The following is a 57,671-nucleotide window of genomic DNA, read 5'->3' as shown; positions in this document are numbered from 1 at the left end:
GTTTATTGCGGATCTGGTAGAGGGTAAACAGCTGATATTTTTTGCTGGCGCGGTCAAATTTGTCTTTGTGCTTGCGGTAAAAGTGGAAGTATCCGGAGAATTTTTTCGGTGACGAGGTGATCTGCATTTCACCGTGATTGATATGCAGGATCTGCGTCGCCTCTTCCACTTTCCACGGTTCGCCATACTCCACCACCATCCGCAGGAAGATGTCGTAATCCTGTGCCGCTTTCAGTTCGGTATCGAACAAACACTCTTTGAAACGCCATGCCCAGGTAAAGACCTGATTGCCAATGATATTGCGTTTATAGAACAGGCAGCGTGAGTACGGCGATTTGGGATACAGTGGTAAGCTTGCCGGTTGGGAATAAACTTCTCCCTGGCATACGTAGTCGTTAGCGTACAAAAAGGCGTGAGTGACCAGTTGCTGTTTATGGGCGAGGAAGACGCTCAGACGGTTGGGTGTCCATTCGTCATCGTCATCGATCCCGGTAATGTATTCCCCTTGCGCCAGCATAATAGCCTGGTTACGTACCGCGCACGCCCCGCTGTTAATGTCGTTGTGAATGTAGGTAATACGCGGATCGTTGAGGGCGGTGACGTACTGTTGCAGTTGTTCCCAGGAGGTGGAGCAATCATCCACGATGATCATCTCCCAGTTGCTGTAGTCCTGGCGCAAGACCGATTTTATCGCCCGAATCGCCAGTTGTTGGCGGTTCCAGGTCGGCATATAGATTGAGATCAGCGGATTGTCTTTCATAGGTTGTTCTCCCGGCTTATGAGCTGGTTTGCTTGCCGGATGCGGCGTGAGCGCCTTATCCGGCCTACGGGGCGGTGCGAATGCAGGCGTCGTTATTTCGCGTCCGACTTATATTCGTATTCGTAATAGCCATAATCCTGATACGCGCTGGCGCGGCGGAAGATGGAGTTCAGAATCACCCCTTTCACCGGAATACCGTTTTGCTCAAAGCGGCTCAGACTGGTTTCCACTTCTTTCAATGTGTTGACCGCATAACGCGCCACCATTAACGTGGTTCCGACATGACGACCAACAATTGCCGCATCGGTCACTGCCAGAATCGGCGGCGTATCAATCAACACCAGGTCATAGTTTTTACTCGCCCAGTTCACCAGTTCGGCAAAGCGTTCGCTCATCAACAGTTCAGAAGGATTTGGCGGCACCTGACCGCGCGGGATCAGGTCAAATTTGGCAATCGAGGTCGGTTTAGCTGCGGTAGTAATATCGCCCTGACCAATCAGAATTTCCGACAGGCCATTGACGTTATTGGTGCCCAACAGCTCGTGGGTGTAGCCTTTGCGCATATCGCAGTCGATCAACAACACGCGTTTATTGGTCTGGCTGATCACCGCCGCCAGGTTGGCGCAGACAAAGGTTTTACCGATTGACGGGCTAACCCCGGTCATCATCAACACATTGTTCTGCGCCTGCATCATCGCGAAGTGCAGACTGGTACGCAGACTGCGGATGGCTTCAATCGCCAGATCGGTTGGATTCCCCACCGCCAGTAGCTGGCTTTGTTTATAGCGTTTAATCCCTTTGATGGTTTTGACGCTATCGCGCGCTTTCTGCCATTCCGACAGCGGGATGCTGGCATAGACGCTGATACCGTGTTCTTCCAGCACCTGTGGGCTTTCGATGCCGCGATTAAACAACGAGCGCAGCAGCACCCCCACGATAGAGAGCATCAGGCCGAGGATAATTGCGCCGAGGATAATCAACCCTTTCTTCGGTTTTAGCACACCAGGCTGAGTGATTGCCGGGTCAACAATGCGCACATCGCCGACGGTGCTGGCTTCGGTGATTTTCAGCTCCTGCTCTTTATTCAGCAGTTGCATATAGACCTGCTGACCAGACTCGACATCGCGGGTCAGGCGCACAATCTCCTGCTGGGTTTTCGGCATCGCCGTTACGCGACCGTTAAGTTTGGCTTTCTCTTCTTCCAGCGCCTGACGTTTCTCCAGCAGCGTGCGGTACGCCGGGTGAACTTTGGTGTACAGCTTGGAGATTTCCGCCTCTTTAAAGGTCAGTTCGTTCAACTGCGCGTCGATGTTCACCATCGAATCGAGCACCGCTTTCGCTTCCAGCGGCAGATCAACAGAATCTTTATCCTGACGGAAGGCATTCAGTTTGTTTTCGGCAACATCGAGGCGGCTACGTACTTCCGGTAACTGTTGCGCGAGGAAAGCGAGACTTTTCGACGCTTCCGCCGATTTGCGCTCAATATTTTGTTCCTGATAGTTACGGGCGATGCTGTTAAGAATGTCGCGGATCTGTTCGCGATCTTCACCGGTATAAGTCAGGCTCAGTACGCCTGCGTCTTTGCCGTTCTCCGTTACCGTCAGGCTGTTTTGCAGTTGATTGATCATCCCCAGCGTGGAGTATTTGGTGACGGTAAACTCACTGCCCGGGCGGGCGTGAATGACTTCAACCATCAGCGTGACGCCTTCTTTTTTCAGTATCTGGCCCGCTTGCCCACGGGCGCTAAAGCCGCCATCGCTGCTCAGGGTGTAGTTTTTGTTGTCCAGCACATTAAGCGAAAACACCTGATCCGCCATCTCTTTCGGGCGGTTAAAGGTGGTCACTTTCACCGTCTCGTTCTGACGCCCCATCAGGCGATCCCAGCCCGCACCGAAAATCGGGAACGTGTTTTTGCTCACCGCAATATCGAGGTCGAGATCGTCCACCGTTTTACCAAGCACCAGACGCGAACGAATCAACTGGATCTCGGCGTCCGATGCAGGCGGTTTGTTGGCTAATGCCGAACCAATGTCCTGCACTAACGAATTGCCGCTGCTTTGCTCGATTTGTACCAGTGCGTCGGCACTATAAATCGGCGTGGCGAAGAAGGTGTAAACCACGGCACAGAGGGCAAATACAGCGGTGATGCCAATCACCCACCAGCGCGCTTCAATGACGGTGCCGACCAGGCGACCAATATCGATTTCATCACTGCCCGTTACCGGAGCGGCATGTTGTTTTACTTTTTCTGTCATTCTTATACCTGCTCTGCGTTCAATGCCTGCGCCCACTGGCGGGCAGACCGTTCAAGTAATGTGTACACCGCTGCAAACGTTTCCCGGCTTTTGCGATACGGATCGGGGATTTCACATTCGTTATCCCAGTGACCAAACAGCATCACTTTGCCGCGCATCTCCGGTGCCATCTCGCATAAGCGCTCGATATGGCGCTTTTCCATGGTCAAAATCAGGTCGTAGTTGCGACACAGACGGCGGCTGATTTGACGGGCACAGTGACCTTCCAGAGACAGTTGATGTTCTGCGGCGACGCTGATAGCGGTAGGATCAGCGCTCTTACCGACCAGCGCGCCGAGTCCAGCGGACTCCACTTTCAGTTCCGGGTGATAACGTTGCAGTAAGCGTTCCGCCGTCGGGGAACGGCAAATATTGCCGACACAGACAACTAAGATGTTGTTAAACATGACGATTACCAGTTATGAATGTCGCTGGCTGTATCCGTCATGTAACGGACACCGCTAATAGTTGGCAGCAACTGATTGATCAGACGGTTCCAGCGGGAAACCGGGGCGGTGGTGACATACACCACGTCATAAGGTTGCAGGCGGAATTCTGTCGCCATCACCAGCGACGTGGCATCGGACATATCCAGCTGGTAGATATTGGCAATCTTGCCGTTACGCCCGCCCTCGCCTTTCAGCGGACGAATGACAAAGATGCCGCTGGCGTTGGAGGTGGTCATGTCGATGCCTTCAGCATTGCCCAGGGCTTCGGTCAGGGTCATGCCGCTAAAGTCCATTTTCAGGGTGCTCTGTTTCTTCACTTCACCCATCACAAACACTTTCAGATCATCATTACGCGGCACGTAGAGAATATCGCCGGGGTAAAGCAGTCGATTCTGATTGAGGTCGCCGTTTTGCATCAGCGCCTGCAAAGAAATGCGTTCTTCACGACCATTGTGTGTTAACACCACGTTGCGCCAGTCAGCGGTGTCGGTCAGGCCACCTGCGGCGTTGATGGCGTCGAGAATGGTCAGTGGTACGTTGGTGATCGCCTGTTGACCGGATTTATTCACCTGTCCGGAGATATAGGCCTTTTGTGAGCGGAAGGCGGCGATATTAACGTCCACCTGCGGGTCAGCGATGTACGTCGCTAAGCGCCCGGTAATATCACTGCGGATTTCAGCGAGCGTTTTCCCGACTACGTGAACCTTGCCGATATACGGGTAAAACATAGTGCCGTCAGGCTGTACCCAGTTGCCGGTGTCGCTGGAGCTGCGGTACTGACCGGCTGGCGTGGTGAGTTCCGGGTGATCCCAGACGGTGACATTCAGAACGTCGCCCGGCCCGACGCGATACTGGTAATTCGCGATCTCACTTTCCAGCGTCATATTGGGGCGCGCTACGTTGGGTCGTGGACGTAATTGATCAATCAGGCGCGGGGTCAACGGATAAACATTCACCATTTTGTCGAGATCGAAATCAGCGTCCTGCTGTTTGATGACGTCTTTGCCCATCGTCGACATATTGCTGCCCGGAAGTACTGTGCAACCGCTTATCAAGGTTACTGACACCAATAATGGCATCAATTTCATTTTGGATTTCATCATTGTTTATTTATCACTTTGGCAGAGTAATTATCCTGTGCACTATTAATAGCAATGTCGCCATGCACATTTACCTTGCAGTTAATTGAATAAAAATTTAACTGGCATCAGTCCTAAAAAAATTGATTTCATCCGCAGGCTATTGACAGAATAATTCAGACTGGTCTTTCAGGCATCCAGACACGCTACCGCCCCTGGCTTTTTAGCTACCAATACACTGATTTAGCTTAATTTTTAAAACCCTCTCAACATACAGTCGTTGATGAGAAAGGGTTATTGCGGAAATTAACTTCCGAATATAAGGTGACATTATGGTAATTGAATATTGGCTCTCCAATAATGCAGGAGGAAGTGTTACAGCTAACGGAATAGCAGGCAAGGTAACAATTCGGCAATTGGCTATTTTTAAGAATTATATTAAGTGTCATTCAATATGGTTTTTAGGAGTTTCTTTAGGTTGACAATATTTAATATTGCGTCTCCACATGCGATATTTCTTAAATAATGTTTTATTATTACCACTTTTAATTCAGGGATAATGTGAGGTTATTGTCCTCAAATAATATGAGATAAATAGTGCTGCAACATTGCATTTTTGCCCCGATTTATCCATGATCGAATTGTGACATTTGTCATACAACGAATAGGTTTTGTACTTACTATGGAATGGATTGCCGATCCGTCTATCTGGGCCGGGTTAATCACGCTGATTGTGATCGAACTGGTCCTCGGCATTGATAACCTGGTCTTTATTGCCATCCTCGCCGAAAAACTACCGCCGAAGCAGCGCGACCGCGCACGGGTTACCGGGCTGCTGCTGGCGATGTTAATGCGCCTGTTACTGCTGGCGTCAATCTCCTGGCTGGTCACCCTGACTCAACCGCTGTTCAGCTTCCGCTCGTTTACCTTTAGCGCCCGCGACTTAATCATGCTGTTTGGTGGTTTCTTCCTGTTGTTCAAAGCCACGATGGAGCTGAACGAACGGCTGGAAGGGAAAGACAGCAATAATCCCACACAACGCAAAGGTGCGAAGTTCTGGGGCGTGGTGACGCAAATTGTGGTACTGGACGCCATCTTCTCACTCGACTCAGTGATTACCGCCGTCGGGATGGTCGACCATTTACTGGTCATGATGGCCGCCGTGGTTATCGCTATCAGCCTGATGTTGATGGCCAGCAAGCCGTTAACGCAATTTGTTAACAGTCACCCGACCATCGTTATTCTCTGCTTAAGCTTCCTGTTGATGATTGGCTTTAGCCTGGTGGCAGAAGGTTTCGGCTTCGTCATTCCGAAAGGCTACCTGTACGCTGCCATTGGTTTCTCGGTGATGATCGAGGCACTCAATCAGTTGGCTATCTTTAACCGGCGACGTTTTCTTTCCGCTAACCAGACGCTACGCCAGCGGACTACCGAAGCGGTAATGCGCCTGCTTAGCGGGCAAAAAGAGGATGCGGAACTGGACGCCGAAACCACGTCCATGCTGGTGGATCATGGTAACCAGCAGATCTTTAATCCGCAGGAACGGCGGATGATTGAGCGGGTACTTAATCTTAACCAGCGTACCGTCAGCAGCATTATGACGTCGCGCCACGATATTGAGCATATCGATCTCAACGCGCCGGAAGACGAGATCCGCCAGTTACTGGAGCGAAATCAGCATACGCGGCTGGTGGTTACTGATGGCGATGACGCAGAAGATTTGCTCGGTGTTGTTCACGTTATCGACCTGCTACAACAGTCTCTGCGCGGCGAACCGCTCAACCTGCGGGTGTTGATTCGCCAGCCGCTGGTGTTCCCGGAAACCTTGCCGTTGTTACCTGCCCTGGAGCAGTTCCGTAATGCCCGCACACACTTTGCTTTTGTGGTGGATGAGTTTGGTTCAGTGGAAGGGATTGTGACATTAAGTGACGTCACTGAAACCATTGCCGGTAACTTACCGAACGAAGTGGAAGAGATCGACGCCCGCCATGATATTCAGAAGAATGCCGACGGTTCCTGGACGGCGAATGGTCATATGCCGCTGGAGGATCTGGTGCAATATGTGCCGCTGCCGCTGGATGAAAAACGTGAATATCACACCATTGCTGGGCTGTTGATGGAATATTTGCAGCGTATTCCAAAACCTGGCGAAGAAGTTCAGGTAGGGGATTATTTGCTTAAAACGTTGCAGGTGGAAAGCCATCGCGTGCAGAAGGTGCAGATTATACCGCTGCGTAAGGATGGCGAGATGGAGTACGAGGTGTGATGGTATCGGTCATTTTACCCGATGCTGCGTAACGCCTTATAACTTCAGCAATGAAGCGTTGTCTGTGGTACATGGACATTACAGCGGGGGGGTGGGTCCGGCTGTAAATCGCCGAATCGTTTCCTGTAGGCCGGGGCAGCCCACATGGATGTGGGCTGAGGGCGCGTTTTACAGGGATGTTACCTCGCGCCCGTACCCGATAGCCGAAAGGAATAAGATGAGGGAACCGCGCCAGCGGCGATTTACCGCCGGGAGCCCGGGTTGCCAGGATGGTGGCGATTGAGCCACCCTGGCACGTTCACCGGCTTGAGCGTTCCATAGTAGCGAGGAACATCAAGTGAACGGAACAGCCTTCGATCTTACATATTCAGAATATAATGGTGCCGCCGCGAACGCCTGATGCGACGCTTTACGCGTCTTATCAGGCCTACAGGACAGGTCACCTGGTAACCTACATCTTCTCCAGCAACTTCTTCACATCTTTGCCATTGCGGGAATCTTTATTCCGCTCGGCCCAGTCATTCAGGCGACGTTTCGCTTCGTCCTGTAGATGTTTGCGCAGTAACTGATCCACTTGCAGACTGTAATTGAGTTGCTGCCAGTTGCCATAAACCCGCAGCGGTACTGGCGTTTCTTTCAGGAAATCAATCAGTTTACTTTCCCCGTTCCAGCCACCCACGACCCGAATATCAAACTGGGTGTCGCAGGTTTGATCTGCCAGATTCAACATGCCTTCCCCTGTCAACGCCAGCACAGGCGATTGACCTTGCATGTCGTTTAACGTCACGACGCCATCCTTCAATGTCAAATCGGTGGTAAAGCGGTCAAGACGCGTCACGTTATCGAAGTTTTCAGCGGCCTTCACATCACCACCATTACGTTCTACCGCTTGCTGAATCATCTGCTGGAAGTTCATCCCTTCCATGCGCGTATCGGCCATTTCGACATGCGCCGTCCCCTGCCAGTTGTGGCGGAATGCGTCTGCATCTATGTCAGCACCGGAGAAATCACCAGCCAGTGACATCTTTCCGGTCAACGAAATCGGATAGTTAAACGCCTTCAGAATGGTGCCAATCTCAACGTTTTCCAGCCGTGGCTGGAAGTTTATCCGCGTATTTATTGATGTCGCGTCCAGCGTGCCCGGCAGTGAAACCTGTCCACCGTTAAGCTTGCCCTGCAGTTGAGTAATTTCCAGCAAACCCGACTTGTTGGTCATTTGCGTGGCAACATCTGTAAAATTCATTCCGCGCCAGCGCACGTTACTGGCCTGCAACAAAATATCAGCCGTAAAGCCTTGCAGTCCCTGATAGGCCGGTTCATCAATACGCGAAGAAATAACCGGGCGCGGCAACATTGATTGGCTCTGCCCCTGCTGCGCGGCACCGTTTTCACCGTTCGCTGTTTCATTAAGCGGGATGAGGTTGTCAAGATTCAGTTGCGGGAATTGCAGTCTCAGCTGCCATTCCGGTTTCTCTGTCAGCGTGACCTGTGCTTGCCCGCTCAGCGTACTATCATTGGCGGTCAAACTAATTTGGTTAAATGAAAGGCGTTTATGTGACTCCTGCCACTGGGCCTGGAAACTCCCCTGCCCCTGAATACCTTGTTTTGGTAAATCTGCACCCTGCAACTGCCAGTTAATTTGTTCAATAGCCGCCGTTAAATCATGCGGATAATCAGAAGCATCTACCGTACCGTTAAGGGATATCGTGAGATCGCGCTGATCGCGATTAACCCGCCCGGAGAACTCAAATGAGCCACGATGTTGGGGATCTTGTTCCATTTGCAGGCGGATATTGCGGATTGTCACCTGCTCGTCATCTTCATGCTGGAACACCAGAACGCTGTCCGCCACCTTAAGACTGGATATATCAAACGACCATCCGCGATCGTCTGACAGATCCGGCAAGGTATTGTCGCGCGGTGCAACCGGAGCGTCTTCACTGCGCACCGCTTCCGTCTGCGGCGTCAGTTGGATCACTGCCCCTTTTAGCATCACCTGCTTAACGCTCAGTTGATGACTCAGTAGTGGTAAAAGCGCCACGTCCAGACGCATGTTGTCGGCGCGAACCAGTGGCTGGCTCGCGCCCTGGGCGGTGAGAGACATTCGCCCGGAGAGGATACTAAGCTGCGGCCAGACGTGCCAACGCAGTGGCCCGTCGAGCTGCAATTGATAACCGCTACGTGCAGCAACTTGCTTGACCATATAGTCGCGGAAATCATTCGGATTCACCAGCAACACTAACGCAGATAACCCGGCCACCAGCACGACCAGGAGTATCATCAGCGTCGTCAGAAATCGTCTCATGGTATCCTCAATGGGCCTGAATTAGTCTTTATCGATTCGGCTGGCTACCGCGCCCTGCTGGTTGCGATATTTCGCATCTTCACGGCGGTTGTAAGGTCGCGCCGCCGGGCCGGAAAGCGGCTCAAAGCTCAGCGCACCAATTAACATGCCCGGACGTAGCGCCAGCGGCAGCTTACCGGAGTTGTAGAACTCCAGCACAATGCAGCCAGACCAGCCCGGATCGATGCGGTGCGCGGTGACGTGCACCATCAGCCCCAGACGCGCCAAAGAGGAACGCCCGTCCAGCCAGCCCACCAGATCGGCTGGCAGCGTCACCGACTCCAGCGTCACCGCCAGCGCCAGCTCACCTGGGTGAAGATAGAACGCCTCGCTTTCATCGAGAACGATCTCATCGCTCATCACGCGGTCAAGCGCGGCGCTCACTTCATCTTTGGGACCGCTCAGATCGATAAACGCTGCCGTGTGACCACGGAAGGTACGAAATTTATTGCCCAGGCGTACATCCACCGTCGCGCCGTTAATACGCTCCACTGGCGGACGTGGGTTGATCGACAAACGGCCTTCATCAAGCCAGGCTTCAATATCTCGGTCACACAGACGCATGGCATTTTCTCCTTTCGCGCATCACTCCCTTAACGCCTTTTACGTCAAGGGCATACCAGGTTATCACTGAACGGTACACAATTTACCAGGCTTATTCAAAGAACTGACTTATTTTCGCTTTCAATATATCGATCGCGATGCGGTTTTTACCGCCGCGCGGCACGATAATGTCGGCATATTGTTTGGAAGGTTCAATGAATTGCAGGAACATTGGGCGCACGGTTTTTTGATATTGCGCCATCACCGAATCCATCGAACGCCCGCGCTCGTTAACATCGCGCTTGATGCGGCGCATCAGGCAGATATCCAGCGGGGTATCAACAAAAATGGAGAAGTTGAGTTCGTCACGTAAACGCGCATCCGTCAGCAGCAAAATGCCTTCGAGAATGATGACTTTCTTCGGTTCAACCTTCACCGTTTCTTTCATACGCGTATGTTCAACATAGCTGTAAACCGGCAGGTCAATAGCCGAACCACGTTTCAGCGCTTGTAAATGCTCAAGCAGCAGACTGTGATCCATCGCACTCGGATGGTCGTAGTTGGTCTTAACGCGTTCTTCCATCGACAGATGGCTTTGATCTTTGTAGTAGCAGTCTTCCGGAATAACGCCGATGTGTTCATCACCCACTTGTTCACGTAATTCACGATAAAGGGTACTGGCAATGAGACTCTTGCCGGAAGCCGATGCGCCAGCGATACCGATAATGACGCACTGATGAGACTGATCAGTCATAAATTTAGCGACCTGATTAACCTGGATGTTAGGAAGGGGGTGCCGAAGCACCAAACGCGGCAATTATAGGGATTTCATCCGCCTGATACCAGTCGAATAGCGTTGCCGCACATTTAGAGTTAATTGTTGACGATCCATTCCCTGACGCAAATTTAATTGTTTGCTTTTAACGCAATGTGAAAAATGTTATGTCCGGTTGTGCAAATTGCCGCCAATTACGTCACTTTATGAACAAACCGCATATAAAATGTAAAACTTTTGTACTAGCATAAACACAGATACTAATGCTGGCGACCTGGCCATATGGATAGAGCGGTAATGAGTAAACGATCACAACGTGTTTTAATTACCCTGCCTCATCCACTGCTTCACCTTGTCAGTTTAGGTTTAGTCTCGTTTATCTTTACCCTCTTCTCACTTGAACTTTCGCAGTTTGGTAGCCAGCTTGCGCCGCTGTGGTTTCCGACGTCCATTATGATGGTGGCGTTTTACCGCCATGCCGGGCGGATGTGGCCGGGAATCGCATTGGCCTGCTCGCTGGGAAATGTCGCCGCATCTGTACTGCTTTTTTCTACCAGTTCGCTCAATATGACCTGGACGGCCATCAACATTATTGAGGCCGTCGTGGGCGCAATGCTGCTGCGTAAATTATTACCGTGGTATAACCCACTACAAAATCTGGCTGACTGGCTACGTCTGGCATTTGGCAGCGCTATCGTGCCACCTGTATTGGGCGGCGTGCTGGTTGTCTTGCTGGTTCCAGACGACGATCCACTTAAAGCATTTCTGATCTGGGTGCTTTCCGAATCAATCGGCGCACTGGCGCTAGTCCCGCTGGGATTGTTGTTTAAGCCACACTATCTATTGCGCCATCGCGACCCGCGGTTGCTGTTTGAGACGCTGTTAACGTTATCCATCACGCTGGCGTTAAGCTGGCTCTCGATGCGGTATCTGCCGTGGCCTTTTACTTTCATTATTGTGCTGCTGATGTGGAGCGCCGTGCGTTTGCCACGGATGGAAGCCTTTTTGATTTTTCTTGCCACGGTGATGATGGTGTCGCTGATGTTGGCAGCCGATCCGGCTTTACTCGCCACGCCGCGAACCTACCTGATGAGCCATATGCCGTGGCTGCCATTTTTGCTGATCCTGCTGCCCGCCAACATCATGACCATGGTGATGTATGCCTTTCGCGCTGAACGCAAGCATATTTCCGAAAGCGAAACCCGCTTTCGGAATGCGATGGAGTATTCCGCCATCGGCATGGCGTTAGTGGGTATCGAAGGGCAATGGCTGCAATCCAACAAGTCGCTATGCCAGTTTCTTGGTTACAGCCAGGAAGAGCTGCGTGCCATTACCTTTCAACAACTTACCTGGCCGGAAGATCTCAATAAAGATCTGCAACACGTTGAGAAGTTGATCAGCGGTGAAATAAACACCTATTCAATGGAAAAACGCTACTACAACCGTAATGGCGACGTTGTCTGGGCGTTGCTTGCCGTCTCACTGGTACGCCACACCGATGGCACACCACTCTATTTTATTGCCCAGATTGAAGACATAAACGATCTCAAACGCACCGAACAGATCAACAAACGTCTGATGGAACGGATAACACTGGCTAACGAAGCCGGTGGCATTGGCATCTGGGAGTGGGAGCTGAAGCCTAACATCTTCAGTTGGGATAAGCGGATGTTCGAGCTGTATGAAATTCCGTCACATGTCAAACCGAACTGGCAGGTGTGGTACGACTGTGTGCTGCCAGAAGATCGCGGGCACGCCGAGAAAGTGATTCGCGATTCATTGCAAGCTCGTTTGCCTTTTAAACTGGAATTTCGCATTACCGTAAAAGATGGCATCCGCCATATTCGCGCCCTCGCCAATCGTGTGCTGAATAAAGAGGGCGAAGTCGAGCGCCTGCTCGGCATTAATATTGATATGACCGAAGTGAAACAGCTCAATGAGGCGCTGTTTCAGGAAAAAGAGCGCCTGCACATTACGCTGGATTCCATCGGTGAAGCCGTGGTCTGTATTGATATGGCGATGAAAATCACCTTTATGAATCCGGTTGCCGAGAAGATGAGCGGCTGGACGCAAGAAGAGGCGTTGGGTGTTCCGCTACTCACGGTGTTGCAAATTACATTTGGTGATAATGGTCCCTTAATGGAGAACATTTACAGTGCCGACACGTCGCGTTCCGCTATCGAACAAGATGTCGTTCTCCACTGCCGTAGCGGCGGCAGCTACGACGTCCATTACAGCATTACGCCGCTAAGTACCCTTGATGGCAGCAATATTGGTTCGGTGCTGGTAATTCAGGACGTCACCGAATCACGCAAAATGCTGCGCCAGCTTAGCTACAGCGCCTCCCATGATACCCTGACGCATCTCGCCAACCGTGCCAGTTTTGAGAAGCAGTTGCGGATACTTTTGCAGACGGTAAGCAGTACGCATCAACGACATGCTCTGGTGTTTATCGATCTTGATCGCTTTAAAGCCGTAAATGACAGCGCCGGGCACGCGGCAGGTGATGCCCTGCTGCGAGAACTGGCATCGCTGATGTTAAACCTGTTGCGCTCCAGTGACGTGCTGGCGCGGCTCGGCGGTGATGAATTTGGTCTTTTACTACCTGACTGTAATGTTGAAAGTGCCCGCTTTATCGCGACACGCATTATCAGCGCGATTAATGACTACCACTTTATGTGGGAAGGCCGTGTGCATCGGGTTGGAGCCAGCGCAGGAATTACACTGTTCGATAACAGCAATCATCAGGCGGCAGATGTGATGTCGCAGGCCGATATCGCCTGTTATGCTTCAAAAAATGCGGGCCGCGGCCAGGTGACGGTTTACGAACCACAGCAAGTTACCGCACATAGCGCACAGGCAGCGATGTCACTCGATGATCCGTGGATGATGATGAAAGAGAATCATCTGATGCTGATCGCCCACGGCGTCGCTTCTCCGCGAATTCCGGAAACGCGTAATCTGTGGCTGATTTCGCTTAAGCTCTGGAGTCGTAACGGCGAGGTTATTAACGAACTGACATTTCGCCGTAGCTTCAGTGATCCGATGTTCAATCTCGCCCTTGATCGCCGGGTATTGCATGAATTTTTCCAACAGGCAGCAAACGCAGTTGCCAGTAAAGGCTTAAGCATCGCCCTTCCCCTTTCCGTTACCGGTTTAAGCAACACCACGCTGGTGGATGAACTGCTTGAACAACTGGAAAATAGCCCACTACAACCACGGTTATTACATCTGATTATTCCGGCAGAAACCATTTTCGACCACGCAGAAAATATGCATAAACTGCGGCTGGCGGGCTGCCGGATCGTGCTCAGTCAGGTGGGACGCGACCTGCAAATCTTCAACGCACTGAACGCGAATATGGCAGATTATCTGCTACTCGACGACGAGTTATGCGCCAGCGTACAAGGCAATTTGATGGATGAAATGCTGATTTCGATCATTCAGGGTCACGCCCGGCGGCTGGGATTGAAAACCATCGCCGGGCCAGTAACGCTGCCGCTGGTAATGGATACGCTTTCTGGCATCGGCGTCGATCTGATTTATGGCGAGGTGATTGCCGATGCCCAACCGCTGGATTTGCTGGTTAATAGCAGTTATTTCGCAATTAACTGAGTATTTTGCCGCCCCCATCGCCTGATGCGTCTACAATTCATCCATTTCGTCGGCCGCCCGGCGACCAGCATAATGCTTCATCTGGTTGCCAGCCTTCCGTATACCAGATATGCAACAGCGCATAAGAACGCCAGGGTTTCCAGCGTTCGGCATAACGGCGGATTTGTGCCGGCGTCATTCCCGGAAATCGCTGTTTAATTAAATAATCATCCGGTAGAAAAACATCTTTCGCTTGCCAGCCGCGCAAGGCGAAATAATTCGCCGTCCAGCGCCCGATTCCAGGAAAGGTTTGCAGCGTTTTCATCGCCTGCTCAACATCACCGGGCATTGTTATCGGTAAGGAACCATCCAGTACCGCATTTGCCAGATGGATCAACGCCTCTGCACGTTTCAGCGGCATCCCCAACGCTTTTAGCGCCTGCGAATCGGCTGCTGCCAGCCGTTGAGGCGTGGGAAAGCAGATATAATCCGGGAAATCATCCAGACGTTCGCCATAAAGCTGCACCACTTTGGCGGTCAATTTCGCCGCCATCGCCACGCTCACCAGTTGGCCTAAAATGGCGCGCACGCCCTGTTCAAAAGCATCAACACAGCCAAGTAAACGCAATCCCGGCCGCGCCTAACTCACCTAACGCCCCATTAACAATCTGCGGATTACATTGCAGATCAAACAGGCGGCTTATTTTCGCCAGGCACTCGGTCGCCACCGGTTCTAATCCCGAACTTAAGTTCACTTGCAACGTATTATTTTCGACATCAGGAACCACCGTTATCATGCCCCGATGTTCGCCCACTGCCAGACTGCGGGCATAATAATTGTCAGCGACCGTTTCCACACCGCTCACCGCACGAGTGGCAAGAAATCCCAACATCCACGACCAGTCATACGGCGGTTGCCAGTTCAGGGTATACATCGCATCTCCTTTTTTATCCGCTTTCAACATAAACGTTATTCAGACGCAGCGCTTTGCTTTCATATTCCGGTTGTCGCGGCGACAACATTTCGCTAAAGTCACGCCCCTTCTTCACCGGCATGGGGATTATTTCGTGTTTATTGGTTTTGATTACGGTACAGCAAACTGTTCAGTAGCGGTGATGCGTGACGGTAAACCACAGTTGCTGAAAATGGAAAATGACAGCTCGCTGCTGCCTTCAATGCTTTGCGCACCAACGCGTGAAGCTGTAAGCGAATGGCTGTACCGCCATCATGATGTTCCGGCAAACGACGATGAAACGCAGGCGCTGCTGCGTCGGGCGATTCGTTACAACCGCGAAGAAGATATCGATGTTACGGCGAAAAGCGTGCAGTTCGGTCTTTCCTCACTGGCGCAGTACATTGATGATCCGGAAGAAGTGTGGTTTGTGAAATCACCGAAATCGTTCCTCGGAGCCAGCGGTTTAAAACCTCAGCAGGTGGCGCTGTTTGAAGATCTGGTCTGCGCAATGATGTTACACATTCGCCAACAAGCACAAGCGCAGTTACCTGAAGCGATTACCCAAGCGGTGATTGGCCGTCCGATTAACTTCCAGGGGCTGGGTGGCGATGAAGCTAACGCCCAGGCGCAGGGGATCCTCGAACGTGCGGCGAAGCGTGCCGGGTTCAAGGATGTGGTATTCCAGTACGAACCGGTGGCGGCCGGGCTGGATTACGAAGCGACCTTGCAGGAAGAAAAACGTGTACTGGTGGTGGATATCGGTGGCGGTACGACTGACTGTTCATTGTTGCTTATGGGCCCCCAGTGGCGTTCGCGCCTGGATCGTGAAGCCAGTCTGCTTGGTCACAGTGGCTGCCGTATTGGCGGTAACGATCTGGATATCGCACTGGCGTTTAAACACCTGATGCCACTGCTGGGCATGGGTGGCGATACAGAAAAAGGTATCGCCCTGCCGATTCTGCCGTGGTGGAATGCGGTCGCCATCAACGACGTACCTGCGCAAAGCGATTTCTACAGTAGCGCCAATGGTCGTCTGCTTAATGATTTAGTACGAGATGCCCGCGAACCGGAAAAAGTTGCCCTGTTGCAGAAAGTCTGGCGGCAACGTTTAAGTTATCGCCTGGTACGCTGCGCAGAAGAGAGCAAAATTGCGCTTTCCAGTGAAGTTGAAACTCGCGCGTCGCTGCCATTTATCCGCGACGAACTGGCTACGCTGATTAGCCAGCAAGGGTTGGAGAGCGCCCTCAACCAGCCGTTGGCGCGGATTCTGGAACAGGTGCAACTGGCGCTGGATAACGCCCAGGAAAAACCGGACGTCATCTATCTGACTGGTGGTAGCGCCCGCTCGCCGCTGATTAAAAAGGCACTGGCGGAACAGTTGCCGGGGATTCCGATTGCTGGCGGCGATGACTTTGGCTCCGTCACCGCCGGACTGGCACGCTGGGCGGAAGTGGTATTTCGTTAAATGAAGGATGGCTCAGCAACGGCTTAAATCTGCCTGCACCTGAGCCAGTTTCTCCGCCGCCTGACGTAACGGTTCCAGCAACGGCATAGTCCGTGCAGAAGCATGAAGACGGAAACGCTGCAACTCTGTCGCGCCGACAGTCAACGCCGATTCCAGTCGATGTCGTTTGGCGGCAATTTTCGCCATTACCGCCTGCCTGTCTGCTGGCGTTACCGCTTCATTCGGCCTGAACACAAATCGGCGTTCGCAGCTCGCTTTCCAGTCAATGACAGCCTGGGTCAGATGGTCGCCAAACCCTTTAACTTGCTTAACCCCACGACGGGTAACATCCGCTGCTGTTTCAATACCAAAAGACCGTAACGCCGCTTTACGCGCAGGGCCAACGCCGGGAATAGAGGCAGCATCAATAAAAAATCCCTCCAGAAACTTCTGCTTCTGCCGTTCCCTTGCAGTGTCGTGAAGTGCTGCCAGAGCACGTTTTTCTTCTTCCGGTAACCCGAGAATTTCGTCCTTCATTTTTTCGAGCATCGTCCGTTTGGCGATAAAACCTTCCAGCCCGCCCAACTGTTGGCTCTGGCTGACTAAATGGTCATAGTCCATTTTCGCGCGATTAAATGCCTCACGGCGTTGCTGAACTTCTGCTTTGTACGCTTTGCTTGTCAGACTGCCAATAATCCAGATAGCCGCCAGCACAGGAACCAAAATAATATAACTCGGTTCTGCCTGAAGGCCGCAAAGCAACAGCGATAACGCTGACAGTGCGATCTCAATCAGAATGATGTATTCGCGCCGTAACAGGCCTAAAGGAAGCGGCCTGCCAGTCGGTTGGAAATGATCGGGTAATGGCAGTTGCAATGCTGGCGGCGCTACTGACGCCATCACCATCGCCCAGACTTTCGCCAGCACAAAATCACCGCCGGTGGTAATGACCTCTTCGCCGAGATCAATAAAATAGATAACGCCTTGATTATCCAGCGTACACCACGGGCAGTCGGTCAAATGAGCGGGATAAACATGCATTGCCGAAACGGTACATTTCTTTAACTGTTGGCGTAGTAAATCAAGTGCTGCTACCCACGCTTTAGCCGTCGGACGCCCGGTTGCTACGCCACTTTCCGTAAACGCCTGCTGAAACATGGCTTCAACATCGCCCGGTAACATCGACAGCGGAATCGATCGTGGCGGCGGTTTTAAACCACGTCGCTGGTTGTCTGACGCGTAGGCATAACGGAAATGGGCAATATCCGTCTCCAGCGCATTACCCGCATCAGAGATAAGCGGCACACCAGAATAAGGATGCCGCCCACCAAACAAGACGTGAAAAATCAGCAACGCAAGGCCAAAATTATCGTGATTCGCGGTACGTTCAAAACCGACAAATGATGGCAAGGTTTGTAGCTCTGGCGGCGTAAAATGCGACACGCCGACTTCGCATAAATGCAGTATGCCATTGGCGTTAATCTGAAAGGAGTCACTATCGATCAACACCACTTTGCTGTCGCGACCTACCATAAAGCTGTTCTGGTTTACGTCCCCCACGACGTGCCCGTGCTCGTGAACCGTAGCAAAAGATGAAGCAATATTGCGCGCAACATAGAGTAGAAAATCCCACGCACAATGAGGGTAACTCTGGCGACGATGTGCCGGGCTATAGATCATATGAATCGGTTCTTTACCAGAAACTTTTGGCATCATAAAACCGATAACTTTTCCGCCTCGCCCACCGTGAAGCGTTGCCTGCGGCCAGGCGACATAATTCAACAACTGCGCGTCAGCTGTCGCAGCCATAAAGGCAAGTTTGTCCTGTTTTAAGGCGGGTGGCGGCGTGTGATAAATCTTGGCGACGCTATCGGCAAACTCCTCGATATCATAAACCGCGCCTTCACCGCCTTTGCCCAGTTCACGGCCTGGCGTAACGCACTCACCAGTAGCAGTATATAAAGTGGGTTTCATGGTAACCACAGCGCCAGTGCCAACGTTTTATCATCATCCGTACGCTCGTTTACCGCCGGGCTGGACAAAAACTGCTTTAACAATTCAGGTAATAAATCGAGTTGTTCCTGCGTTGCTGCCGCCAGTCCATTGAAAAACGGGGTAAAGAAAGGCACATGCGGAGAATTATCCAACATATTTAACGCCAGTCGCTGGATACCATCCGTAAATGCTGCAACTTTATGCACACGCTCAGTGCTGGTGAAAGTTTCCAGTCTGGAAACGGCATCTTCATCGCTAATGAAATGCGTCATATTGGCATATTCACCCACCATCGGCGTAAGCGGTAATTGCAGACCGTGACCAAAATCCACCACCACGCCGCCATCGCCAATCTGCATAATCAAGGTGCCGTTAGCCGATGAAATCAATCCCAGAAACGTGCAGGCAAAATCGCGAACTGCTAATTCTTTGGCTTCCGCCTCGGCAAAAAGTCGCTGACGAACGGTCAGCACAATATCCGTGGCGAGGATATCATTGAGTCCAAATTCACCGTGCTGCACTTTTTGCGACACATAAGCCATCGCTTCATTGATGGCAAGCATCGCGCCTTCGCCACCCTGCGAGACACTGCCTGCGCCATCAGCGACAAATACCGACAATAATGGCTGCTGGTCATTTAGCCAGGCAACCTGCATCTGGCAGGCATCCTGACAAGGTAAATCAGCGCTAATGTGCGACGTTCCAACAGCGGATGCATAAACCAGACGCCAGCTCACACTGACGTCCAGCCTTTTGGCGCTTCCAGCACAACTTCCGTTCCCGGCGTGGAGCGGGAAACCGAACGCAGCGAACTGGATAACCAGCTAAACAGTTCACGGAATTGTAATCCCTGCAGTGGCAAAGGCTGACGAACGCTGATTTGTGCCAGAGTCTTCATATCCGCCCCCTGAACACCGATGGAAAAGAAGGCAAACTTCTTATCTTCTTCCCCCTGAAACACTTTGTTGGCGGCAGCCTGCCACTCATCGGTTGGTGCACCATCGGTGATCAGGAAAATCCACGGGCGATAATACGAAATACCATTTGCACGATACTCACGTTTCCGCTCCTCTACCATATCCAGGGCTTTGGTAATGGCGGCACCCATTGGTGTATCGCCCTGGGCAAACAGGATGGGCGGGAAAAAATTCGCGGCGCTGGTAAAGGGTTGTTCCACATGCACTGGGCCGAACGTCACAATACCAAGTTCCACTCTTTTTAAGGCCAGCGGGTCGGCAAGCAGCTCATCGCGAAAGGTAACCAATCCGGCGTTAAGTTCATTAATGGGTCTACCGTTCATCGAACCAGAAACATCCAGCAGCAAAATGCAGGGGCAACGTGGTTCCGGGTTACTGGCAAAATCGCTGGTGGCAAACGTGATTTGTTCGCTCATAAGAAATCCTTTCTTAGAGAATTATTGAGGTCCGGTATCATACCGATTGCAATAATGAAATAAGAGCAAACGAAGAAACTTTCAGAATTAGGCCCGGCGGCGCAGAAAATTTTGCTATTCGCCTCGCAAGAACGGAGAGCCGTCGATTGACACTAAGGGCGGAGTGACATAATTTCAGGAGTGAGGGTTAGGGAGAGGTTTCCCCCTCCCCCTGGTGTTCTTAGTAAGCCTGGAAGCTAATCACTAAGAGTATCACCAGTATGATGACGTGCTTCGAGCCTGTTTAAGATTCTGTGTAAATGCCTTTTCTCAGAAGTGACCGTCCAGGCGGTCACCGAACTCGATAATAAAGCGGCTCATTGCCATTCGCCAGTCCTTCAACGGCATCGTCCATTTCTGGGACGCAGACTGGATTGCCAGCCACACCACTTTTTTCACCGAGTCGTCTGTCGGGAACACTTTACGCTTTTTGAGCGCATGGCGGATCACGCTGTTTAGCGACTCGATGGCATTCGTCGTATAGATCACTTTGCGGATGTCCGTTGGATAAGCGAAGAACGTGGCAAGATTCGGCCAGTTAGCCTGCCAGCTTCGGCTTATCTGAGGATAGCGACAGTCCCAGGCCGCAGCGAACGCTTCCAGTGCCTGCTGGCCTGCCTCTTCCGTGGGAGCCTGATAAATCGCTTTCAGGTCGCGAGTGACGGCTTTGTAGTCCTTCCATGACACGAAGCGCAGGCTGTTGCGCACCATATGCACGATGCATAACTGGATGCGGGCCTTCGGATATACTGTGTTGATGGCATCCGGGAAGCCTTTCAGGCCATCCACACAGGCGATGAGGATATCGTTCAGACCGCGGTTTTTCAGTTCAGTCAGCACATTGAGCCAGAACTTCGCCCCTTCATTTTCGGCCAGCCACATACCCAGCAGTTCTTTCTGACCTTCGATATTGATGCCCAGTGCCAGGAACACCGATTTGTTGATGACGCGACTGTCCTGCCGAACTTTCAGGACGATACAGTCAAGATAAACAATGGGGTAAACAGCATCCAGTGGTCGGTTTTGCCATTCTACAACCTGCTCCATCACGGCATCGGTAACCTTTGATATCAGTGCCGGTGAAACATCTGCGTCATACAGTTCTTTGAACGCAGCAGCTATCTCACGGGTGGTCATCCCTTTGGCATACAACGAGAGGATCTGGTTATCCATCCCGGTAATACGGGTCTGATTTTTCTTTACCAGTTGTGGTTCGAAGGTACCGTCACGATCGCGCGGAGTACGCAGTTCCAGTGGACCGTCGCCTGTGATAACGGTCTTTGTGGAAAAACCGTTGCGGGAGTTAGCTCCTGGTCTGGACTGATTTTTCTCATACCCAGGATGGTGTGTCATCTCTGCATTGAGAGCGGCTTCAACGCTGAGCTTTTTCAGCAGCCGATCAAACTGACTGAGGTCTTCAGGGGTTTTGAGGTTTTTGGCCAGTTCGTTAGCCAGAGCCTGTAACTGTTTTTCGTCCATAAATTAACCTTCATTTGATGCTGGATTGAACATATCAAAATCAGGCAATTACACAAATCTATGTACAGGCTCCGTGCTTCATCATAACCCTTTCCTTATTAAAAGCCCTCTTCTCCGGGAGAGGGTTTCCCGTTTCAGCGTCCCGCTGAAATCGTCGGCTTACCTCCTTTCGCCCTGAATGCAGTCTATCGCTAACGCGTGAACAAAATAGTTCCCTCTGTGTTTATTGCGTAACGACTCGCAAAGAATATTTGCTGGCAGGATCGCAGACTGCAAAGCCTGCAGATTGACAATCTTATCGTGAAGGCATACTTTCAGGAGTGAGGGTAGAGCGGGGTTTCCCCCGCCCTAGTAGTCTTAGTAAGCCAGTAAGCTAATGACTAAGAGCACCACGATGATGATCCATTTCATCATGACCCTTTCCTTCTTTAAGGCCCCTTCTTCGGGCTGTCTCTTGATCAGATCTCCTGATCAAGAGACTTCATCACCAGGTAACCCTCAACCATATCCTGAAGTCTGAACCAGCCATCCCACATAACTACCCAACCGGGGCGGCCTGTGCGTTTGCTGTCATGCCATCGCCCCAGTTTCGCCAGTTTCAGACAGGCCCATTTCAGTGTCGGCGTCTGTGACGGAAGCGGTTTTCCTTCCAGCTTAACCCACAGCAGTTTCCACTCTGTCGGCGTCAGTATTTTCTCACAGCTGTCATTTTGTGTTTCTTCACTGATACCTCCCTGCCGCAGGCCCAGCACCCGTACCGCGATAAACGCCTTGATAACCACCATGCGCTCAAGGTTATCCCGGGTCTGCATTCGCAGCGATTCCACACATGTACCACCACTTTTCCACGCCTTGTGGTATTCCTCTATCAGCCAGCGTCGCTCGTAATGGCTGACGATACGTCGCGCATCGGCGGCACTCGCCACTTTTTCTGACGTCAGCAGATGCCAGCAGGCACCGTCCTCTGCCTGCTCCCGGCAACAGACATACGTGAGCGGGAGCGCCTGGCCGCTGTTGTCGGGATTTTTTATGCTGACTTCGCTGTAACTGATGAACATCCGGGCCTGGCGGGCTGCCCGCCCGCCTTTTTGCATCACATTCAGCGTGTGGCTTCCCGCGGTTGCCAGGACTTCCGGCAGTTCGAAGAGCTTGCCGGGTGCTTCTTCCAGCCGGCGATTCTGTGCAGCACGCACCACGAAGCGCTGTCCGTGGCTGACTTTATAATGCAGGTAATGCCAGATATCCGCTTCCCGGTCACAGACAGTGATTACCCGTTTCTGTATCTCCCCCAGCCGTTCGGCCATACGCTCCGAAGCCTGCTGCCAGCGGTAACTTTCTTTTTCTTCATAGGGACGTTCTTTTCGCTGGTGCTTAACACCGTAGGTGTCCGTGACCCGACTCCAGCGCTGCTGTTCGATAAGACCGACTGGCAGGGCGCTGTTGGGGGCGTACATCAGGACAGAGTGAGCCAGCAGCCCGTGCGTCTTCGGGTTAGTGGTGGTATTCCCCAGGTCATCAGATGCCGTACTGTGGCTGAAGTTAATGGTGGTGGTGTCTTCCAGTGCGAGGAGCAGCGGATGAGCCTCACATGCCCTTACAGTGGCGGTAAATCCGGCTTCGGCAATGGCTTGCGGGGACACAGACGGGTTACGTATCAGGCGGTACGCACCTTCAACCTGAGCAGTGGACTGGGATGATTTCACAATAGAAAGACCTGCATGCTGAGCGAGAGAAGAGGCCAGTGACACAAGGCGTCGTGTACGACGCTGATCACCGAGACGGGCATGTCCAAACCGCTCGTTAGCCCATGAATAACAATCAGAAAGTACCATAACAGAGCCGAATAAAATGAAATATAAGAGAAGATCAACGGGTGAAGAAAAAGTTCAAAAAATGGCTACCGGGGAGGAAGGAAAGTACCGGATGGAAAGAGTCCCCCCTAAAGCAGACTGACAGACATCACAAATCCCCGGGTGGGGACTTGTGTATAAGAGACAGTCTTCGGGAGGGGCTTTCCCGTTTCAGCATCCCGCTGAAATCGTCGGCTTACCTCCTTATCGCCATGCACGTAGTCTATCGCTAACCTGCAGATAAAATAGTTTCACATGTTATTACTGGATGCGCGCTCGCAAAGTGCACAACCATTCAGACGATTCGCGAAACTGTTTCATAATTCCTCCATTTTTCTCCCTGATTAGCTGGCTACACTAGTATCATTCCGCGAAACGTTTCAGGAAGAGAAACTCTTAACGATGAAAGGCAGTTATAAATCCCGTTGGGTAATCGTAATCGTGGTGGTTATCGCCGCCATCGCCGCATTCTGGTTCTGGCAAGGCCGCAATGAATCCCAGAGCGCAGCGCCAGGTGCGACGAAGCAAGCGCAGCAGCCGCCAGCCGGTGGCCGTCGTGGTATGCGCTCCGGACCGCTGGCTCCCGTGCAGGCAGCAACTGCCGTTGAACAGGCAGTTCCGCGTTATCTCACCGGGCTTGGCACCATTACCGCTGCAAACACCGTCACAGTGCGCAGTCGCGTTGACGGCCAGTTGATGGCGTTGCATTTTCAGGAAGGTCAGCAGGTAAAAGCGGGGGATTTACTGGCTGAGATTGATCCCAGCCAGTTCAAAGTTGCACTGGCCCAGGCACAAGGACAACTGGCAAAAGATAAAGCCACACTTGCCAATGCCCGCCGAGATTTGGCGCGTTATCAACAACTGGCAAAAACCAACCTCGTTTCCCGTCAGGAACTGGATGCCCAACAGGCACTGGTCAGTGAAACCGAAGGCACCATTAAGGCGGATGAAGCCAGCGTTGCCAGCGCACAACTGCAACTCGACTGGAGTCGCATCACCGCACCAGTCGATGGTCGGGTTGGCCTGAAACAGGTTGATGTCGGTAACCAAATCTCCAGCGGCGATACCACTGGCATTGTGGTGATCACCCAGACGCATCCTATCGATCTGGTATTTACTCTACCGGAAAGCGATATCGCCACCGTTGTGCAGGCACAAAAATCCGGAAAACCGCTGGTTGTTGAAGCCTGGGATCGCACCAACTCGAAGAAATTAAGTGAAGGTACGCTGTTAAGTCTCGATAACCAAATCGACGCCACCACTGGCACCATCAAAGTAAAAGCACGCTTTAATAATCAGGATGATGCGCTGTTCCCCAACCAGTTTGTTAACGCCCGCATGTTAGTGGACACTGAACAAAACGCCGTGGTGATCCCAACCGCTGCACTGCAAATGGGTAACGAAGGTCACTTTGTCTGGGTGCTGAATAGCGAAAACAAAGTCAGCAAGCATCTGGTGACACCGGGCATTCAGGACAGCCAGAAAGTGGTGATCCGCGCAGGTATTTCCGCAGGCGATCGGGTAGTGACGGACGGCATTGACCGCCTGACCGAAGGGGCGAAAGTGGAAGTGGTTGAAGCGCAAGGCACAAGCACACCAGAAGAGAAAGCCACCAGCCGCGAATATGCGAAAAAAGGAGCGCGCTCCTGATGCAGGTGTTACCTCCGAGCAGCACAGGCGGCCCGTCGCGCCTGTTTATTATGCGTCCTGTCGCCACCACGCTGCTGATGGTAGCGATCTTACTCGCCGGGATTATTGGCTACCGCACCCTGCCCGTTTCGGCGTTGCCGGAAGTGGATTATCCGACGATTCAGGTGGTTACGCTTTACCCCGGTGCCAGCCCGGATGTGATGACCTCTGCCGTTACCGCGCCACTTGAACGCCAGTTCGGGCAAATGTCCGGACTGAAACAGATGTCGTCGCAAAGTTCCGGCGGCGCGTCGGTCATCACTTTACAGTTCCAGCTAACATTACCGCTGGACGTTGCCGAGCAGGAGGTGCAGGCCGCAATTAACGCCGCCACTAACCTGTTACCAGGCGATCTGCCTAACCCACCGGTTTACAGCAAAGTGAATCCGGCAGATCCGCCGATCATGACGCTTGCCGTTACCTCAACCGCCATGCCGATGACGCAGGTGGAAGATATGGTAGAAACCCGCGTGGCGCAGAAAATCTCGCAGATTTCCGGCGTCGGGCTGGTAACGCTTTCCGGCGGTCAGCGTCCGGCCGTTCGCGTCAAACTTAACGCTCAGGCGATTGCCGCCCTCGGCCTGACCAGCGAAACTGTACGCACAGCTATTACCGGCGCGAACGTTAACTCGGCTAAAGGTAGCCTCGACGGCCCCTCCCGCGCAGTCACGCTTTCCGCAAACGATCAAATGCAGTCTGCGGAAGAGTACCGTCAGTTAATTATCGCGTACCAGAACGGCGCGCCGATTCGTCTTGGCGATGTCGCTACCGTAGAACAAGGGGCGGAAAACACCTGGCTTGGTGCGTGGGCGAATAAAGAACAAGCCATCGTCATGAATGTTCAGCGCCAGCCTGGCGCTAACATTATCTCCACCGCTGACAGCATTCGTCAGATGCTGCCGCAGCTCACTGAGAGTCTGCCGAAATCGGTAAAAGTGACGGTGCTTTCTGACCGCACCACCAATATCCGCGCATCGGTCGACGATACCCAGTTTGAGCTGATGATGGCTATCGCGCTGGTGGTGATGATTATCTACCTGTTTCTACGAAATATTCCGGCAACCATCATTCCTGGCGTCGCGGTGCCGCTGTCGTTAATCGGCACCTTCGCGGTCATGGTATTTCTCGATTTCTCGATCAATAACCTGACCCTGATGGCGTTAACCATCGCCACCGGGTTTGTGGTCGATGATGCCATCGTGGTGATCGAAAACATTTCGCGCTATATCGAAAAAGGTGAAAAACCGCTGGCAGCGGCGCTCAAGGGTGCAGGCGAAATCGGCTTTACCATTATCTCGCTGACCTTCTCGCTGATTGCAGTGCTGATCCCATTGCTGTTTATGGGCGATATCGTCGGGCGACTGTTCCGCGAATTTGCCATTACTCTGGCAGTAGCGATTTTGATCTCAGCCGTCGTGTCGCTGACCCTGACGCCGATGATGTGCGCGCGGATGCTTAGCCAGGAGTCGCTGCGTAAACAGAACCGCTTCTCCCGCGCCTCGGAAAAAATGTTCGAGCGGATAATCGCCGCCTATGGTCGCGGACTTACGAAGGTGCTGAATCATCCGTGGCTGACCTTAAGCGTGGCGCTCAGTACGCTGCTGCTTAGCGTGCTGCTGTGGGTGTTTATTCCAAAAGGCTTCTTCCCGGTGCAGGACAACGGCATTATTCAGGGCACCTTGCAGGCACCGCAATCCAGCTCCTTTGCCAATATGGCCCAGCGGCAACGCCAGGTCGCGGAGGTGATTTTGCAGGACCCGGCAGTGCAAAGCCTGACCTCATTTGTGGGCGTTGATGGCACTAACCCGTCGCTGAACAGTGCGCGTTTGCAGATCAATCTGAAACCGCTGGATGAGCGTGATGATCGGGTACAAAAAGTTATCGCCCGTTTGCAAACGGCGGTAGATAAAGTGCCGGGCGTCGATCTCTTCCTGCAGCCAACGCAGGATCTGACCATCGATACTCAGGTCAGCCGCACGCAGTACCAGTTTACATTGCAGGCCACGTCTCTGGATGCGCTCAGTACCTGGGTGCCGCAGCTAATGGAAAAACTCCAGCAACTGCCGCAGCTTTCTGATGTCTCCAGCGACTGGCAGGACAAAGGACTGGTGGCGTATGTTAACGTTGATCGCGACAGCGCCAGCCGTCTGGGGATCAGCATGGCGGATGTTGATAACGCCCTGTACAACGCCTTTGGTCAGCGGCTAATTTCGACGATTTATACTCAGGCCAACCAGTATCGCGTGGTGCTGGAGCACAACACTGAAAACACACCAGGGCTGGCGGCGCTGGATACCATTCGCCTGACCAGCAGCGACGGCGGCGTAGTGCCACTCAGCTCGATAGCTAAAATTGAGCAGCGTTTTGCGCCGCTCTCCATCAACCATCTGGATCAGTTCCCGGTAACGACCATCTCCTTTAACGTGCCGGATAACTATTCACTGGGCGATGCGGTGCAGGCGATTATGGATACCGAGAAGACGCTAAATCTGCCAGTGGATATCACCACGCAATTCCAGGGTAGTACCCTCGCCTTCCAGTCGGCATTGGGTAGCACTGTCTGGCTGATTGTCGCGGCAGTGGTGGCGATGTATATCGTGCTCGGTATTCTGTACGAAAGCTTTATTCACCCGATCACTATTCTCTCGACGTTGCCAACGGCAGGTGTCGGCGCATTGCTGGCGTTGCTGATTGCCGGTAGTGAGCTGGATGTGATCGCCATTATCGGCATTATTTTGCTGATCGGTATTGTGAAGAAAAACGCCATCATGATGATCGACTTCGCGCTGGCCGCTGAGCGCGAGCAAGGCATGTCGCCGCGAGATGCCATCTACCAGGCCTGCCTGCTGCGTTTTCGTCCGATCCTGATGACCACGCTGGCAGCGCTGCTCGGTGCATTGCCGCTGATGTTGAGTACCGGAGTCGGCGCGGAACTGCGTCGTCCGTTAGGTATCGGCATGGTCGGCGGTCTGGTTGTCAGTCAGGTGCTGACGCTGTTCACCACGCCGGTGATTTATCTGCTGTTCGACCGCCTGGCATTGTGGACCAAAAGCCGCTTTGCCCGCCATGAAGAGGAGGCGTAAGTGAAGTTTTTTGCCCTCTTCATTTACCGCCCGGTGGCGACGATTTTACTGTCGATTGCCATTACCCTTTGCGGCATACTGGGCTTCCGTATGCTGCCGGTCGCCCCGCTGCCGCAGGTCGATTTTCCGGTAATTATGGTCAGCGCCTCGCTGCCCGGTGCGTCGCCAGAGACGATGGCGTCTTCCGTTGCCACACCGCTGGAACGCTCGCTTGGGCGCATTGCCGGGGTCAGTGAAATGACCTCCAGCAGTTCGCTCGGCAGCACGCGTATCATTTTGCAGTTTGATTTTGACCGGGATATCAACGGCGCGGCGCGCGATGTACAGGCGGCGATCAACGCCGCCCAAAGTCTGCTGCCCAGTGGGATGCCAAGCCGTCCGACTTATCGCAAAGCGAACCCGTCGGATGCACCAATTATGATCCTGACGCTGACGTCCGATACTTATTCGCAGGGGGAACTGTACGATTTTGCCTCGACGCAACTGGCTCCGACAATTGCACAAATCGACGGCGTCGGTGATGTCGATGTCGGCGGCAGCTCGCTGCCTGCGGTGCGCGTCGGGCTGAATCCACAGGCGCTGTTTAATCAGGGCGTGTCGCTGGACGATGTGCGCACCGCCATCAGCAATGCCAACGTGCGTAAACCGCAGGGGGCGCTGGAAGATGACACTCACCGCTGGCAGATCCAGACCAACGATGAGCTGAAAACTGCCGCCGAATACCAGCCGTTGATTATTCATTACAACAACGGCGGCGCGGTTCGTCTGGGTGATGTGGCAACGGTAACCGACTCAGTACAGGATGTGCGCAACGCCGGGATGACCAACGCCAAACCGGCTATTTTGTTGATGATCCGCAAACTGCCGGAAGCCAATATCATCCAGACGGTAGACAGCATCCGGGCGAAATTACCGGAGTTACAGGAGACAATCCCGGCGGCGATTGATCTGCAAATAGCTCAGGATCGCTCCCCCACCATTCGCGCCTCGCTGGAAGAAGTCGAGCAGACGCTGATTATTTCGGTGGCGCTGGTGATTTTAGTGGTCTTTTTGTTCCTGCGTTCAGGTCGGGCGACGATCATTCCTGCGGTTGCAGTGCCGGTTTCGCTGATTGGCACCTTTGCAGCGATGTATCTTTGCGGTTTCAGTCTCAATAACCTGTCGCTGATGGCACTCACCATCGCTACTGGCTTTGTAGTCGATGACGCCATCGTGGTGCTGGAAAACATTGCCCGTCATCTGGAAGCGGGAATGAAACCGCTACAGGCCGCACTGCAAGGCACCCGCGAAGTCGGTTTTACAGTTCTGTCGATGAGCCTGTCACTGGTAGCTGTGTTCCTGCCGCTGTTGTTGATGGGCGGCTTGCCGGGGCGCTTGTTACGCGAGTTTGCCGTGACGCTTTCGGTGGCGATAGGTATTTCACTGCTGGTTTCCCTGACGCTGACGCCGATGATGTGCGGCTGGATGCTGAAAGCCAGCAAGCCGCGTGAGCAAACACGGTTACGCGGTTTTGGCCGGATGCTGGTTGCGCTGCAACAAGGCTACGGCAAGTCGCTGAAATGGGTTCTCAATCACACCCGTCTGGTAGGCGTAGTGCTGCTTGGCACCATTGCGCTGAATATCTGGCTGTATATCTCGATCCCGAAAACGTTCTTCCCGGAGCAGGACACCGGCGTACTGATGGGCGGGATACAGGCCGATCAGAGTATTTCGTTTCAGGCGATGCGCGGTAAGTTGCAGGACTTCATGAAAATTATCCGTGATGACCCGGCGGTGGATAATGTCACTGGCTTTACCGGTGGCTCGCGAGTTAACAGCGGAATGATGTTTATCACGCTGAAACCGCGCGATGAACGCAGCGAAACCGCCCAGCAAATTATCGACCGTCTGCGCGTGAAGCTGGCGAAAGAGCCAGGGGCGAATCTGTTCCTGATGGCGGTACAGGATATTCGCGTTGGCGGACGTCAGTCGAACGCCAGCTACCAGTACACGTTATTGTCTGACGATCTGGCAGCACTGCGCGAATGGGAGCCGAAAATCCGCAAAAAACTGGCGACGTTGCCGGAACTGGCGGACGTTAACTCTGACCAGCAAGACAACGGCGCGGAGATGAACCTGGTTTACGACCGCGACACGATGGCGCGATTGGGAATCGACGTACAGGCCGCTAACAGCCTGCTGAATAACGCCTTCGGTCAGCGGCAAATCTCGACCATTTACCAGCCAATGAACCAGTATAAAGTGGTGATGGAAGTTGATCCGCGCTATACCCAGGACATCAGCGCGCTGGAAAAAATGTTCGTCATTAATAACGAAGGCAAAGCGATCCCGCTGTCATATTTCGCTAAATGGCAACCGGCGAATGCGCCGCTGTCAGTGAATCATCAGGGACTGTCCGCAGCCTCAACCATCTCGTTCAACCTGCCGACCGGGAAATCACTCTCGGACGCCAGTGCGGCAATCGACCGCGCAATGACGCAGCTTGGCGTACCTTCCACGGTGCGCGGCAGTTTTGCCGGAACGGCGCAGGTGTTCCAGGAGACGATGAATTCGCAGGTGATCCTGATTATCGCGGCCATCGCCACGGTGTATATCGTGCTGGGGATGTTGTACGAGAGTTACGTGCATCCGCTGACCATTCTCTCCACCCTGCCTTCGGCGGGCGTTGGAGCGCTACTGGCGCTGGAGCTGTTTAATGCTCCGTTCAGCCTGGTCGCCCTGATAGGGATTATGCTATTAATCGGCATCGTGAAGAAAAACGCCATCATGATGGTCGATTTTGCGCTTGAAGCCCAACGCCACGCTAATCTGACTCCGCAGGAGGCCATTTTCCAGGCCTGCCTGCTGCGTTTTCGCCCGATAATGATGACGACCCTGGCGGCGCTGTTTGGCGCGCTGCCGCTGGTATTGTCGGGCGGCGATGGCTCGGAACTGCGGCAACCATTGGGGATCACCATTGTCGGCGGCCTGGTGATGAGTCAGCTCCTGACGCTGTATACCACGCCGGTGGTGTATCTCTTTTTCGACCGTCTGCGACTGCGTTTTTCGCGAAAATCTAAAGAAACGGTAACCGAGTAAATGACAGATCTTCCCGACAGCACCCGCTGGCAATTGTGGATTGTGGCTTTCGGCTTCTTTATGCAGTCGCTGGACACCACCATCGTTAACACTGCCCTTCCCTCAATGGCGCAAAGCCTGGGGGAAAGCCCGCTGCATATGCACATGGTCATTGTCTCTTATGTGCTGACCGTGGCGGTGATGCTGCCTGCCAGCGGCTGGCTGGCGGACAAAGTCGGCGTGCGCAATATTTTCTTTACCGCTATTGTCCTGTTTACCCTTGGTTCACTGTTTTGCGCGCTTTCCGGCACCCTTAATGAACTGTTGCTGGCGCGCGCATTGCAGGGCGTGGGCGGTGCGATGATGGTGCCGGTTGGCAGGTTGACGGTGATGAAAATTGTTCCGCGCGAGCAATATATGGCGGCGATGACCTTTGTGACGCTGCCTGGCCAGGTTGGCCCACTGCTTGGCCCGGCGCTGGGCGGCCTGCTGGTGGAGTACGCGTCATGGCACTGGATCTTTTTGATCAACATTCCGGTTGGAATTATCGGCGCGATCGCCACACTAATGTTAATGCCGAACTACACCATGCAGACGCGGCGCTTTGATCTCTCCGGCTTTCTGTTGCTGGCGGTTGGCATGGCGGTATTAACGCTGGCGCTGGATGGCAGTAAAGGTACGGGCTTATCGCCGCTGGCGATTGCTGGCCTGGTTGCTGTTGGCGTGGTGGCGCTTATGCTTTATCTCATACATGCCAGAAATAACGCCCGCGCCCTGTTCAGCCTGAAACTGTTCCGCACCCGTACCTTTTCGTTGGGCCTGGCGGGGAGCTTCGCCGGACGTATCGGCAGCGGTATGTTGCCCTTTATGACGCCGGTTTTCTTGCAGATTGGTCTCGGCTTCTCACCCTTTCATGCCGGATTGATGATGATCCCAATGGTGCTCGGCAGCATGGGGATGAAGCGGATAGTCGTGCAGGTAGTGAACCGCTTTGGTTATCGTCGGGTACTGGTGGCGACTACGCTGGGCCTGTCGCTGGTCACACTGCTGTTTATGGCCACCGCGCTGCTTGGCTGGTACTACGTTTTACCATTCGTTCTGTTTTTACAAGGGATGGTCAACTCAACGCGTTTTTCCTCCATGAACACGCTGACACTGAAAGATCTGCCGGACAAACTGGCAAGCAGTGGCAACAGCCTGCTGTCGATGATTATGCAATTGTCGATGAGTATCGGCGTGACCATCGCCGGGCTGTTGCTTGGGCTTTTTGGTTCGCAGCATGTCAGCGTCGACAGCGGTGCCACACAAACCGTCTTTATGTACACCTGGCTAAGCATGGCGTTTCTTATCGCCCTTCCGGCGTTCATCTTTGCCAGAGTTCCGAACGATACACATCAAAATGTGGCTATTTCGCGGCGCAAAAGGAGCACTGAATGAAGTTCTGGCGGCCCGGCATTACCGGCAAACTGTTTCTGGCGATCTTCGCCACCTGCATCGTCTTGCTGATCACGATGCACTGGGCGGTGCGTATCAGTTTTGAGCGCGGCTTTATCGATTACATTAAGCATGGCAATGAGCAACGGCTGCAAATGCTTGGCGACGCACTTGGCGAGCAGTACGCCCAGCATGGCAACTGGCGCTTCCTGCGTAACAACGATCGTTTTGTGTTTCAGATCCTGCGTTCACTTGAACATGATAGCAACGACGATAAGCCCGGCCCCGGTATGCCGCCGCACGGCTGGCGCACCCAGTTCTGGGTGGTCGATCAAAATAACAAAGTGCTGGTTGGCCCTCGCTCACCTATTCCACCTGACGGCACACGGCGGCCTATTCTGGTCAATGGTCTGGAAGTCGGCGCGGTGATCGCCTCCCCTGTCGAGCGGCTGACCCGCAATACCGATATCAATTTTGATAAGCAACAACGGCAAACCAGTTGGCTGATTGTGGCTTTATCTACTTTACTGGCAGCGCTGGCGACGTTCCCACTGGCACGCGGCTTGCTGGCACCGGTAAAACGGTTAGTTGACGGCACGCACAAACTGGCAGCAGGTGATTTCACCACTCGCGTGACGCCCACCAGCGAAGACGAACTGGGCAAACTGGCACAGGACTTCAACCAGCTCGCCAGTACGCTGGAGAAAAACCAGCAGATGCGCCGCGATTTTATGGCCGACATTTCTCACGAACTGCGCACGCCTTTAGCGGTACTGCGCGGCGAACTGGAAGCCATCCAGGATGGTGTACGTAAATTCACGCCAGAGACAGTGGCTTCTTTACAGGCGGAGGTCGGAACGTTGACTAAACTGGTCGACGATCTCCATCAGTTGTCGATGTCTGATGAAGGCGCTCTCGCCTACCAGAAAGCAACGGTGGATCTCGTTCCACTACTTGAAGTCGCGGGCGGCGCATTTCGCGAACGTTTCGCCAGTCGTGGGTTGACTCTGCAATTCTCCTTGCCGGACAGCATTACCGTATTTGGCGATCGCGATCGTTTAATGCAGTTGTTTAATAACTTACTGGAAAACAGCCTGCGCTACACCGACAGTGGCGGTGGCCTGCATATTTCCGCCGAACAGCACGACAAAATGGTGCATCTGACCTTTGCCGACAGCGCACCGGGAGTCAGCGACGATCAGTTACAAAAATTGTTTGAGCGTTTTTATCGCACGGAAGGTTCCCGCAACCGTGCCAGCGGCGGCTCCGGGCTGGGGTTGGCAATTTGCCTGAACATTGTTGAAGCACATAATGGTCGCATTGTTGCCGCCCATTCGCCTTTTGGCGGGGTTAGCATTACAGTAGAGTTACCGCTGGAACGGGATTTACAGAGAGAAGTATGACCGAGTTACCTATCGACGAAAACACGCCGCGTATTTTGATCGTGGAAGATGAACCCAAACTGGGGCAGTTGCTCATTGATTATCTGCGTGCCGCAAGCTATGCGCCGACGTTGATTAGCCACAGCGATCAGGTACTGCCGTATGTGCGCCAGACGCCACCGGATCTGATCCTGTTAGATCTGATGTTACCAGGCACCGATGGTCTGACACTGTGTCGGGAGATTCGTCGTTTTTCTGATATTCCCATTGTTATGGTGACAGCGAAAATCGAAGAGATCGACCGCCTGCTGGGGCTGGAAATCGGTGCTGATGATTACATCTGTAAACCGTATAGCCCGCGGGAAGTGGTAGCGCGCGTCAAAACTATATTGCGTCGTTGCAAACCGCAGCGTGAGTTGCAACAGCAAGATGCAGAAAGCCCGTTAATTATCGACGAAGGTCGTTTTCAGGCTTCGTGGCGCGGCAAAATGCTTGATCTGACCCCTGCGGAATTTCGCCTGCTGAAAACACTCTCCCATGAACCGGGAAAAGTGTTCTCCCGCGAGCAGTTACTCAATCATCTTTATGACGACTACCGCGTAGTGACCGACCGTACCATCGATAGCCACATTAAAAACCTGCGCCGCAAGCTGGAAGCACTGGACGAAGAGCAGTCATTTATCCGCGCCGTTTACGGTGTCGGTTATCGCTGGGAAGCCGACGCCTGCCGCATTGTTTAACGTATCTTTGCCCTCGCGAGGGCTGAATTCCTTGTTTATTAATCCGTCATGCCCCTCTCTGAAAGGAGCTGTCTCTTGATCAGGAGATCTGATCAAGAGACAGCTCCTTTAGGGGGGTATTCCCCTGATTGGCAACCTTATGAATATCACCCATACTTAAATCGTTACATACTGTTTTCAATACGCAATTTCAATCAAGGAGTCATTATGGCTGGTTGGTTTGAACTCAATAAGAGCAGTGATAATCAGTTCCGGTTTGTGTTAAAAGCGGGTAACGGTGAGACTATTCTCACCAGCGAACTGTATACCTCAAAAGCCGCTGCGGAAAAGGGCATTGCCTCTGTGCAAAGCAACAGCCCGCAGGATGAACGCTATGAGAAAAAAACAGCGAGCAACGGCAAATTTTATTTCAATCTGAAAGCCGCTAATCATCAGATAATCGGCTCCAGTCAAATGTACGCCACCACTCAATCACGCGAAATCGGAATTGCCTCAGTAAAAAACAATGGCGTAAGCCAGACTGTGAAAGATAAGACTTAATTGTTATGCCGGGCGCGGATAACGCGCCCGGCTTTATTTCTAATAAACACTTACTTATTGATGCTAAGGATCAAGCCGCGCCATTAAAATAATGGGAGGATAAGTTTCATATCAGGTGAAAGAATTTTTGTTCTTCTTTTTGAACGCCACGTTATTTATTTCCTGCAAGTGCCGAAGAAATTATCGTTATTCGTATCCTTACCAAAACCAGGACGCGACCAGACATTTGCACTGGAGCCAACCCCACCGATTGCGCTACAATGCCCGCCCTTAAAGTGGGGACACTCCCCTAACCGCTTCATCAGGTGAAGCGGATCTGACCTGTCATCAGAACGAGAGAATTATGTTTAAACCGGAACTCCTTTCCCCGGCGGGAACGCTGAAAAATATGCGTTACGCTTTCGCTTATGGCGCAGATGCTGTTTATGCGGGGCAACCGCGTTACTCCCTGCGTGTGCGCAACAACGAATTTAACCACGAAAATCTCCAGCTCGGCATCAATGAAGCCCACGCGCTGGGGAAAAAGTTTTATGTCGTGGTCAACATTGCGCCACACAATGCCAAGCTAAAAACCTTTATCCGTGATCTGAAACCGGTGGTGGAAATGGGGCCGGACGCACTGATTATGTCCGATCCGGGGCTGATTATGCTGGTGCGTGAACACTTCCCTGAAATGCCGATCCACCTTTCCGTGCAGGCCAACGCCGTAAACTGGGCGACGGTGAAATTCTGGCAGCAAATGGGGTTGACCCGCGTGATCCTCTCCCGCGAGCTGTCGCTGGAAGAGATTGAAGAGATCCGCAATCAGGTTCCGGATATGGAGCTTGAAATCTTCGTTCACGGTGCGCTGTGCATGGCCTACTCCGGCCGCTGCCTGCTCTCTGGCTACATCAACAAACGCGATCCAAACCAGGGCACCTGCACCAACGCCTGCCGTTGGGAGTACAACGTGCAGGAAGGGAAAGAAGATGACGTTGGCAACATCGTACACAAATACGAGCCGATTCCGGTGCAAAACGTCGAGCCGACGCTGGGTATCGGTGCGCCAACCGACAAAGTGTTTATGATCGAAGAAGCCCAGCGCCCGGGCGAGTATATGACCGCGTTTGAAGATGAGCACGGCACTTACATCATGAACTCGAAAGATCTGCGCGCCATCGCCCATGTTGAACGCCTGACCAAAATGGGCGTGCATTCGCTGAAAATCGAAGGCCGCACTAAATCTTTCTACTATTGTGCACGTACCGCGCAGGTTTATCGTAAAGCTATCGATGACGCCGCTGCGGGCAAACCGTTCGACACCAGCCTTCTGGAAACACTGGAAGGCCTGGCGCATCGTGGTTACACCGAAGGTTTCCTGCGTCGTCATACTCACGACGATTACCAGAACTACGAATACGGTTATTCCGTTTCTGACCGCCAGCAGTTTGTTGGAGAGTTTACCGGTGAGCGTAAAGGCTCTCTGGCAGCCGTAGCGGTGAAAAATAAATTCTCCGTTGGCGACAGCCTGGAACTGATGACGCCACAGGGCAATATCAACTTTACCCTTGAGCACATGGAAAACGCCAAAGGTGAAGCGATGCCGGTCGCGCCTGGCGATGGCTATACCGTGTGGCTCCCGGTTCCGCAGGATCTCGAGCTGAATTACGCACTGCTGATGCGTAATTTCTCCGGGGAAACCACGCGTAACCCGCACGGTAAGTGATTCATTTCGATTATTTTTCCCGGATAGAAAATTCTTAGAAACCGATCACATACGGCTGCATTTATTAAGGTTATTATCTGTTTCGCTGAAAAACATAACCCATAAAATGCTAGCTGTACTAGGAACCACCTCCTTAGCCTGTGTAATCTCCCTTACACGGGCTTATTTTTTTGTACCACGCTTTCATCCTGTTCTGACTCCGCCTTTTCTTTTCTGCTCTACACTATCTACAGACCAATCATAAAGGCAGACGACCATGGCAGATTTTCCCGCCAGCTTACTGATTCTTAACGGCAAAAGTGCTGGCAATGAGATATTGCGCGAAGCGATTATGCTGTTGCGTGAAGAAGGAATGACGATCCATGTACGAACCACCTGGGAGAAAGATGATGCCGCGCGTTATGTTGCTGAAGCCCGTCAGCTTGGCGTTGCAACGGTAATTGCCGGAGGTGGAGATGGCACTATTAATGAAGTCTCCACGGCATTGATTCAGTGCGAAGGTGATGACATTCCTGCTTTGGGAATATTGCCGCTAGGTACAGCGAACGATTTTGCCACCAGTGTGGGTATTCCTGAAGCGCTGGATAAGGCATTTAAACTGGCAATTGCCGGTAACGCCATTGCGATTGATATGGCGCAGGTCAACAAACAAACCTGTTTTATCAACATGGCGACGGGCGGATTTGGTACGCGCATTACCACCGAAACACCGGAGAAATTAAAAGCCGCGCTGGGTGGCGTCTCTTACATCATTCACGGCTTAATGCGCATGGATACGTTGCAACCGGACCGCTGCGAAATCCGTGGTGAAAATTTTCACTGGCAAGGCGATGCGCTGGTTATTGGTATTGGCAACGGGCGTCAGGCCGGTGGCGGTCAGCAACTGTGCCCGAATGCGCTGATTAACGATGGGTTATTGCAACTGCGTATTTTCACCGGTGACGAAATTCTTCCCGCTCTCTTCTCAACCTTAAAACCTGATGAAGAAAATCCGAATATTGTTGAAGGCGCTTCGGCGTGGTTCGAGATACAAGCGCCGCATGAAATCACCTTTAACCTTGATGGCGAACCATTAAGTGGCCAACGTTTTCATATAGAAATACTTCCGGCGGCGTTGCGTTGTCGATTACCGCCGGACTGCCCGTTATTGCGCTAGTCAAAAATTTATTCTCTCCTGAACAGGGGTACATCAATTTTTGCCGGATGCGGTGCGAACGCCTTATCCGGCCTACGGGAGGTGTGTTGTTCGCAGGCCAGATAAATGAAGCGTATCAGGCAATCGTAATTTTGCTATCGAGATAAACGTCCTGCACGGCGTTAATCAGTTTCACGCCGTCGGCCATCGATTTCTTGAACGCTTTACGCCCGAGAATCAGCCCCATTCCGCCCGCGCGTTTGTTGATAACCGCAGTACGCACCGCATCGCTAAGGTCGGTTTCACCGCCCGCGGCACCGCCGGAGTTAATCAGCCCTGCGCGGCCCATATAACAGTTAGCTAACTGATAACGCACCAGGTCAATCGGGTTTTCGCTGGTTAACTTGCTGTAAACGCGATCGTCGGTATAACCGTAATTAATCGCTTTATAGCCGCCGTTATTCTCCGCCATTTTTTGTTTGACAATATCCGCGCCAATGGTCGCCGCCAGATGGTTCGCCTGACCGGTCAGGTCAGCGGAAACATGGTAATCGATGCCCTCTTTCTTAAAGGCGGAGTTGCGCAAATAAGCCCACAGCACGGTCACCATGCCCAGCTCATGTGCACGTTCAAAGGCCGCAGAAATTTCTTCAATCTGCCGACGTGACTCTTGCGAGCCAAAATAGATGGTCGCGCCAACTGCCACTGCTCCCATGTTGAACGCCTGCTCTACACTGGCATACAGCGTTTGATCGTAGGTGTTTGGGTAACTTAGCGTCTCGTTGTGGTTGAGTTTGACGAGGAATGGAATGCGGTGAGCGTAACGCCGCGATACCGATGCCAGCACGCCATAAGTTGACGCCACACAGTTACAGCCCGCTTCTATCGCCAGTTCAACAATGTTTTTCGGGTCGAAATAGAGCGGGTTAGCAGCAAATGAAGCCCCCGCGGAGTGCTCGCCCCCCTGGTCAACCGGCAGAATAGAAAGATACCCGGTTCCGGCCAGACGCCCGGTGTTATACAGCGTCTGCATATTACGCAGCACCGCTGGCGGACGATTATTGTCAATCATCACGCGGTCTACGTAGTCATGTCCGGGGAGATAAAGCTGGTCAGAAGGAATAGTCATACAACGATGCTGTAAAAGGTTGTCGGCATCTTTGCCAAGCAACTGCGCAATATCTGTCATTACTATGCTCCCGTAAATTCCGATTGGATATCGGCTATGGATTGTCCTGGCCCACCTTTTGCGGGCAATTATAATCCTGGTCGTTATGAGCTATTTTTTCCATCTTTCGGCTGTTTTTTCAGCGTTTCCTGTTGGCACGACTCATCAGAAAAAGTGTTACCGCGGTCAAGATTTCACCACAAAGGTATTTAAAAGGTATCATCAAATGGTATTGTCAGCGCGTACCTTACATTACCTGTCATGAAGGAATCAAAAGATGAAAACAACAGCAAAGCTGTCGTTCATGATGTTTGTTGAATGGTTTATCTGGGGCGCGTGGTTTGTACCATTGTGGCTGTGGTTAAGTAAAAGCGGGTTTAGTGCCGGAGAAATTAGCTGGTCGTATGCCTGTACCGCCATCGCGGCGATCCTGTCCCCTATTCTGGTTGGCTCCATCACTGACCGCTTTTTCTCGGCGCAGAAAGTGCTGGCTGTATTGATGTTCGCTGGTGCAGTGCTGATGTATTTCGCTGCGCAACAGACCACTTTTGCCGGATTCTTCCCGTTACTGCTGGCCTACTCGCTAACCTATATGCCGACCATTGCACTGACTAATAGCATCGCCTTTGCCAACGTGCCGGATGTGGAACGTGATTTCCCACGCATTCGTGTGATGGGTACTATCGGCTGGATTGCCTCTGGTCTGGCATGTGGATTCTTGCCGCAAATGCTGGGTTATGCCGATATCTCACCGACTAATATTCCGCTGCTGATTACCGCCGGAAGTTCTGCTCTGCTCGGTGTGTTTGCATGTTTCCTGCCCGACACACCACCAAAAAGCACTGGCAAAATGGATATTAAAGTCATGCTTGGCCTGGATGCACTGATCCTGCTGCGCGATAAAAACTTCCTCGTCTTTTTCTTCTGTTCATTCCTGTTTGCTATGCCGCTGGCGTTCTATTACATCTTTGCCAACGGTTATCTGACCGAAGTCGGTATGAAAAACGCGACCGGCTGGATGACGCTCGGCCAGTTCTCTGAAATCTTCTTTATGCTGGCATTGCCGTTTTTCACCAAACGATTTGGTATCAAAAAGGTATTATTACTTGGTCTGATCACCGCTGCGATTCGTTATGGCTTCTTTATTTACGGCAGCGCGGATGAATATTTCACCTACGCACTATTGTTCCTCGGCATTTTGCTGCACGGCGTAAGTTACGATTTTTACTACGTTACCGCATACATCTATGTCGACAAAAAAGCCCCCGTGCACATGCGTACTGCCGCGCAGGGATTGATTACGCTCTGCTGCCAGGGTTTCGGTAGTTTGCTCGGCTATCGTCTTGGCGGCGTGATGATGGAAATGATGTTCGCTTATCAGGAACCAGTCAACGGGCTGACCTTCAACTGGGCCGGGATATGGGCTTTCGGTGCGGTGATGATTGCCATTATCGCCGTGCTGTTCATGATTTTTTTCCGCGAATCCGACAACGAAATTACGGCTATTAGGGTCGATGATCGCGATATTGCGTTGACACAAGGGGAAGCAAAATGAAAACAGAACGTATTCTCGGTGCTCTTTACGGGCAGGCGTTAGGGGATGCGATGGGGATGCCCTCCGAGCTTTGGCCGCGCAGCCGCGTCAAAGCGCATTTTGGCTGGATTGACCGTTTTCTGCCCGGCCCAAAGGAGAATAACGCGGCCTGTTATTTTAACCGCGCCGAATTTACCGACGACACCTCGATGGCGCTGTGCCTGGCGGATGCGTTGCTGGAACGCGAAGGCGAGATCGACCCGGATCTGATTGGGCGTAAAATCCTCGACTGGGCACTGCGTTTCGACGCCTTCAACAAAAACGTGCTTGGCCCGACCTCAAAAATTGCGCTTAACGCCATTCGCGACGGTAAACCCGTCGCTGAACTGGAAAACAACGGCGTGACTAACGGTGCGGCGATGCGCGTCTCACCATTGGGGTGTTTACTCCCGGCGCGTGATGTTGATTCCTTTATTGATGATGTGGCGCTGGCGTCCAGCCCGACCCATAAATCCGATCTGGCGATTGCGGGGGCGGTGGTTATTGCATGGGCGATTTCTCGTGCCATTGACGGCGAAAGCTGGTCAGCGATTGTTGATTCTCTACCCTCGATTGCGCGACATGCTCAACAAAAACGCATCACTACCTTCAGCGCCTCACTGGCGGCACGTCTGGAGATTGCACTAAAAATCGTTCGTCACGCCGACGGCACCGAATCTGCCAGCGAACAGCTATATCAAGTGATTGGCGCAGGCACCAGCACTATTGAGTCCGTTCCGTGCGCCATTGCGCTGGTTGAACTGGCACAAACCGATCCGAACCGCTGCGCTATTCTGTGCGCCAATCTTGGTGGTGACACTGACACCATCGGCGCTATGGCGACGGCGATTTGTGGCGCATTGCATGGCGTAAATGCTATCGATCCGGCATTAAAGGCTGAGCTGGATGCGGTTAATCAGCTTGATTTCAACCGCTATGCCACGGCGCTGGCGAAGTATCGCCAACAACGGGAGGCGGTATGAGCGGCACCAGGTTACACACGCTGCTGTCGCAATTAACTACGCGTCAACCGGTGATGGTTGTCGGTGCGGCTGTCATTGATGTGATCGCTGACGCTTACGCCCTGCCCTGGCGCGGGTGCGATATCGAACTGAAACAGCAGAGCGTAAATGTTGGCGGCTGTGCGCTGAACATTGCCGTGACGTTAAAGCGCCTCGGTATAGAAGCGGATAACGCCCTGCCGCTCGGTCAGGGGGTGTGGTCGGAGATTATTCGTAACCGGATGGCAAAAGAGGGATTGCTCAGCCTGCTCGATAACGCCGAAGGCGATAACGGCTGGTGTCTGGCGCTGGTTGAACCTGATGGTGAACGTACCTTTATGTCGTTCAGCGGTGTGGAAAATCAGTGGAATAGCCAGTGGCTGACGCGATTAACCGTTGCACCAGATAGCCTGCTCTATTTTTCCGGTTATCAACTGGCCTCGCCCTGTGGCGAATTGTTAGTGGAATGGCTGGAAGGACTGCAAGACGTGACGCCGTTTATTGATTTCGGCCCGCGGATTGACGATATCCCGGATGCATTGCTTGCGCGCATCATGGCCTGTCGGCCACTGGTGTCGCTCAATCGCCAGGAAGCTGAGATTGCCGCCGAACGTTTTGCTTTATCCGCAAATATCACAATGCTTGGCACGCAATGGCAGGAGAAATTTGCCGCGCCGCTGATCGTTCGTCTCGATAAAGAAGGCGCGTGGTATTTCAGCAACAACGCTTCTGATTGCGTTCCGGCATTTCCAACGCAAGTCGTGGACACTATTGGCGCAGGTGATAGCCATGCTGGTGGCGTGCTTGCCGGACTGGCCTCCGGTCTCCCACTGGCAGACGCCGTATTGCTGGGCAATGCGGTAGCGTCGTGGGTTGTCGGACATCGCGGCGGTGATTGCGCGCCAACGCGCGAAGAACTACTCCTCACACACAAAAACGTATAGATCGCTGCGACAGTGGCTGATGCTGTACTCAATAGGCCGTTGCTGTTGGTCAAGCGCCACTTGCTTGATCACCAGCACCGGTATTTTGCTATCTAACTGAATATGTGACTGAAACTCGGCATCCGGCATTCGGGCGCTAACGCGGGAACGGGTGCGCAGGGGAAAGATACGCTGACTGCGGAAATAGTCATAGAGAGAAATACCGATGGCATCAACATCATGAATTAAATGCACTGGAACCCACGACTCTTCTATCGATACCGCTTCTTCATCCACATAGCGAATACGCTTAAGCAAGAAGACATCGCTGCCCGCGGCAATCGCCAGTTGCTGCGCAACTTCTTCGGGACACTTTACCACTCGCTTATTAACCCACAACGTATCGGGTTTTTTCCCACGCAACACCACCTGCTGAGAAAAACCTCGCGCTTCTTTCAACGAGTATTCGAAGATGTTGTTGATCTGCGTTCCGTAGCCACGCGAACGCGTCACCACTCCCTCTTCTTCCAGCGCCTGCATCGCCTTGCGCACCGTAATGCGCGAAACGCCGGTTAACTGACTTAAATCACGCTCGCCGGGCAAAATATTTCCATGCTCCAGCACCCCACTGCGCACGGCATTTTTTACCGTTTCGGCAAACTTAATATAAAGCGGCGTGTTGTCCGCCGCTAAAATACGTTCGTTCAGTTGAGCGATAAGCTGGGTATGCGCTTGTTCCATTTGTCTTTTTCCAGGCAATGAGTCTGGAGGAAGTATATCACTGCTGGTTATTTAAGACGTTTCTTTAATGCCATCAACGAAAGCCTGCAGCTCCTCCACCGTGCCATTAAACACATTAAAATCCACTGGACCATTTACGCCATCCACCTGTCCACGGTCGGAATGCTGCCAGAAATGCCAGGCCAGGCCGTCATTGTCCGGGCGTCGCTGATAATAATGGGCCACCCACCACGGGTATTGATTGAAATATCCCGCCAGATTCGTGTGATAAAACGTCGCCCCCGCATAAATAATCGGCTTTTTGCCCGTGCTCTTTTCAACCATTTTTAGCCACTGACTTACCCGCTTGCGTAATTCTTTTGCCGATAATTTCCCACGTTCTTCTACGTCCAGCACCGCTGGCAGATCGCCTTGTGAGAAATCCACCGTTTGCAGAAATAATCGCGCCTGAACGGAAGCTGAGACCGACGGAGAAAAATAGTGATATGCCCCGCGCAATAAGCCATTTTTGTAGCTTTGACGCCAGTTACGCGAGAAATACGGGTCTACCAGCTTTTCGCCTTCCGTAGCCTTAATAAAAGCAAACTGTAAGCGGATACCGTTGTCGCGCATTTTTGCGACACGTTGCCAGTCGATCCGCGCCTGCCAGCGTGAAACATCAATACCATGAATGGTGTAATTGGCAGGGATTCGAATAGCAAAAGATTTGACCGGGCGATAACCATAAAAGTGGATGTAGTCTTTAATCTGAATTGCTGTCGACCAGAAAAAATTCACCGTCTGACGAGGATAAATCGCCACGATGGAAATTAGCCCCAGAGCGCAGAACAAGGCGGTGAATTTTTTTCGACTGGCTATTTTTAGCTGCATTGGTTTCATCCCTGAATTTCAGCGCGAACACGCTGAAAAATGCCAAAGCAGCTATAGTATGATGCTCACCACCAGGCGTGAAAGTGGTGAACCGGACCATTCCCGTGGCCAACTTCCAGCGTGTCGGCCTGGGCTAACGCCGCTGATAGCCAGCTTTTTGCTTCCTGTACGGTGTCAGCCCAATTCGTGTGACGCGGACGCAGCGCTGCCAGCGCCGCAGATAATGTACAACCAGTGCCATGCGTGTTTTTGGTCATAATACGCGGTGCGGTAAACCGTTGTTCGCCGTCGCGGGTAAACAACCAGTCCGGGCTTTGCTCATCATCCAGATGACCACCTTTCATCAACACGGCACCACAGCCCATCGCCAATAATTCACGCCCCTGCTCCAGCATTTCCTGTTCATTACGCGCGTGTGGAGAATCGAGTAAAGCAGCAGCCTCCGGCAAATTTGGGGTGATTAATGAAACCTGCGGCAATAATTGACTGCGTAGCGTGGCAACCGCCGAAGGTGAAAGCAGCGGATCACCGCTTTTAGCCAGCATAACGGTATCCAGCACCACGTTTTGGATCTGGTAACGTTGCAGCCGTTCTGCCACCGCTTCAACAATATCCGTCTCTGCCAGCATGCCGATTTTGGTGGTATCGATTCGCACATCGCTGAACACTGAGTCGAGTTGTGCGGCAACAAAGTCAGGCTCAATGCGATACACCGACTGTACACCGCGGGTATTTTGCGCCACCAGTGCGGTGATTACCGAACAACCATAAGCGCCAAGTGCCGAGAAGGTTTTAAGATCGGCCTGAATCCCCGCACCACCACTCGGATCAGTACCGGCAATCGTCAGAGCGTTAACCCGTTTCATGCCTGCACCTCCTGCGTCAGTTGCCAGAGCGCATCAAGGAAATGGGGGATAAAACTGCCCGGCCCTTCGCTTCTGGCGACCGCACGTTCTCCGGCTTGTTTCATCCAGTGGCAGGCAGATGCAACATTTTCCAGCGTATCGCCCGGTAATGCACAACTGGCAGCGACAACTGCCGATAATGCACAACCAGTTCCTACTACTTTGGTCATTAACGGATCGCCGCCGTGAATGCCAACGATGCGACGACCATCGGTAACATAATCTACCTCGCCCGTGACCACGACGACAGCCCCGGTTTCATTCGCCAGTGTTTGTGCTGCGGGTAACGCGTTGGCTGCGGCGTCGGTGGAATCCACACCGCGACCACCATTGGCGATACCAGCTAATGCCATAATTTCAGAGGCATTACCGCGTATCGCCGCTGGCTTTAACGATAAAAGTTCGTGGCAAAAATGACGGCGATATTCGAGTGCGCCAACTGCGACCGGATCAAGCGTCCAGGGGGTTTGGGAGCGTGTTGCCTGTTCTACGGCAGCACGCATCGCTTGTGCTCGTAGCTGCGTCAGTGTGCCTACGTTAATCAACAAGGCACTGGCGATGGCCGCAAACTGACTGGCCTCTTCGGTTTCGATAACCATCGCTGGCGATGCACCGAGCGCCAGTAAAGTATTGGCGGTAAAAGTTTGCACCACATCATTGGTCATGCAATGCACAAGGGGAGAGTGTTGGTGAAAGAGGTGTAACGTGCGCGCAGATTGCGCGGAACTCAGCAGGTCGACTTGCATAGTTTGCTCCTGCCATAACGTGAAGAAGCGATGACCTGATGGTCTGTGACTTCCCTACGCTGGCATTATCCAGATCAGGTGATACGGGTATTTCTCAGCCTTCACGCAGAAGGGCACCCCGAGTCGTTTGGTTGCGATGATGGATCGCAGATAAGGATGGTAAGGCCCCGCGCACACGTTGTAAACGAGGAAAAACGGCGATATTACAATAACGTTGTGAAATTATTTTATATAAGAATCCAGCACCTTCAGAACGACATCCAGATCTTCTTCACGCTTTAATTCATCGCCCTGATGAACAATGTGTTCCGTCAGATGGCCTTTAATCACTTCTCGCATCAAGCCGTTTACCGCACCACGAATGGCGGCAATCTGTTGTAGTACGGCAGCACATTCGTGCGGCTCGTCGAGCATTTTCTTGAGCGCGACGACCTGTCCCTGAATCTTACTGGCACGCGCTTTCAGTTTCTGTTTATCACGGATGGTATGAGACATGGCAACACCTGGTTAACAAGAACATGGAAAATCATAGCACTATTAATCTACTGGGGGGTAGTATCATGTACTGGGGGGGAGTAGAATCAGGGCGTCGATTTAATACTAAGAATTATTATCATGACCGAATTTACCACTCTTCTTCAGCAAGGAAACGCCTGGTTTTTCATCCCCAGCGCCATCTTACTTGGTGCGCTTCATGGGCTGGAGCCAGGGCACTCAAAAACGATGATGGCAGCGTTTATCATCGCCATTAAAGGCACCATTAAACAGGCGGTGATGCTTGGACTGACGGCAACTATTTCACATACGGCGGTGGTCTGGTTGATTGCCTTTGGCGGGATGGTGATCAGCAAACGCTTTACTGCGCAGTCAGCGGAGCCGTGGCTTCAGTTGATTTCCGCGGTGATCATTCTTGGCACCGCATTCTGGATGTTCTGGCGTACTTGGCGCGGTGAAAGAAACTGGCTTGAGAATATGCACGAGCATCACCATCATGACCATGAACATCATCACGACCATGATCACGAACATCATCACCATCACGAGCATGGTCAGAGCGACGAGTATCAGGATGCTCATGCGCTGGCCCATGCCAGTGACATTAACCGACGCTTTGATGGTAGAGAGGTCACCAACTGGCAAATTTTGCTGTTTGGCTTAACCGGCGGGCTTATCCCCTGCCCTGCGGCAATAACAGTGTTGTTGATTTGCATTCAGTTGAAAGCCCTCACATTGGGTGCAACTCTGGTCGTCAGTTTCAGCATCGGCCTGGCATTAACGCTGGTCACCGTAGGCGTTGGCGCAGCAATCAGTGTTCAGCAGGTTGCAAAACGCTGGAGCGGATTTAACACCCTCGCTAAACGTGCCCCCTATTTTTCCAGTCTGTTAATTGGTTTAGTCGGATTGTATATGGGAGTGCATGGCTTTATGGGTATTATGAGATAAAACAATCACCTGGGCTTCGTTATCCCTTTAGCCCAGGATGATTCTTAAATCAGCTTATTCCGCTCACTTCTCGCTCAATGAGGATGCTTTTGCTGCATCCTTTCATTTACACTTTTTACGAAATCATGGGATCACTAACAAAATATCTCTTGTCGGTTATATTGTATGGCAGGAAAGATATGCGACTGATTTTACTGATCCCCAAAGTGGAGAGTATATGACCATAAAAAATAAGATGTTGCTGGGTGCGCTTTTGCTGGTAACCAGCGCAGCATGGGCCGCACCAGCCACCGCGGGTTCGACCAATTCCTCGGGAATTTCGAAGTATGAGTTAAGCAGTTTCATTGCTGACTTCAAGCATTTCAAACCAGGTGACACCGTACCAGAAATGTACCGTACCGATGAGTACAACATTAAGCAGTGGCAGTTGCGTAACTTGCCCGCACCTGACGCTGGAACCCACTGGACCTATATGGGCGGTGCATATGTGCTGATCAATGATACCGACGGAAAAATCATTAAAGCCTACGACGGTGAGATTTTTTATCATCGCTAAAAAAAGCCCCCTCGGAGAGAGGGGGAAATGCAGACACCTTATTATTTTTTATTATTAGCCACTTGCTCGTCTTGTTTGTTATTAGTCGTATTTCACGTTGATCAGTGCAGTTGCCTCAAGTGCACCCAATTTAACTTTATTTTTATCGTATACATAGTAACTGGCCAGGACAGGTATATTAATAATATTACTATTTAAAGGAGCTCCGGGTTTATCTGTTTTCCATAATGATGTCGCCGCGCCCTGATCGCCGCTAGCAGAAATTTTGATGGCTGCTTCAGTCCCTTTTGGTGGTTCTTTTAGATCCAAAACAAATCCTACACCATTATCTATGTTGCCACGCAAAATTGTATTGCTTCCTGTAACTAAGTCACTGCTGGAAAGATATACGACCATATTCCGCGATGCTTGTTTTGTGCCGCCGAAAAGATTATCACACTTCAACGTAATTATTCCTTCCTTACTGTTCGCCGTAATCTTTCCCTGACTTCTGAGTTGGGACAAGGCAATATCATCTACTTTTATTATTGTGTTTTCAGGCTTACAGGTCGTATTTTTAGGATAATAGGAAATACTTAACCCAAGCGTAAATGTATCCCCCGCCAGTTTACTGGTGAGATAACTTACACACCAGTTAATCTTCAATGTCTTACAAATGCCCAACCAAAAGTCAATGGATGAAGATGACTCACCGCCAATATTTGCAATCACAGTATCTGAAATAAACCAGGTAGGTTTTCTTTCTCCAGTAAAATCAGGTGTACCTTTGGATATTTTAACCACATAGGGTAATACTGCCTGCGCATTGCTGGATTTCCCAATCGTGTCACTGGTTTTACCTAAAGACTCTATTTTAACCTTTAACTTTTCGCCATTACCAAAAGGTCCAACTTCAACCCAATCACTTTGGATATTTTTATAGACTATTTTATCCGTGCTCGTATCACAAGATATCCCCGTAAACACGACACTTTTACTAAAGGAAACCTCATTCGCTAAAATCTCCCCCACATTAATACTATCAGTAATATTTAATGATGCAGTGGTACGACATCCAGCCCAGGTAAAATTAGCCCATAAAATAAAAATTAGTAACATTCCATTTCTGAAAATCATATTCCACCTCTCACCGACAGATATACTTTTTACTTTCATCAATCTCTTTACCGAAGGTGATTGTGCATGAAAGCCCTTGTTGCTTATCAATTGCCACATTAACCGCTGGTGGTATTTCATTGGTGCGAATAAAAAGCTGACTTCCCTGGCCGACAACGCCAATATTATGGCCGTGGGTATCATTGACTTCGTAGCCAAATGTTAACGGTTGCCCATCCACTCTTAATGCTTTTATAAACCAGGGTTTGCGTTGATCGGTGTCGAAATTGACCAGAACGACCGCGCCGCGATAAGGGGCGGCAATTTTACGGTTACCGCGTAATTCTGTTTCACTGTCACTTTGCGATACATCCAGCATCAGGTGATTTTCCCGATGAGGAGTTATTCCGTCGTATATCACGACACCATTACGGTTCGTGGTGCGATATTTTTGCCCATTCACATAAGCATCTTTAATTCCCGGCGCATGCATCACGGCAAAAGTTTCAGAAAGACGATTCGCCAGATTAACGCCACCCGACCAGGCGACAATGCCCCCTGAAACACTGGCTCCAGCCTGCCGATAATTACTCGACTGACTATAACTGCCATTCACTGTCGCCACAGGCGCGTTCCAGGTTAAATTCGCCCCTGCTGTCGTTTCATTTCCCTGATGTTGATGACTCAGGTTGACACCATAATTGAACTGATCTCGACTCCCTACTGTTCCTGATAATCCCGTATTATTTGAGGCAAAACCCTGATCATCAAACGTCGTTGAGTTAGACATATATATTTGCCGACGAGGCGTCGTAACGTCATCTCCCCAGTCAAAGGGTATCGATATAAAAATATTAAAGCGTTTCTCTTCATGATGATTCTCGTCATATGCCTGACTTGCCGCGAGGGTATAGCTTATCCGTTGCAAATTATTGGAATAACTCAACTGATAATCTTTACTGCTGCCGCTACGCCCCCAGTAATCCCGCCATAAAGTACTTAATGACACAGATCCCCAGCCTTCTGGCATTGACTGACTCATATTGGCGGAAAAGCTATTTTTGCGACCAAAATCATTCTGGTAATAATCGGCAATGTCATAGACATCGTTTTTATCACGACGATAATTATCTTTATTATTTGCCCACACATAATCGTTAAACGTCCGGTAATCACGCGACGAATAACGCCAGGCCGCCAGACCAAAACGTGTCGATGTTTGGCTCAAAAATTTGTTATAAGCAATTTGATAACTTTGCCCGTTAAACACATCACCATTGTCTTGCTTACTGTGCGATTTAGTTGCGTCGACTGAAATTGCGCCAATGCGCGTGTTCCAACCTGTTCCCAGGGTAAACGCGTAGTAATTATTAGCAATCATCGTGCCGCCATACAGCGTCAATAAGTTATTAAAACCATACTGATAACCTGCCTGGACAAAATCACTTTGCTTGCTCGCACCTTCAATATGACTACGGCCCGCTGCAAAATCATATTTCGACACGCCGGGTTGCAGCATATTAGGTACTGCCGCATAAGGCACCAGATATGTAGTAACTGAACCATCGGCTTCCTTAACACTCACATCAAGATCCGCACCTCCGCCCGCTAACTGCAAATCACTAATCGAAAACGGGCCTGGTGGAACCTCTTTCTGATAAACGACAAAACCGTTCTGTTCAATAGTTACCAGCGCGTTACTCTGGGCAATCCCCTGTACCCGCGGGGTAAAATTTTGCTTCGAGTTTGGCAACATCTGCATATCACGAAATAACCGAACTCCGCTGAAGCGAACGGAATCAAATATATCGGCTGACGTGTACATATCACCAATACGCAGCGTGCCGAGAATTTGAGAAAATCCACGTTCCAGATACAGTGTATTGCTTTTCCACTCCCCTGTATTGTTATCTGTTTTGCTAAAACTGGCATCAGAATGCAGTTGCCACCCCAGAAAATTTAACCCGCTGTTAAAACGTACATAGGTACTTTTGCTATTTCCCGACGCTTTATAGTCGCTGTAATACTGACTCACATAATAAGAGGTGTAAACCGCATTAATTCCCCGTTCCCAGTTTTCCGGTGGAACATAGCCACTTTCCAGCTCTTCCACCCAGGCTTGCGGAACACTGAAATCGAGACGAAAAACGCCGATATCCCAGGCATAACTCCCCCCCTGAACAAGTTGCTCTAATGTTAAACATTGCTTGTCGCTGGCAAAGTTATCGGTATTAATACCTAACCGTTTGATAATATCCCTCGATAAACACGTTTCTTGCGGATTATCTTTAACGCTAATTTCATACTTACCGCGCCATTGTTTATTAACATAAATATCGATTTCATATTGGCCAGGCAAAGGTTGATTATCATCCAGACGAATATGAGCAACCTGTTGGTCTTTCATTCCCCCCATCATAAAATGGGTATCAAAGGTTTCTTCAGCCGCATAAGCTTCAATGCCGAGCAATAACGCAACGATTGCTGATGCAAGTGGGGTCATTCTCAACATAGGCAGCTCCTGCAATTAAATTTTGTCACTAATATAGTTGCCATGATCATCAATAATGGTCAGATGCCAGCTATTTGCATTATTATTTTTTACGTTAACACTCTGACTTTCTAATGGTGCAATCATGATAGTTTCATAATTAACTTTGACATTATTGGCTTTTACATCAGAAATCGTTACCCAATTCGCTGAGTCATTTTTTATCACCAAATGATTACCACTGCGATTCACCAGCAATTTTTTAAATATTGCTTTGTTTACCGGTGGGATACCCGCCGGTCGATAAAACAATTTAATTCTGTTTTGCATCGCAAACTTCAGTGCATTCTTGCCTTCTTGTTCTGGACTATTTGGTGGAATATCCAGAATATTCAGATAAAAAATACTCTCTTTATTAGTGGGCAGTTTATTCGGCATGATTTTAATTTTTACTTGCTGCCCGGAATTTGCCCCTATTTTTGCCACTGGTGGCGTTAACATAAAAGGAACCTGGATTTTTTCTGGTGGGAGTGAAGTATCACCATCATCAATCCACGCCTGAAGCAGCGAAGAGCGATCACCCTGATTCATCAACTGTACCATCACTTCTTTTTTTTCTGCCGGGTAAATAATACGTGTCCCGTAGATAACAACTCCGGCATGTGCAGGAAAAACCATCGAAGAGATGAGCAAGGGTAATAATCCTTTCATCTTAATTCCTCTTTAAATTAAAAGGCCGCCATGGGGATAGCGGCCATGTCTATTACCTGGAGAAACTTGCAAATTTATTTAATTATTAATCCTGGGCTACACGCATAACTAAAGAAGATACTACATCACCTGATTGCACTGAGTTTTCTGTCAGTTTCAGATATTTCGCTTTAAACGGGATCGCATATTGACCATCCGCTGTTTTATAACTTTCAATATTAAAAGGTGCAGAAACATCCAGGACATCGCTGTTATCACCTAAATAAAGATAGTAGCCCACGGTATCGTTACTACTGGCTATAGCTTTATCGTTGCCAATTATTTTATCGTTGGTAATCAACGAAAGTTTTACACCAGCAACCTCTTTCGGACAGCTAATTTTTAACATGCTACTGGTTACACCGACCGCATCATCATAGGTAGAATATTTAGATTTACCATCAAAGACAGTAGTTGGTACAGTCGGCATATTAATACTTACTGAATCACCACCTGCTTCGAATTTACATGGGGACTCTGCAATATTCCCTTTAATGGTTAAAGTCCCGGTATCAACATCAGCAGCAAATACCTCAGCACTCATGAAAAAAGAAGAAAAGACAGCGGCAGCAATAATTGAACGTTTCATAACATGTTCCTTAATAGAATTTATTTTTGGTTGTTAAGAGTCTGTATCTCTTGGGAACAAATTTCTCACGCTTCAAAAGTTACCGCAATGTAAACACATTGTTTTATTGATTTAAAGCAAATTAACTATTGCAATATAAACGCAACAAATAGCTAATGGTATTAAATATTTATCAAATCTATTAATTAATACGAATTACTGTAGCTGTCATTTTTAATATCAATAAAAAAGCTGAAATCATTCACATGAATGATTTCAGCTTTCTAAACTCTTTAACCCCGATATTGCCAGATTTAATCGTAGCGATTTAAAACGATTTGCCGTTTGTTCCCATTACCCGCAGCAACCAGCTCTGTCGTGACGCCTTTTACCGGTGAAGAAATCCGATGGCGGGAATCAACGCTTTGCAATACCTGACCGCAATGCTGTTGGGGCTGGCTATTAACAATATCCATACTGCATGTCGGGGGGCTGATCCTGCCATTGATAGTTAATGTGGCGGTATCTGATGAAAACGCGGGAGACGCCAATCCATAGGCGAGAAAAATAATTCCTGACAGCCAATACTTATTCATTGAACGTTATCCCTGTAGTAAAGGTTATGCCTGGATAGATTGAGTGCATAACAAACTATAGCTGTACATCCACTACACAGCCACGAAGGATGGTAAATGGGCATTGCCTGCACGATCAATCTACTTTGTTCAGTTTCGGACGAAGATCCGCAGAATATTCGCAGCATTAAAAAAGCTGTTCATTATAGCTGCAAAAATAAATACACCGCATCAATGTAACATTGCTGCGGTGTATGAAGTGTACCCAGAAAGGTTAATACGCGTTAGACTGCGCGGAAGGAGATCTCGCCAGGAATAACTTCTCCCTGCCAGTGGAGCTGGGCAGCAACGCGGTCAGCCAGTTGACGATAGATAGCGGTAAATTCGCTCTCCGGACGGCTGATAACGGTCGGTGTGCCTTTGTCGAGGTCTTCACGCAGGCTAATGTGCAGCGGCATCTGACCCAGCAACTGCGTGTGATATTTCTCAGCCAGTTTCTCTGCACCACCGGTGCCAAAAATCGGCTCGTGGTGACCACAATTACTGCAGATATGCACGCTCATGTTCTCGACAATGCCCAGTACCGGCACTTCAACTTTCTCGAACATCACAATGCCTTTTTTCGCATCAATCAATGCGATGTCTTGCGGCGTGGTGACCACTACAGCACCGGTCACTGGAATATTCTGCGCCAGTGTCAATTGAATATCACCGGTGCCTGGCGGCATATCAAGCACCAGATAGTCCAGATCGGGCCATAAGGTTTCTTGCAACATTTGCATCAGCGCCTTGCTGGCCATCGGGCCGCGCCACACCATCGCGTTGTCGTCAGTGACCAGATAACCAATCGAGTTGGTTGCCAGACCATGAGACATAATCGGCGCCATGTGAGTGCCGTCCGGCGAGGTCGGACGCTGATTTTCTGCCCCCAGCATGGTTGGGATCGACGGGCCATAAATGTCGGCATCCAGAATGCCGACTTTCGCTCCTTCCGCCGCCAGCGCCAGCGCCAGGTTTACCGCCGTGGAGGATTTACCCACGCCGCCTTTGCCGGAACTGACCGCGATAATGTTCTTCACGCCGTTAATTCCCGGCTGATTTTTAACGCGTTTCAGCGTGGCAATGCTATGCGACAGTTTCCAGTCGATAGCTTTTGCCCCGGTGATACGCAGCAATTCGGCGCTACATTGCTCTTTTAACTCTTCGAACGCGCTATGCCAGACGAACGGCATAACCAGTTCCACATGCAGCGTGTCGTCCATCCAGGCGACATGATGCAATGCTTTCAGCGTGGTGAGGTTATGCTTCAGGGTTGGGTGCTGAAAATTAGCCAGTGTCCCGGCGACCATTGCGCGCAAGGCTTCTGGTGATTTGGCCTGGGATTGTTCGTTCATCCCGACTCCTTATTTATATAGATAAACCATCAGCTAAATAGTTTACCTGAAGAAAATAGATAAGTACTTACTTAACATTTTCCCATTTGGTACTATCTAACCCCTTTTCACTACTAAGAAGTAATGCCTACTATGACTCAAGTCGCGAAGAAAATTCTGGTGACGTGCGCACTGCCGTACGCTAACGGCTCAATCCACCTCGGCCATATGCTGGAGCACATCCAGGCTGATGTCTGGGTCCGTTACCAGCGAATGCGCGGCCACGAAGTCAACTTCATCTGTGCCGACGATGCGCACGGTACGCCGATCATGCTGAAAGCTCAGCAACTCGGTATCTCCCCGGAGCAGATGATTGGCGAAATGAGTCAGGAGCATCAGACTGATTTCGCAGGCTTTAATATCAGCTATGACAACTATCACTCAACGCACAGCGAAGAGAACCGCCAGTTGTCGGAGCTTATTTACACTCGCCTGAAAGAGAACGGTTTTATTAAAAACCGCACTATCTCTCAGTTGTACGACCCGGAAAAAGGCATGTTCCTGCCGGATCGTTTTGTGAAAGGCACCTGCCCGAAATGTAAAGCGCCAGATCAATACGGCGATAACTGTGAAGTATGCGGTGCGACTTACAGCCCGACTGAACTGATTGAACCGAAATCGGTGGTTTCTGGCGCTACGCCGGTAATGCGTGATTCCGAACACTTCTTCTTTGATCTGCCCTCTTTCAGCGAAATGTTGCAGGCATGGACCCGCAGCGGCGCGTTGCAGGAACAGGTGGCAAACAAAATGCAGGAGTGGTTTGAATCCGGTCTGCAACAGTGGGATATCTCCCGCGACGCGCCTTACTTCGGTTTTGAAATTCCGAACGCGCCGGGTAAATACTTCTATGTCTGGCTGGATGCGCCGATTGGCTACATGGGTTCCTTCAAGAATCTGTGCGACAAGCGCGGCGATACCACCAGCTTCGATGAATACTGGAAGAAAGATTCCACCGCCGAGCTGTACCACTTCATCGGTAAAGATATCGTTTACTTCCACAGCCTGTTCTGGCCAGCCATGCTGGAAGGCAGCAACTTCCGCAAGCCGACCAACCTGTTTGTTCACGGCTATGTGACGGTGAACGGCGCGAAAATGTCGAAGTCTCGCGGCACGTTCATTAAAGCCAGCACCTGGCTGAATCACTTTGACGCTGACAGCCTGCGCTACTACTACACCGCGAAGCTCTCTTCACGCATCGATGATATCGACCTGAACCTGGAAGATTTTGTTCAGCGTGTGAATGCCGATATCGTTAACAAAGTGGTTAACCTGGCCTCCCGTAACGCGGGCTTCATTAACAAGCGTTTTGACGGTGTGTTGGCAAGCGAGCTGGCTGACCCTGAGCTGTACAAAACCTTTACCGATGCCGCTGAAGTTATTGGCGAAGCGTGGGAAAGCCGCGAATTTGGTAAAGCTGTGCGCGAAATCATGGCGCTGGCTGACCTGGCTAACCGCTATGTTGACGAGCAGGCTCCGTGGGTGGTGGCGAAACAGGAAGGCCGCGATGCTGACCTGCAGGCGATTTGCTCGATGGGTATTAACCTGTTCCGTGTGCTGATGACGTATCTGAAGCCGGTTCTGCCGAAACTGACTGAACGTGCGGAAGCGTTCCTGAATACGGAACTGACCTGGGATGGTATCCAGCAACCGCTGCTGGCACATAAAGTGAATCCGTTCAAAGCACTGTATAACCGCATCGACATGAAGCAGGTTGAAGCACTGGTGGAAGCATCCAAAGAAGAAGTGAAAGCCACCGCCGCGCCAGTTACTGGCCCGCTGGCAGACGATCCGATTCAGGAAACCATCACCTTTGATGACTTCGCCAAAGTTGACCTGCGCGTGGCGCTGATCGAAAACGCAGAGTTTGTTGAAGGTTCTGACAAGCTGCTGCGTCTGACGCTGGATCTCGGCGGTGAAAAACGCAATGTCTTCTCCGGCATTCGTTCTGCTTATCCAGACCCACAAGCGTTGATTGGTCGTCACACCATTATGGTGGCTAACCTGGCGCCGCGTAAGATGCGCTTCGGTATCTCCGAAGGCATGGTGATGGCTGCCGGTCCTGGCGGGAAAGATATCTTCCTGTTAAGCCCGGATGCCGGTGCTAAACCGGGTCATCAGGTGAAATAATTCCCCTTCAAGGCGCTGCATCGACAGCGCCTTTTCTTTATAAATTCCTAAAGTTGTTTTCTTGCGATTTCGTCTCTCTCTAACCTGCATAAATACTGTTAGCATCTGTATTCGACTGGATAAAAATACAGGGATGCAGAATGAGACAGTTTATCTATCAGGACGAAAAATCACATAAATTCTGGATGGTGGAGCCGCATGGCAACGAGCTGCATATCAGTTGGGGCAAAGTTGGCACCAACGGACAAAGCCAGATAAAAAACTTTGCGGACGCTGCAGCAGCGGAAAAAGCGGAGCTGAAGCTGATTGCGGAGAAAACGAAAAAAGGCTATGTGGAAGACGCTTCGGCAAATGTGAATCTCCCGCCAGCCACCAAAGCCAGAGTCACTCCTGAAGTTGAAACTCCTCCTGTAAATAAGAATAAATGCCCCTGGCTTGCTGATGATGCGACGATTCCGGTAACTGACGATATTAATCGATTTGCTTTTCCTCATCGCCGCAGGCCGAGAGAAATCGGTTACCTGTATAAAGATGGTGAAATATGGAAGCGCATCGCAGATAACACCAGGGCATATGACCCCGACAACAATTACCGCTCTTATCCTGAAAACTGGCAGCTAGCGTTTGCCGAGTTACAAAGGCGAATTCTGGATAATCAACAAACAGGGAGTGTGCAATCTG

Annotated in this window: 44 protein-coding genes, 2 pseudogenes and 1 riboswitch (2 of these 47 cut by a window edge); of the genes and pseudogenes, 20 read left to right on the top strand and 26 right to left on the bottom strand. The window is 51.3% G+C overall.

The features are described from left to right. The 4 genes from wcaA to wza all read right to left on the bottom strand — a co-directional run. Positions 1 to 760: the 5' portion of a colanic acid biosynthesis glycosyltransferase WcaA gene (gene wcaA, locus C1192_RS01615; protein WP_038355124.1), read on the bottom strand. Its footprint begins 80 nt before the window's first position; 760 of the gene's 840 nt are visible here — the first part of the coding sequence; its start codon is at positions 758 to 760; the stop codon falls past the left edge of the window. A 92-nt stretch (positions 761 to 852) separates the two neighbouring features. Beyond that, positions 853 to 3,015, bottom strand: a complete 2,163-nt coding sequence (gene wzc, locus C1192_RS01610; RefSeq protein WP_038355125.1) for a tyrosine-protein kinase Wzc — start codon at positions 3,013 to 3,015, stop codon at positions 853 to 855. A 2-nt stretch (positions 3,016 to 3,017) separates the two neighbouring features. Further along, positions 3,018 to 3,461: a low molecular weight protein-tyrosine-phosphatase Wzb gene (gene wzb, locus C1192_RS01605; RefSeq protein ID WP_024236668.1), complete on the bottom strand. Its 444-nt coding sequence runs from the start codon at positions 3,459 to 3,461 to the stop codon at positions 3,018 to 3,020. 5 nt (positions 3,462 to 3,466) lie between these two features. Next, positions 3,467 to 4,606 carry a polysaccharide export protein Wza gene (gene wza / locus C1192_RS01600; protein WP_000978094.1) on the bottom strand — a complete coding sequence of 380 codons (1,140 nt, stop codon included), beginning with the start codon at positions 4,604 to 4,606 and terminating at the stop codon, positions 3,467 to 3,469. A 308-nt stretch (positions 4,607 to 4,914) separates the two neighbouring features. Between wza and C1192_RS25290 the strand changes: the two genes are divergently transcribed. Beyond that, entirely contained in the window at positions 4,915 to 5,064 is a 150-nt protein-coding gene (locus C1192_RS25290) for a hypothetical protein (RefSeq protein WP_162829205.1), read from the top strand. Between the two features lie 200 nt (positions 5,065 to 5,264). Further along, a complete protein-coding gene (locus C1192_RS01595) occupies positions 5,265 to 6,848 on the top strand; it encodes a TerC family protein (protein WP_038355126.1) in 1,584 nt (527 codons plus the stop codon). 451 nt (positions 6,849 to 7,299) lie between these two features. Here the strand turns inward: C1192_RS01595 and asmA are convergent, their stop codons facing one another. The 3 genes from asmA to udk all read right to left on the bottom strand — a co-directional run bounded on the left by asmA (position 7,300) and on the right by udk (position 10,489). Continuing rightward, positions 7,300 to 9,153: an outer membrane assembly protein AsmA gene (asmA, locus tag C1192_RS01590; protein WP_038355127.1), complete on the bottom strand. Its 1,854-nt coding sequence runs from the start codon at positions 9,151 to 9,153 to the stop codon at positions 7,300 to 7,302. 21 nt (positions 9,154 to 9,174) lie between these two features. Beyond that, on the bottom strand, positions 9,175 to 9,756 hold the full coding sequence (dcd, locus tag C1192_RS01585; protein ID WP_001234777.1) for a dCTP deaminase: 582 nt from the start codon (positions 9,754 to 9,756) through the stop codon (positions 9,175 to 9,177). A gap of 91 nt (positions 9,757 to 9,847) precedes the next feature. Beyond that, complete coding sequence (gene udk, locus C1192_RS01580) at positions 9,848 to 10,489, bottom strand: uridine kinase (protein WP_000132077.1); 642 nt, start codon at positions 10,487 to 10,489, stop codon at positions 9,848 to 9,850. A 318-nt stretch (positions 10,490 to 10,807) separates the two neighbouring features. On the opposite strand from udk, the gene C1192_RS01575 reads away from it, so the two are divergent. Continuing rightward, entirely contained in the window at positions 10,808 to 14,125 is a 3,318-nt protein-coding gene (locus C1192_RS01575; RefSeq protein ID WP_038355128.1) for a diguanylate cyclase, read from the top strand. 37 nt (positions 14,126 to 14,162) lie between these two features. On the opposite strand, the pseudogene alkA reads toward C1192_RS01575, so the two are convergent. Beyond that, positions 14,163 to 15,039 (bottom strand): annotated as a pseudogene (alkA, locus tag C1192_RS01570) (DNA-3-methyladenine glycosylase 2). 133 nt (positions 15,040 to 15,172) lie between these two features. On the opposite strand from alkA, the gene yegD reads away from it, so the two are divergent. Next, a complete protein-coding gene (gene yegD / locus C1192_RS01560; protein WP_000469721.1) occupies positions 15,173 to 16,525 on the top strand; it encodes a molecular chaperone in 1,353 nt (450 codons plus the stop codon). A gap of 12 nt (positions 16,526 to 16,537) precedes the next feature. On the opposite strand, the gene yegI is transcribed toward yegD, so the two are convergent. The 6 genes from yegI to C1192_RS01530 form a co-directional block, all read right to left on the bottom strand. Next, entirely contained in the window at positions 16,538 to 18,478 is a 1,941-nt protein-coding gene (gene yegI, locus C1192_RS01555; RefSeq protein WP_038355130.1) for a protein kinase YegI, read from the bottom strand. Beyond that, on the bottom strand, positions 18,475 to 19,236 hold the full coding sequence (locus C1192_RS01550; RefSeq protein WP_038355131.1) for a PP2C family serine/threonine-protein phosphatase: 762 nt from the start codon (positions 19,234 to 19,236) through the stop codon (positions 18,475 to 18,477). The genes yegI and C1192_RS01550 overlap by 4 nt, the downstream gene beginning before the upstream one ends. Next, positions 19,233 to 19,892, bottom strand: a complete 660-nt coding sequence (locus tag C1192_RS01545; RefSeq protein ID WP_000003151.1) for a vWA domain-containing protein — start codon at positions 19,890 to 19,892, stop codon at positions 19,233 to 19,235. The genes C1192_RS01550 and C1192_RS01545 overlap by 4 nt, the downstream gene beginning before the upstream one ends. Before the next feature lie 220 nt (positions 19,893 to 20,112). After that, positions 20,113 to 20,157, bottom strand: coding sequence for a type I toxin-antitoxin system Ibs family toxin (locus tag C1192_RS01540; RefSeq protein ID WP_072041592.1), 45 nt, complete (start codon positions 20,155 to 20,157; stop codon positions 20,113 to 20,115). A 44-nt stretch (positions 20,158 to 20,201) separates the two neighbouring features. Beyond that, complete coding sequence (locus C1192_RS01535) at positions 20,202 to 21,410, bottom strand: IS256-like element IS1414 family transposase (protein ID WP_103194764.1); 1,209 nt, start codon at positions 21,408 to 21,410, stop codon at positions 20,202 to 20,204. A gap of 458 nt (positions 21,411 to 21,868) precedes the next feature. Continuing rightward, positions 21,869 to 23,242 (bottom strand): IS4-like element ISEc13 family transposase, encoded by a 1,374-nt coding sequence (locus tag C1192_RS01530; protein ID WP_038355297.1) that lies wholly within the window; start codon positions 23,240 to 23,242, stop codon positions 21,869 to 21,871. Positions 23,243 to 23,662: 420 nt separating this feature from the next. Between C1192_RS01530 and mdtA the strand changes: the two genes are divergently transcribed. The 9 genes from mdtA to yegS all read left to right on the top strand — a co-directional run bounded on the left by mdtA (position 23,663) and on the right by yegS (position 38,046). Continuing rightward, positions 23,663 to 24,910 carry a multidrug efflux RND transporter subunit MdtA gene (gene mdtA, locus C1192_RS01525; RefSeq protein WP_000679018.1) on the top strand — a complete coding sequence of 416 codons (1,248 nt, stop codon included), beginning with the start codon at positions 23,663 to 23,665 and terminating at the stop codon, positions 24,908 to 24,910. Continuing rightward, on the top strand, positions 24,910 to 28,032 hold the full coding sequence (gene mdtB, locus C1192_RS01520) for a multidrug efflux RND transporter permease subunit MdtB (RefSeq protein WP_001516645.1): 3,123 nt from the start codon (positions 24,910 to 24,912) through the stop codon (positions 28,030 to 28,032). The genes mdtA and mdtB overlap by 1 nt, the downstream gene beginning before the upstream one ends. Next, positions 28,033 to 31,110, top strand: coding sequence for a multidrug efflux RND transporter permease subunit MdtC (gene mdtC / locus C1192_RS01515; protein ID WP_038355298.1), 3,078 nt, complete (start codon positions 28,033 to 28,035; stop codon positions 31,108 to 31,110). Further along, a complete protein-coding gene (locus tag C1192_RS01510) occupies positions 31,111 to 32,526 on the top strand; it encodes an MFS transporter (RefSeq protein ID WP_000130868.1) in 1,416 nt (471 codons plus the stop codon). After that, positions 32,523 to 33,926: an envelope stress sensor histidine kinase BaeS gene (baeS, locus tag C1192_RS01505; RefSeq protein ID WP_000675181.1), complete on the top strand. Its 1,404-nt coding sequence runs from the start codon at positions 32,523 to 32,525 to the stop codon at positions 33,924 to 33,926. The genes C1192_RS01510 and baeS overlap by 4 nt, the downstream gene beginning before the upstream one ends. After that, the gene (baeR, locus tag C1192_RS01500) at positions 33,923 to 34,645 is read left to right on the top strand and encodes an envelope stress response regulator BaeR (protein WP_038355299.1); all 723 of its coding nucleotides are present in this window, start codon (positions 33,923 to 33,925) and stop codon (positions 34,643 to 34,645) included. Before baeS ends, baeR begins: the two co-directional genes overlap by 4 nt. 207 nt (positions 34,646 to 34,852) lie before the next feature. Next, positions 34,853 to 35,185 (top strand): YegP family protein, encoded by a 333-nt coding sequence (locus tag C1192_RS01495; protein WP_038355300.1) that lies wholly within the window; start codon positions 34,853 to 34,855, stop codon positions 35,183 to 35,185. A 343-nt stretch (positions 35,186 to 35,528) separates the two neighbouring features. Beyond that, positions 35,529 to 36,890, top strand: a complete 1,362-nt coding sequence (gene trhP, locus C1192_RS01490; RefSeq protein ID WP_000476033.1) for a prephenate-dependent tRNA uridine(34) hydroxylase TrhP — start codon at positions 35,529 to 35,531, stop codon at positions 36,888 to 36,890. Positions 36,891 to 37,146: 256 nt separating this feature from the next. Continuing rightward, positions 37,147 to 38,046: a lipid kinase YegS gene (yegS, locus tag C1192_RS01485; protein ID WP_038355301.1), complete on the top strand. Its 900-nt coding sequence runs from the start codon at positions 37,147 to 37,149 to the stop codon at positions 38,044 to 38,046. Between the two features lie 115 nt (positions 38,047 to 38,161). On the opposite strand, the gene fbaB is transcribed toward yegS, so the two are convergent. Continuing rightward, positions 38,162 to 39,214 (bottom strand): class I fructose-bisphosphate aldolase, encoded by a 1,053-nt coding sequence (gene fbaB, locus C1192_RS01480; protein WP_038355302.1) that lies wholly within the window; start codon positions 39,212 to 39,214, stop codon positions 38,162 to 38,164. A 256-nt stretch (positions 39,215 to 39,470) separates the two neighbouring features. Between fbaB and C1192_RS01475 the strand changes: the two genes are divergently transcribed. Genes C1192_RS01475 through C1192_RS01465 form a run of 3 tightly spaced genes read left to right on the top strand, consistent with a single transcriptional unit; the run spans position 39,471 to position 42,711 of the window. After that, entirely contained in the window at positions 39,471 to 40,748 is a 1,278-nt protein-coding gene (locus tag C1192_RS01475) for a nucleoside permease (RefSeq protein WP_038355303.1), read from the top strand. Next, positions 40,745 to 41,749 carry an ADP-ribosylglycohydrolase family protein gene (locus C1192_RS01470; protein ID WP_000846195.1) on the top strand — a complete coding sequence of 335 codons (1,005 nt, stop codon included), beginning with the start codon at positions 40,745 to 40,747 and terminating at the stop codon, positions 41,747 to 41,749. The genes C1192_RS01475 and C1192_RS01470 overlap by 4 nt, the downstream gene beginning before the upstream one ends. After that, positions 41,746 to 42,711: a carbohydrate kinase family protein gene (locus C1192_RS01465; RefSeq protein ID WP_001516672.1), complete on the top strand. Its 966-nt coding sequence runs from the start codon at positions 41,746 to 41,748 to the stop codon at positions 42,709 to 42,711. The genes C1192_RS01470 and C1192_RS01465 overlap by 4 nt, the downstream gene beginning before the upstream one ends. On the opposite strand, the gene C1192_RS01460 is transcribed toward C1192_RS01465, so the two are convergent. From C1192_RS01460 to rcnR, 5 genes are all read right to left on the bottom strand, one after another. Continuing rightward, positions 42,685 to 43,431 carry a GntR family transcriptional regulator gene (locus tag C1192_RS01460; protein ID WP_000434029.1) on the bottom strand — a complete coding sequence of 249 codons (747 nt, stop codon included), beginning with the start codon at positions 43,429 to 43,431 and terminating at the stop codon, positions 42,685 to 42,687. The two genes, C1192_RS01465 and C1192_RS01460, sit on opposite strands and share 27 nt — an antisense overlap. A gap of 51 nt (positions 43,432 to 43,482) precedes the next feature. Continuing rightward, positions 43,483 to 44,301 (bottom strand): glycoside hydrolase family 25 protein, encoded by an 819-nt coding sequence (locus tag C1192_RS01455; protein ID WP_038355304.1) that lies wholly within the window; start codon positions 44,299 to 44,301, stop codon positions 43,483 to 43,485. A 65-nt stretch (positions 44,302 to 44,366) separates the two neighbouring features. After that, the gene (gene thiD, locus C1192_RS01450) at positions 44,367 to 45,167 is read right to left on the bottom strand and encodes a bifunctional hydroxymethylpyrimidine kinase/phosphomethylpyrimidine kinase (RefSeq protein WP_016248946.1); all 801 of its coding nucleotides are present in this window, start codon (positions 45,165 to 45,167) and stop codon (positions 44,367 to 44,369) included. After that, positions 45,164 to 45,952 carry a hydroxyethylthiazole kinase gene (thiM, locus tag C1192_RS01445; protein WP_038355305.1) on the bottom strand — a complete coding sequence of 263 codons (789 nt, stop codon included), beginning with the start codon at positions 45,950 to 45,952 and terminating at the stop codon, positions 45,164 to 45,166. Before thiM ends, thiD begins: the two co-directional genes overlap by 4 nt. 34 nt (positions 45,953 to 45,986) lie before the next feature. Further along, positions 45,987 to 46,083, bottom strand: a riboswitch (TPP riboswitch). 91 nt (positions 46,084 to 46,174) lie between these two features. Further along, the gene (gene rcnR / locus C1192_RS01440) at positions 46,175 to 46,447 is read right to left on the bottom strand and encodes a Ni(II)/Co(II)-binding transcriptional repressor RcnR (RefSeq protein ID WP_000019944.1); all 273 of its coding nucleotides are present in this window, start codon (positions 46,445 to 46,447) and stop codon (positions 46,175 to 46,177) included. A gap of 120 nt (positions 46,448 to 46,567) precedes the next feature. Here rcnR and C1192_RS01435 point away from each other — a divergent pair, with 120 nt between their 5' ends. Together C1192_RS01435 and rcnB are read left to right on the top strand one after the other, a co-directional pair. Continuing rightward, complete coding sequence (locus C1192_RS01435) at positions 46,568 to 47,395, top strand: nickel/cobalt efflux protein RcnA (RefSeq protein ID WP_038355306.1); 828 nt, start codon at positions 46,568 to 46,570, stop codon at positions 47,393 to 47,395. 217 nt (positions 47,396 to 47,612) lie between these two features. Next, positions 47,613 to 47,951: a Ni(II)/Co(II) efflux transporter accessory subunit RcnB gene (rcnB, locus tag C1192_RS01430; RefSeq protein ID WP_038355307.1), complete on the top strand. Its 339-nt coding sequence runs from the start codon at positions 47,613 to 47,615 to the stop codon at positions 47,949 to 47,951. Positions 47,952 to 48,032: 81 nt separating this feature from the next. Here the strand turns inward: rcnB and C1192_RS01425 are convergent, their stop codons facing one another. The 6 genes from C1192_RS01425 to apbC all read right to left on the bottom strand — a co-directional run bounded on the left by C1192_RS01425 (position 48,033) and on the right by apbC (position 54,824). Continuing rightward, positions 48,033 to 49,067, bottom strand: coding sequence for a fimbrial protein (locus tag C1192_RS01425; RefSeq protein WP_038355308.1), 1,035 nt, complete (start codon positions 49,065 to 49,067; stop codon positions 48,033 to 48,035). Between the two features lie 10 nt (positions 49,068 to 49,077). Continuing rightward, a complete protein-coding gene (locus C1192_RS01420) occupies positions 49,078 to 51,558 on the bottom strand; it encodes a fimbrial biogenesis outer membrane usher protein (protein WP_038355309.1) in 2,481 nt (826 codons plus the stop codon). A gap of 15 nt (positions 51,559 to 51,573) precedes the next feature. After that, positions 51,574 to 52,248 carry a fimbria/pilus periplasmic chaperone gene (locus C1192_RS01415; RefSeq protein ID WP_000677379.1) on the bottom strand — a complete coding sequence of 225 codons (675 nt, stop codon included), beginning with the start codon at positions 52,246 to 52,248 and terminating at the stop codon, positions 51,574 to 51,576. Positions 52,249 to 52,333: 85 nt separating this feature from the next. Then, positions 52,334 to 52,876: a fimbrial protein gene (locus C1192_RS01410; RefSeq protein ID WP_000830451.1), complete on the bottom strand. Its 543-nt coding sequence runs from the start codon at positions 52,874 to 52,876 to the stop codon at positions 52,334 to 52,336. 293 nt (positions 52,877 to 53,169) lie between these two features. Then, positions 53,170 to 53,451, bottom strand: a complete 282-nt coding sequence (locus C1192_RS01405; RefSeq protein ID WP_001516679.1) for a DUF2574 family protein — start codon at positions 53,449 to 53,451, stop codon at positions 53,170 to 53,172. A gap of 263 nt (positions 53,452 to 53,714) precedes the next feature. Then, positions 53,715 to 54,824 (bottom strand): iron-sulfur cluster carrier protein ApbC, encoded by a 1,110-nt coding sequence (gene apbC, locus C1192_RS01400; protein WP_038355310.1) that lies wholly within the window; start codon positions 54,822 to 54,824, stop codon positions 53,715 to 53,717. Positions 54,825 to 54,956: 132 nt separating this feature from the next. On the opposite strand from apbC, the gene metG reads away from it, so the two are divergent. Both metG and C1192_RS25860 read left to right on the top strand, forming a co-directional pair. Beyond that, positions 54,957 to 56,990: a methionine--tRNA ligase gene (metG, locus tag C1192_RS01395; protein ID WP_016262136.1), complete on the top strand. Its 2,034-nt coding sequence runs from the start codon at positions 54,957 to 54,959 to the stop codon at positions 56,988 to 56,990. A 140-nt stretch (positions 56,991 to 57,130) separates the two neighbouring features. Beyond that, positions 57,131 to 57,671, top strand: a pseudogene (locus tag C1192_RS25860) (DUF4132 domain-containing protein); it runs 3,265 nt beyond the window's last position.

The sequence above is a fragment of the Escherichia marmotae genome (assembly GCF_002900365.1).
GTDB lineage: Bacteria > Pseudomonadota > Gammaproteobacteria > Enterobacterales > Enterobacteriaceae > Escherichia > Escherichia marmotae.
The sequence above is the reverse complement of the archived record's forward strand: the minus strand, read 5'-3'. Positions and strand labels throughout refer to the sequence as shown.

Coding starts and splice junctions, on each gene's coding strand:
- wzc (WP_038355125.1), bottom strand. CDS start 3,015: ATGACAGAAAAAGTAAAACAACATGCCGCTCCGGTAACGGGCAGTGAT.
- wzb (WP_024236668.1), bottom strand. CDS start 3,461: ATGTTTAACAACATCTTAGTTGTCTGTGTCGGCAATATTTGCCGTTCC.
- wza (WP_000978094.1), bottom strand. CDS start 4,606: ATGATGAAATCCAAAATGAAATTGATGCCATTATTGGTGTCAGTAACC.
- C1192_RS25290 (WP_162829205.1), top strand. CDS start 4,915: ATGGTAATTGAATATTGGCTCTCCAATAATGCAGGAGGAAGTGTTACA.
- C1192_RS01595 (WP_038355126.1), top strand. CDS start 5,265: ATGGAATGGATTGCCGATCCGTCTATCTGGGCCGGGTTAATCACGCTG.
- asmA (WP_038355127.1), bottom strand. CDS start 9,153: ATGAGACGATTTCTGACGACGCTGATGATACTCCTGGTCGTGCTGGTG.
- dcd (WP_001234777.1), bottom strand. CDS start 9,756: ATGCGTCTGTGTGACCGAGATATTGAAGCCTGGCTTGATGAAGGCCGT.
- udk (WP_000132077.1), bottom strand. CDS start 10,489: ATGACTGATCAGTCTCATCAGTGCGTCATTATCGGTATCGCTGGCGCA.
- C1192_RS01575 (WP_038355128.1), top strand. CDS start 10,808: ATGAGTAAACGATCACAACGTGTTTTAATTACCCTGCCTCATCCACTG.
- yegI (WP_038355130.1), bottom strand. CDS start 18,478: ATGAAACCCACTTTATATACTGCTACTGGTGAGTGCGTTACGCCAGGC.
- C1192_RS01545 (WP_000003151.1), bottom strand. CDS start 19,892: ATGAGCGAACAAATCACGTTTGCCACCAGCGATTTTGCCAGTAACCCG.
- C1192_RS01535 (WP_103194764.1), bottom strand. CDS start 21,410: ATGGACGAAAAACAGTTACAGGCTCTGGCTAACGAACTGGCCAAAAAC.
- C1192_RS01530 (WP_038355297.1), bottom strand. CDS start 23,242: ATGGTACTTTCTGATTGTTATTCATGGGCTAACGAGCGGTTTGGACAT.
- mdtA (WP_000679018.1), top strand. CDS start 23,663: ATGAAAGGCAGTTATAAATCCCGTTGGGTAATCGTAATCGTGGTGGTT.
- mdtB (WP_001516645.1), top strand. CDS start 24,910: ATGCAGGTGTTACCTCCGAGCAGCACAGGCGGCCCGTCGCGCCTGTTT.
- C1192_RS01510 (WP_000130868.1), top strand. CDS start 31,111: ATGACAGATCTTCCCGACAGCACCCGCTGGCAATTGTGGATTGTGGCT.
- baeS (WP_000675181.1), top strand. CDS start 32,523: ATGAAGTTCTGGCGGCCCGGCATTACCGGCAAACTGTTTCTGGCGATC.
- baeR (WP_038355299.1), top strand. CDS start 33,923: ATGACCGAGTTACCTATCGACGAAAACACGCCGCGTATTTTGATCGTG.
- C1192_RS01495 (WP_038355300.1), top strand. CDS start 34,853: ATGGCTGGTTGGTTTGAACTCAATAAGAGCAGTGATAATCAGTTCCGG.
- trhP (WP_000476033.1), top strand. CDS start 35,529: ATGTTTAAACCGGAACTCCTTTCCCCGGCGGGAACGCTGAAAAATATG.
- yegS (WP_038355301.1), top strand. CDS start 37,147: ATGGCAGATTTTCCCGCCAGCTTACTGATTCTTAACGGCAAAAGTGCT.
- fbaB (WP_038355302.1), bottom strand. CDS start 39,214: ATGACAGATATTGCGCAGTTGCTTGGCAAAGATGCCGACAACCTTTTA.
- C1192_RS01475 (WP_038355303.1), top strand. CDS start 39,471: ATGAAAACAACAGCAAAGCTGTCGTTCATGATGTTTGTTGAATGGTTT.
- C1192_RS01470 (WP_000846195.1), top strand. CDS start 40,745: ATGAAAACAGAACGTATTCTCGGTGCTCTTTACGGGCAGGCGTTAGGG.
- C1192_RS01465 (WP_001516672.1), top strand. CDS start 41,746: ATGAGCGGCACCAGGTTACACACGCTGCTGTCGCAATTAACTACGCGT.
- C1192_RS01460 (WP_000434029.1), bottom strand. CDS start 43,431: ATGGAACAAGCGCATACCCAGCTTATCGCTCAACTGAACGAACGTATT.
- C1192_RS01455 (WP_038355304.1), bottom strand. CDS start 44,301: ATGCAGCTAAAAATAGCCAGTCGAAAAAAATTCACCGCCTTGTTCTGC.
- thiD (WP_016248946.1), bottom strand. CDS start 45,167: ATGAAACGGGTTAACGCTCTGACGATTGCCGGTACTGATCCGAGTGGT.
- thiM (WP_038355305.1), bottom strand. CDS start 45,952: ATGCAAGTCGACCTGCTGAGTTCCGCGCAATCTGCGCGCACGTTACAC.
- rcnR (WP_000019944.1), bottom strand. CDS start 46,447: ATGTCTCATACCATCCGTGATAAACAGAAACTGAAAGCGCGTGCCAGT.
- C1192_RS01435 (WP_038355306.1), top strand. CDS start 46,568: ATGACCGAATTTACCACTCTTCTTCAGCAAGGAAACGCCTGGTTTTTC.
- rcnB (WP_038355307.1), top strand. CDS start 47,613: ATGACCATAAAAAATAAGATGTTGCTGGGTGCGCTTTTGCTGGTAACC.
- C1192_RS01425 (WP_038355308.1), bottom strand. CDS start 49,067: ATGATTTTCAGAAATGGAATGTTACTAATTTTTATTTTATGGGCTAAT.
- C1192_RS01420 (WP_038355309.1), bottom strand. CDS start 51,558: ATGTTGAGAATGACCCCACTTGCATCAGCAATCGTTGCGTTATTGCTC.
- C1192_RS01415 (WP_000677379.1), bottom strand. CDS start 52,248: ATGAAAGGATTATTACCCTTGCTCATCTCTTCGATGGTTTTTCCTGCA.
- C1192_RS01410 (WP_000830451.1), bottom strand. CDS start 52,876: ATGAAACGTTCAATTATTGCTGCCGCTGTCTTTTCTTCTTTTTTCATG.
- C1192_RS01405 (WP_001516679.1), bottom strand. CDS start 53,451: ATGAATAAGTATTGGCTGTCAGGAATTATTTTTCTCGCCTATGGATTG.
- apbC (WP_038355310.1), bottom strand. CDS start 54,824: ATGAACGAACAATCCCAGGCCAAATCACCAGAAGCCTTGCGCGCAATG.
- metG (WP_016262136.1), top strand. CDS start 54,957: ATGACTCAAGTCGCGAAGAAAATTCTGGTGACGTGCGCACTGCCGTAC.